This window comes from Paenibacillus koleovorans NBRC 103111 (assembly GCF_004000845.1).
Lineage (GTDB): Bacteria > Bacillota > Bacilli > Paenibacillales > NBRC-103111 > Paenibacillus_AA > Paenibacillus_AA koleovorans.
Window position 1 is genome coordinate 1 of record NZ_BIMA01000021.1, and the last position, 57,671, is coordinate 57,671.

At 54.6% G+C, this 57,671-nt stretch carries 53 protein-coding genes (1 of these 53 running past the window's edge); 46 read left to right on the forward strand and 7 right to left on the reverse strand.

Going from position 1 to position 57,671, the window contains the following annotated elements; all coding sequences use genetic code 11:
- Nucleotides 1-135 precede the first annotated feature (135 nt).
- The 3 genes from PKO02S_RS09435 (at nucleotide 136) to PKO02S_RS09445 (ending at nucleotide 3,171) form a co-directional block, all read left to right on the forward strand.
- Nucleotides 136-1,341, forward strand: a complete 1,206-nt coding sequence (locus PKO02S_RS09435; RefSeq protein WP_218033917.1) for a discoidin domain-containing protein — start codon at nucleotides 136-138, stop codon at nucleotides 1,339-1,341.
- Between the two features lie 106 nt (nucleotides 1,342-1,447).
- Nucleotides 1,448-2,242, forward strand: coding sequence for a DUF4386 domain-containing protein (locus PKO02S_RS09440; RefSeq protein ID WP_127581636.1), 795 nt, complete (start codon nucleotides 1,448-1,450; stop codon nucleotides 2,240-2,242).
- A 23-nt stretch (nucleotides 2,243-2,265) separates the two neighbouring features.
- Nucleotides 2,266-3,171, forward strand: a complete 906-nt coding sequence (locus tag PKO02S_RS09445) for a helix-turn-helix domain-containing protein (protein WP_127581639.1) — start codon at nucleotides 2,266-2,268, stop codon at nucleotides 3,169-3,171.
- A 284-nt stretch (nucleotides 3,172-3,455) separates the two neighbouring features.
- On the opposite strand, the gene PKO02S_RS09450 is transcribed toward PKO02S_RS09445, so the two are convergent.
- Nucleotides 3,456-4,160, reverse strand: a complete 705-nt coding sequence (locus PKO02S_RS09450; RefSeq protein WP_127581643.1) for a metallophosphoesterase family protein — start codon at nucleotides 4,158-4,160, stop codon at nucleotides 3,456-3,458.
- Between the two features lie 484 nt (nucleotides 4,161-4,644).
- Here PKO02S_RS09450 and PKO02S_RS32300 point away from each other — a divergent pair, with 484 nt between their 5' ends.
- From PKO02S_RS32300 to PKO02S_RS09495, 10 genes are all read left to right on the forward strand, one after another.
- Nucleotides 4,645-4,803, forward strand: coding sequence for a hypothetical protein (locus PKO02S_RS32300; protein WP_164821368.1), 159 nt, complete (start codon nucleotides 4,645-4,647; stop codon nucleotides 4,801-4,803).
- A gap of 319 nt (nucleotides 4,804-5,122) precedes the next feature.
- Nucleotides 5,123-5,647 carry an acyltransferase gene (locus PKO02S_RS09455; protein ID WP_127581646.1) on the forward strand — a complete coding sequence of 175 codons (525 nt, stop codon included), beginning with the start codon at nucleotides 5,123-5,125 and terminating at the stop codon, nucleotides 5,645-5,647.
- Entirely contained in the window at nucleotides 5,644-6,753 is a 1,110-nt protein-coding gene (locus PKO02S_RS09460; RefSeq protein WP_127581649.1) for a hypothetical protein, read from the forward strand. Before PKO02S_RS09455 ends, PKO02S_RS09460 begins: the two co-directional genes overlap by 4 nt.
- Entirely contained in the window at nucleotides 6,750-7,283 is a 534-nt protein-coding gene (locus PKO02S_RS09465) for an acyltransferase (protein WP_164821369.1), read from the forward strand. The genes PKO02S_RS09460 and PKO02S_RS09465 overlap by 4 nt, the downstream gene beginning before the upstream one ends.
- Nucleotides 7,284-7,316: 33 nt before the next feature.
- Entirely contained in the window at nucleotides 7,317-8,222 is a 906-nt protein-coding gene (locus tag PKO02S_RS09470) for an ABC transporter permease (protein WP_127581656.1), read from the forward strand.
- Between the two features lie 18 nt (nucleotides 8,223-8,240).
- On the forward strand, nucleotides 8,241-9,113 hold the full coding sequence (locus PKO02S_RS09475; RefSeq protein WP_127581659.1) for a carbohydrate ABC transporter permease: 873 nt from the start codon (nucleotides 8,241-8,243) through the stop codon (nucleotides 9,111-9,113).
- Nucleotides 9,114-9,142: 29 nt separating this feature from the next.
- On the forward strand, nucleotides 9,143-11,302 hold the full coding sequence (locus PKO02S_RS09480; protein WP_127581662.1) for a helix-turn-helix domain-containing protein: 2,160 nt from the start codon (nucleotides 9,143-9,145) through the stop codon (nucleotides 11,300-11,302).
- 176 nt (nucleotides 11,303-11,478) lie between these two features.
- The gene (locus tag PKO02S_RS09485; RefSeq protein ID WP_127581665.1) at nucleotides 11,479-13,026 is read left to right on the forward strand and encodes an extracellular solute-binding protein; all 1,548 of its coding nucleotides are present in this window, start codon (nucleotides 11,479-11,481) and stop codon (nucleotides 13,024-13,026) included.
- A gap of 8 nt (nucleotides 13,027-13,034) precedes the next feature.
- Nucleotides 13,035-14,357, forward strand: coding sequence for a Gfo/Idh/MocA family protein (locus PKO02S_RS09490; protein WP_127581667.1), 1,323 nt, complete (start codon nucleotides 13,035-13,037; stop codon nucleotides 14,355-14,357).
- 25 nt (nucleotides 14,358-14,382) lie between these two features.
- Complete coding sequence (locus PKO02S_RS09495) at nucleotides 14,383-15,351, forward strand: carbon-nitrogen hydrolase family protein (protein ID WP_127581670.1); 969 nt, start codon at nucleotides 14,383-14,385, stop codon at nucleotides 15,349-15,351.
- A 1,473-nt stretch (nucleotides 15,352-16,824) separates the two neighbouring features.
- Here the strand turns inward: PKO02S_RS09495 and PKO02S_RS09500 are convergent.
- Genes PKO02S_RS09500 through PKO02S_RS09520 form a run of 5 tightly spaced genes read right to left on the reverse strand, consistent with a single transcriptional unit; the run spans nucleotide 16,825 to nucleotide 21,122 of the window.
- Complete coding sequence (locus PKO02S_RS09500) at nucleotides 16,825-17,610, reverse strand: 3-hydroxybutyrate dehydrogenase (RefSeq protein ID WP_127581673.1); 786 nt, start codon at nucleotides 17,608-17,610, stop codon at nucleotides 16,825-16,827.
- A 14-nt stretch (nucleotides 17,611-17,624) separates the two neighbouring features.
- Nucleotides 17,625-18,290 (reverse strand): 3-oxoacid CoA-transferase subunit B, encoded by a 666-nt coding sequence (locus tag PKO02S_RS09505; RefSeq protein ID WP_127581676.1) that lies wholly within the window; start codon nucleotides 18,288-18,290, stop codon nucleotides 17,625-17,627.
- A 22-nt stretch (nucleotides 18,291-18,312) separates the two neighbouring features.
- The gene (locus tag PKO02S_RS09510; RefSeq protein WP_127581679.1) at nucleotides 18,313-18,999 is read right to left on the reverse strand and encodes a CoA transferase subunit A; all 687 of its coding nucleotides are present in this window, start codon (nucleotides 18,997-18,999) and stop codon (nucleotides 18,313-18,315) included.
- 39 nt (nucleotides 19,000-19,038) lie between these two features.
- Nucleotides 19,039-20,241, reverse strand: coding sequence for an acetyl-CoA C-acetyltransferase (locus PKO02S_RS09515; protein WP_127581682.1), 1,203 nt, complete (start codon nucleotides 20,239-20,241; stop codon nucleotides 19,039-19,041).
- Nucleotides 20,238-21,122: a 3-hydroxyacyl-CoA dehydrogenase family protein gene (locus PKO02S_RS09520; protein ID WP_127581685.1), complete on the reverse strand. Its 885-nt coding sequence runs from the start codon at nucleotides 21,120-21,122 to the stop codon at nucleotides 20,238-20,240. The genes PKO02S_RS09515 and PKO02S_RS09520 overlap by 4 nt, the downstream gene beginning before the upstream one ends.
- 117 nt (nucleotides 21,123-21,239) lie before the next feature.
- Here PKO02S_RS09520 and PKO02S_RS09525 point away from each other — a divergent pair, with 117 nt between their 5' ends.
- From PKO02S_RS09525 to PKO02S_RS09545, 5 genes are all read left to right on the forward strand, one after another.
- On the forward strand, nucleotides 21,240-22,142 hold the full coding sequence (locus tag PKO02S_RS09525) for a LysR family transcriptional regulator (protein ID WP_127581688.1): 903 nt from the start codon (nucleotides 21,240-21,242) through the stop codon (nucleotides 22,140-22,142).
- Nucleotides 22,143-22,192: 50 nt separating this feature from the next.
- On the forward strand, nucleotides 22,193-22,948 hold the full coding sequence (locus PKO02S_RS09530) for an NRDE family protein (RefSeq protein WP_127581691.1): 756 nt from the start codon (nucleotides 22,193-22,195) through the stop codon (nucleotides 22,946-22,948).
- Nucleotides 22,949-23,130: 182 nt separating this feature from the next.
- A complete protein-coding gene (locus PKO02S_RS09535; protein WP_127581694.1) occupies nucleotides 23,131-24,633 on the forward strand; it encodes a sulfatase in 1,503 nt (500 codons plus the stop codon).
- Between the two features lie 128 nt (nucleotides 24,634-24,761).
- Complete coding sequence (locus PKO02S_RS09540) at nucleotides 24,762-25,322, forward strand: dihydrofolate reductase family protein (RefSeq protein ID WP_127581697.1); 561 nt, start codon at nucleotides 24,762-24,764, stop codon at nucleotides 25,320-25,322.
- 26 nt (nucleotides 25,323-25,348) lie between these two features.
- Nucleotides 25,349-27,067: a hypothetical protein gene (locus PKO02S_RS09545; RefSeq protein WP_127581700.1), complete on the forward strand. Its 1,719-nt coding sequence runs from the start codon at nucleotides 25,349-25,351 to the stop codon at nucleotides 27,065-27,067.
- 77 nt (nucleotides 27,068-27,144) lie between these two features.
- Here PKO02S_RS09545 and PKO02S_RS09550 read toward each other — a convergent pair whose 3' ends face one another.
- The gene (locus PKO02S_RS09550) at nucleotides 27,145-28,026 is read right to left on the reverse strand and encodes an AraC family transcriptional regulator (protein ID WP_127581703.1); all 882 of its coding nucleotides are present in this window, start codon (nucleotides 28,024-28,026) and stop codon (nucleotides 27,145-27,147) included.
- A 164-nt stretch (nucleotides 28,027-28,190) separates the two neighbouring features.
- Between PKO02S_RS09550 and PKO02S_RS09555 the strand changes: the two genes are divergently transcribed.
- The 28 genes from PKO02S_RS09555 to PKO02S_RS09690 all read left to right on the forward strand — a co-directional run.
- A complete protein-coding gene (locus tag PKO02S_RS09555; RefSeq protein ID WP_127581707.1) occupies nucleotides 28,191-28,631 on the forward strand; it encodes a hypothetical protein in 441 nt (146 codons plus the stop codon).
- Nucleotides 28,550-29,404 carry a hypothetical protein gene (locus tag PKO02S_RS09560; RefSeq protein ID WP_127581710.1) on the forward strand — a complete coding sequence of 285 codons (855 nt, stop codon included), beginning with the start codon at nucleotides 28,550-28,552 and terminating at the stop codon, nucleotides 29,402-29,404. Before PKO02S_RS09555 ends, PKO02S_RS09560 begins: the two co-directional genes overlap by 82 nt.
- A 33-nt stretch (nucleotides 29,405-29,437) precedes the next feature.
- Nucleotides 29,438-30,634 (forward strand): hypothetical protein, encoded by a 1,197-nt coding sequence (locus PKO02S_RS09565; RefSeq protein WP_127581713.1) that lies wholly within the window; start codon nucleotides 29,438-29,440, stop codon nucleotides 30,632-30,634.
- Entirely contained in the window at nucleotides 30,621-32,234 is a 1,614-nt protein-coding gene (gene ggt, locus PKO02S_RS09570) for a gamma-glutamyltransferase (protein WP_127581716.1), read from the forward strand. Before PKO02S_RS09565 ends, ggt begins: the two co-directional genes overlap by 14 nt.
- Nucleotides 32,235-32,264: 30 nt before the next feature.
- Nucleotides 32,265-33,653, forward strand: coding sequence for a nucleotidyltransferase family protein (locus tag PKO02S_RS09575; RefSeq protein ID WP_164821370.1), 1,389 nt, complete (start codon nucleotides 32,265-32,267; stop codon nucleotides 33,651-33,653).
- Between the two features lie 40 nt (nucleotides 33,654-33,693).
- A complete protein-coding gene (lhgD, locus tag PKO02S_RS09580) occupies nucleotides 33,694-34,899 on the forward strand; it encodes an L-2-hydroxyglutarate dehydrogenase (RefSeq protein WP_127581721.1) in 1,206 nt (401 codons plus the stop codon).
- Nucleotides 34,900-34,996: 97 nt separating this feature from the next.
- Nucleotides 34,997-35,455 (forward strand): PaaI family thioesterase, encoded by a 459-nt coding sequence (locus tag PKO02S_RS09585; RefSeq protein ID WP_246066902.1) that lies wholly within the window; start codon nucleotides 34,997-34,999, stop codon nucleotides 35,453-35,455.
- Complete coding sequence (locus PKO02S_RS09590; protein ID WP_127581724.1) at nucleotides 35,452-36,156, forward strand: CoA transferase subunit A; 705 nt, start codon at nucleotides 35,452-35,454, stop codon at nucleotides 36,154-36,156. Before PKO02S_RS09585 ends, PKO02S_RS09590 begins: the two co-directional genes overlap by 4 nt.
- A gap of 34 nt (nucleotides 36,157-36,190) precedes the next feature.
- The gene (locus tag PKO02S_RS09595) at nucleotides 36,191-36,847 is read left to right on the forward strand and encodes a 3-oxoacid CoA-transferase subunit B (protein ID WP_307720016.1); all 657 of its coding nucleotides are present in this window, start codon (nucleotides 36,191-36,193) and stop codon (nucleotides 36,845-36,847) included.
- 19 nt (nucleotides 36,848-36,866) lie between these two features.
- Nucleotides 36,867-37,625 carry a 3-oxoacyl-ACP reductase FabG gene (fabG, locus tag PKO02S_RS09600; protein WP_127581730.1) on the forward strand — a complete coding sequence of 253 codons (759 nt, stop codon included), beginning with the start codon at nucleotides 36,867-36,869 and terminating at the stop codon, nucleotides 37,623-37,625.
- A 63-nt stretch (nucleotides 37,626-37,688) separates the two neighbouring features.
- Nucleotides 37,689-38,141, forward strand: coding sequence for an FAS1-like dehydratase domain-containing protein (locus tag PKO02S_RS09605; protein ID WP_246066903.1), 453 nt, complete (start codon nucleotides 37,689-37,691; stop codon nucleotides 38,139-38,141).
- 20 nt (nucleotides 38,142-38,161) lie between these two features.
- Nucleotides 38,162-38,590, forward strand: coding sequence for a MaoC/PaaZ C-terminal domain-containing protein (locus tag PKO02S_RS09610; RefSeq protein ID WP_127581733.1), 429 nt, complete (start codon nucleotides 38,162-38,164; stop codon nucleotides 38,588-38,590).
- Nucleotides 38,591-38,598: 8 nt separating this feature from the next.
- On the forward strand, nucleotides 38,599-39,768 hold the full coding sequence (locus PKO02S_RS09615) for an acetyl-CoA acetyltransferase (RefSeq protein WP_127581736.1): 1,170 nt from the start codon (nucleotides 38,599-38,601) through the stop codon (nucleotides 39,766-39,768).
- A gap of 2 nt (nucleotides 39,769-39,770) precedes the next feature.
- Nucleotides 39,771-40,187 carry a Zn-ribbon domain-containing OB-fold protein gene (locus tag PKO02S_RS09620; RefSeq protein WP_127581739.1) on the forward strand — a complete coding sequence of 139 codons (417 nt, stop codon included), beginning with the start codon at nucleotides 39,771-39,773 and terminating at the stop codon, nucleotides 40,185-40,187.
- 17 nt (nucleotides 40,188-40,204) lie between these two features.
- A complete protein-coding gene (glaH, locus tag PKO02S_RS09625) occupies nucleotides 40,205-41,116 on the forward strand; it encodes a glutarate dioxygenase GlaH (protein WP_127581742.1) in 912 nt (303 codons plus the stop codon).
- A gap of 16 nt (nucleotides 41,117-41,132) precedes the next feature.
- A complete protein-coding gene (locus tag PKO02S_RS09630; protein WP_127581745.1) occupies nucleotides 41,133-41,909 on the forward strand; it encodes an SDR family NAD(P)-dependent oxidoreductase in 777 nt (258 codons plus the stop codon).
- Complete coding sequence (locus tag PKO02S_RS09635; RefSeq protein ID WP_127581748.1) at nucleotides 41,906-42,577, forward strand: aspartate/glutamate racemase family protein; 672 nt, start codon at nucleotides 41,906-41,908, stop codon at nucleotides 42,575-42,577. Before PKO02S_RS09630 ends, PKO02S_RS09635 begins: the two co-directional genes overlap by 4 nt.
- Before the next feature lie 15 nt (nucleotides 42,578-42,592).
- Nucleotides 42,593-43,759 carry an acyl-CoA dehydrogenase family protein gene (locus PKO02S_RS09640; RefSeq protein ID WP_127581751.1) on the forward strand — a complete coding sequence of 389 codons (1,167 nt, stop codon included), beginning with the start codon at nucleotides 42,593-42,595 and terminating at the stop codon, nucleotides 43,757-43,759.
- 130 nt (nucleotides 43,760-43,889) lie between these two features.
- Nucleotides 43,890-44,657: an IclR family transcriptional regulator gene (locus PKO02S_RS09645; protein ID WP_127581754.1), complete on the forward strand. Its 768-nt coding sequence runs from the start codon at nucleotides 43,890-43,892 to the stop codon at nucleotides 44,655-44,657.
- 1,061 nt (nucleotides 44,658-45,718) lie between these two features.
- A complete protein-coding gene (locus PKO02S_RS09650; protein ID WP_127581757.1) occupies nucleotides 45,719-47,287 on the forward strand; it encodes an extracellular solute-binding protein in 1,569 nt (522 codons plus the stop codon).
- A gap of 33 nt (nucleotides 47,288-47,320) precedes the next feature.
- A complete protein-coding gene (locus PKO02S_RS09655) occupies nucleotides 47,321-48,223 on the forward strand; it encodes an ABC transporter permease (protein WP_127581760.1) in 903 nt (300 codons plus the stop codon).
- 8 nt (nucleotides 48,224-48,231) lie between these two features.
- Nucleotides 48,232-49,113: a carbohydrate ABC transporter permease gene (locus PKO02S_RS09660; RefSeq protein ID WP_246066904.1), complete on the forward strand. Its 882-nt coding sequence runs from the start codon at nucleotides 48,232-48,234 to the stop codon at nucleotides 49,111-49,113.
- A 30-nt stretch (nucleotides 49,114-49,143) separates the two neighbouring features.
- Nucleotides 49,144-50,481, forward strand: coding sequence for a DegT/DnrJ/EryC1/StrS family aminotransferase (locus tag PKO02S_RS09665; RefSeq protein ID WP_164821371.1), 1,338 nt, complete (start codon nucleotides 49,144-49,146; stop codon nucleotides 50,479-50,481).
- Between the two features lie 40 nt (nucleotides 50,482-50,521).
- Nucleotides 50,522-51,430: a Gfo/Idh/MocA family protein gene (locus tag PKO02S_RS09670; RefSeq protein ID WP_127581766.1), complete on the forward strand. Its 909-nt coding sequence runs from the start codon at nucleotides 50,522-50,524 to the stop codon at nucleotides 51,428-51,430.
- Nucleotides 51,431-51,481: 51 nt separating this feature from the next.
- Complete coding sequence (locus tag PKO02S_RS09675; RefSeq protein WP_127581769.1) at nucleotides 51,482-52,942, forward strand: TIM barrel protein; 1,461 nt, start codon at nucleotides 51,482-51,484, stop codon at nucleotides 52,940-52,942.
- A gap of 337 nt (nucleotides 52,943-53,279) precedes the next feature.
- Complete coding sequence (locus PKO02S_RS09680; RefSeq protein WP_127581773.1) at nucleotides 53,280-55,604, forward strand: helix-turn-helix domain-containing protein; 2,325 nt, start codon at nucleotides 53,280-53,282, stop codon at nucleotides 55,602-55,604.
- 153 nt (nucleotides 55,605-55,757) lie between these two features.
- Nucleotides 55,758-57,323, forward strand: coding sequence for an extracellular solute-binding protein (locus PKO02S_RS09685; protein ID WP_127581776.1), 1,566 nt, complete (start codon nucleotides 55,758-55,760; stop codon nucleotides 57,321-57,323).
- Nucleotides 57,324-57,339: 16 nt separating this feature from the next.
- On the forward strand, nucleotides 57,340-57,671 hold the start of the coding sequence (locus PKO02S_RS09690) for an amidohydrolase family protein (protein ID WP_127581779.1). 541 nt of this gene lie beyond the right edge of the window; 332 of the gene's 873 nt are visible here — the first part of the coding sequence; its start codon is at nucleotides 57,340-57,342; the stop codon falls past the right edge of the window.

A 57,671-nucleotide genomic window follows, 5' to 3' on the forward strand; every position in this document is an offset into this window, starting at 1 on the left:
CCAACACCAACGCCAACGCCAACGCCAACACCAACACCAACGCCAACACCAACGCCAACGCCAACGCCAACACCAACACCAACACCAACGCCAACACCAACACCAACACCAACGCCATCGCCAGGCACAATCGTTGTGAATGACAACACGACAGGAACCGGCAATAACCAATTTGAATTTACAGGTACCTGGGACTACTGGACAGGAGCCGGCAAATACGAGAATGACGACCATGCTTCGAGTACCACGAATAATCAGTATCAGGTTCGGTTCTATGGAACTCAGATCAAAATATATGCTGCCAAAGCGGCACACCATGGGATCATGGCCGTATCGATAGATGGCGGAGCGGAAACCAATGTGGATGCTTACGCGGCAACCCGAGTCGAGCAGGCGTTATTGTACACAAGCCCGGTACTGACTAACGGCCAGCATACACTTAGGGTAAGAGTGACGGGCACCAAAAATAGCAGCTCGACGGGAAATTCCATCAGCGCCGATCGAGTGGATATCACTACGGTTCCGGATTCATCCTCAATCCCTATATCGGCGGTTGCCTTCGGGTCCGAAATGACAGGAGGTTTAGCGGTATACTCCTACGACGGAGACACAGGCACCCGATGGACCAACGATGAAACACTGGCTAACGCATGGATACGCTACGACCTGGGTTCTGTCAAGATCATCAAGGATGTCTGGATGATGATGTATAATGGAGGAACAAGGACTTATCCAATTAGGATTGAAGTAAGCAGCGACGGGTCTACCTATACGCAGGTATGGAGCGGCTCCACGGCATTGAATAGCGGGCTGCAGACCATAAACGTGACTGATTTGGATGGGAGATATGTAAGGGTATCCATGACCGCTGCAAACTCCCAAGGCTCGAACTGGTTCAGCATTCATGAAACAGAAGTTTGGGGATCATCTTTCAGTACTGCAACGGTTAATGACAACACGACAGGAACCGGGAATAACCAGTTTGAATACTCCGGTACTTGGGACTACTGGACAGGATCCGGCAAGTATAACAATGATGACCACGCTTCGAGCACCACTAACAATTACTACCAGGTACGTTTCTACGGAACGCAAATCAAAATATATGCTGCCAAAGCGTCGCATCATGGCATCATGGCCGTCTCCATAGACGGAGGAGCAGAAACCAATGTAGACGCATACGCGGCAACAAGGGTAGAGCAAGCGCTGTTATATTCCAGCCCGATTTTAGCTAACGGGCAGCACACGCTTAGGGTAAGAGTGACCGGTACCAAAAACAGCAGCTCGACGGGATATTCCATAAGCGCCGATAGAGTGGATGTCATAACGACAGGGATGTAATAGCGACGGCTACCAGGATAAACCTTGGTAGCCGTTATTGTTGTTCGGGTCTACGATGGCTTGAATCAAGGAGCGAAAAGGGACTTGCGGCGGAGGAAGTTGACGAGTGAAATCAGTAAAACGTATTAGCTATTCGGTAATATGTTTATTTATAGTTCGCCTGTTTCGTAATAACATGAATAAAAAAGGAGGAATTGAAGTGCTAGACAATAATACTTACAGAAAGTCCGCGAGAATTGTAGGAGTTTTATTTATACTTACCATGATTGTAGGCATGCTGGACGCTTATCTTGTAGCGCCTGTTCTAAGTTCTCCAATAATTGATTTTTCTCTGAATAAAAATCTGATGATATCGGGAGCGATCCTTATACTGGTACTGTCTCTTGGAATCGTTGGCATTGCGATTATGCTGTTCCCCGTACTAAAAAGGTATAATCAAACCGTAGCCTTTACCTATCTCAGTTTCAGGATCTTAGAGTGTGTGTTCCTTATTGTCGGGGCAATCATTTATTTATTCCTCCTGGAACTAAGTCAAGCGTATATAAAGGCAGGCACTCCGAATGATTTATATTTACAAACGATAGGGACCCTGGCAATAAAGTTGAGATATGACACTTATCAAATCGCTATGCTTATTCTTGGTGTTTGCAGCCTGATGCTTTGTTACTTGTTTTTTCAATCCAAACTCATTCCACGATGGCTATCTGTATGGGGCTTTGTTGGATATGCACTGTTATTGTCGAGCGCCATTCTGGATTTATTAAATGTGATCGATACAGTTAATGGTGCGGGGATTGTGATGTATTTTCCAGGATTATTGTTTGAATTGATTGTTTTCCCAACCTGGCTTATAGGGAAGGGATTCCATTTCACTGCAGGCGGAATACAGAGTAAAGCTTGATTATTCTTGAATGGGGGAGGGTTATGGGAACAACTTATAAAATCGAATCTATTTCTCAGCTTCATGAGCTCATGGGGTATGAAAAGCCTAAACATCCGCTTATCACGATTTTTGATTATTCAAAAATAAAACCGATTGTTTCTACCATTGATTTACATATTATTACAAGCTTCTATTCGATCGGCCTTAAAAATGGAGATAGCTGTAGAACAAAATTTGGCAGACAGTACTATGACTTTCATGAGGGCAGTCTTGTTTTCTTATCACCTGGACAATCCGTCTTTATATCCGAGGAGCATCCTGAAGAAACGGAATCGAATGGGTGGAATCTCTGTTTTCATCCTGATCTGATCTATAGAAGCGCACTAGGAAAAAAGATGAATGAATATACGTTCTTTACTTACAACAGTAATGAGGCACTCCACTTGTCAGACCAGGAAAAACAGAAAGTGACGGAAGTTGTTTATGATATTAACCATGAAATCAGCCAAAATACGGATGAGTTTAGCCAGGATTTGATTCATTCTTATTTGGAGCTGCTATTATCTTATTGCAAACGGTTTTATGGCCGGCAATTTATTACTAGGACAAAAGTAAATAAGGAGGAGATCCTCAGGTTTGAAGAGATCTTAAAAAATTATTTTGACTCTGATAAACTAAAAACATCTGGATTGCCAAGTGTTAAATTCCTTGCCCAGGAAATTGGTTATTCTCCAAACTATTTAAGTGATTTATTAAAAAAAGAAACAGGCAAAAATACGCAAGAGCATATTCATTTTTATTTGATTGAAAGGGCAAAAAGTATGCTTCTCGGGACACAAAAGCCAGTAAACGTCATTGCGCATGAATTAGGGTTTGAATACCCTCAGCACTTCTCAAAACTCTTTAAGCTTAAAACCGGAAGGTCGCCGATTGAATATAGAAATTGATAGAAACATGTTCAATTCATCTAAGCAGGCTGTTCAAAGAAGAGTCTGGTGATACCTTCATCAGCTACGTCACGCGCGTGCGGATCGATAACGGGCAAAACGCCAAGCCTATATTGCCAGCAAGTCACTGTAAACCAATCATCGTAAATAGCTCGCCGACGAGTCCGGCGCAACTGTGCCGGACTCTTTTATAGGCTTGATTTCCGGCAAGCTAATGCTCAAAACTGAAACTGTATGTCCGTTACGAGTGGAACGCACATTCAAACTTGCGGTTCGTATTAAGATCATTGACCTTCAGAAGCCATGGCTGAGCGCAACTGCTGCCAATATTGCCCCATCTCTTCTCTTATCATGCTTCCTTCATAGTCGGCATGCTTCAAACGGATATGGCCATTGTCGATGACGATGTAATGCGCTCCTCTGACCGGATCGTCGGGTCTGGTATAAGAAGCGCTTCCCGGGTTCAGCCAGAGGCAGCGGTCGTTTACATAATGGACCCCTTGCCGATGAGTATGGCCGAAAATCAACCGTTTCTCAGCAGCATCGCGAATAGACGGAGATGTGACCTGCTCCCAGTACGCCATAAATTGAGATGCCCTATCGATCGTGTTATACCCGTCATAGCTATGCTGAAGGCTGTACCCGATTCCGTCTAGCTCAAACTGTACTCGCTCCGGCAAATGTTCAAGATAGACAATATCCTCTTCATCCAGCCTTCTGGCATTGTCGTGCATCCAATCCAACTCGGTGTGCGGGATGCTCCACAGATCCATTCCGCTTCGATAAGCGCTGATGACCCGCTCATCGTGATTTCCCTTCACGCAGATAGCGCCTCGCTCCCGAAGAATGTGAATGACTTCCTTGGGATGCAGCCCCACATCGACCAAATCTCCCGCGCAATACAAGACGTCATAGTTCGGTTCGGCTCGGAAAATGGCTTCCAGTCCCTTTAGATTGCTGTGAACATCTGAGATGATCAGTGCTTTCATAATGCCCTCCTGTAGTTCAGGTCCCCCTGGTTGGTCTTCCTCAAGTAACTCCTTACCCTTCCAACAATTAATTTCCCATGCACAGCGAAAAAAAACAAGGGGTCAAAAATGAACGAAATCGTCTCCCAGGAGAAGAATGACATAGTTGGTCGTCCTGGTCGTATTTCTACACTTGCTGTGCGTTTCCGGTATTCTCCGGCGCTAACCAGTCAAGGTTACTGGTGGTGGCAGGTTGGTGCAACCGGGGACAGAGACGGAAAGTTGACCAATAACAATCAAAGCGAAATGGCGCCGTTTTTCAAACTGAACACCTATGCCAGAGGACCTGACCGGAGAACTCCCAGTCAGGTTTTTTCTTTGATTTCGAAAGACAACAGGCGATCCCATCCTAGGAACCGAATTTTTGCACATCAATCAAAAGCATTATTCATTTACCCGCCATTCCGGATGGGAGTACGCTTGAATAGGAGGTGACAGCCTATGAATGCTCGGAACGATTGGAACGACACCGATCGGATGGGAGCTTTATACGAATCCCTGGACGCCTCAGCTTCAGCTCGCAATCTGGAACGTGGCGAGGCAATCCGAGCGTGGCTCCATCAGAACGGCTCCAGGTGCGGAAGCCGACTATCTGTCGGAGTAGGTGTGATCTGGTCGGTGCAACATACAAGGTTTGAGATTGGAGATGACGTTACCATCGGGTCTTACAGTGTGATGGGTGGGGGTGGCGGCAAGGAAGGCGAGTCGAGGAGTCTGCTGCGCGTGGGAAGCCGGACGGCCATTGGCCATTTTTTCTCATTGGACAGCATCGCCTATGACCTCAACGCCACACCTGCCGAGCTAGTCGCTACACACATCGGAGCTGAAGTAACCATTGGCCCTAGAGTCACTGTAGAGGTGGGAACAACGATTGTTAATGGTGTGAACATAAGTGGTGGCTCCTTGGTAAGGAGAGAGCATGGATGAACAACAAACTAACGAATGACTTGAGGCTGCACCCTCACCTTCCCGATCATGAGCCTGAGCCCCATGCGTTTATGAAACGCTTCATGGAGATGACCTTAAGCATCGCCTGCAAGGCCAGAGGACTACGGTTGGCGCCGCATTTCGCTGCATGCGGCGAAGGCTTTACGGCGGATTTCGGAGCCGTTGTCGTGAATCCCAAGTCCGTCCGGCTGGGAGACGGCGTCTATCTGGGCCGCTATGTGCATATCCCGGACATTCCGCTAATTGTTGAGGATCATGTGCTGATCGGTCCATATGTCACTTTCGTGACAAGCGCCGACCATCCGGCTGCGGCAACCGTGCTTCGAGAAGGCTGCTGGTTAGCGGCCCACGTCACGCTGCGGCAAGGCGTGACTATAGGAGCGGGCAGCACGGTAGCAGCGGGCTCCTACGTGCTGGAGGATGTGCCGGACCGGGTGTTGGTAGGCGGCAATCCCGCCGCCATTCTCAAATCTTACGATCGAAGGAGCAGCAGCCCATGAGTAACCCTGCCTTGAAAGCGCTCCACAAGCTCATGCCGTATTGGACTCGAAGGGAAATCGCATGCCAAGACCAGATTTATTTCCTGTACGAGGATATGGGGGGCGATAGCGGCCGCCCCTTCTCCGCACGGCTCGCCTCGGATGTGGCCCTCGGTTATCTGGTGTATGGGCGAGTAACAGAGGATGCTCCTACACTGAATAAATCCGTACAGATCCTGCGTTACGTCTTGGCGAACCAGCATAGCTCAGGAGCGTTCGAGTGGAATTTGCCGGACCCGATCGCCGGACCGGGTACCCCTGTCAAGGATCAGGTAGACCTGGGAACCGTGCTCGACGTGTACTATTATTTCGTCAGAAGCGGTGTTGTCGACGGTCCGCTGCTGCAAGAGATTCAACAATCCGTCCGAAGAGCGATCGCCTATCTGCGCGAGCATGCGGCTACCTCATACTCCGGTGTCATCAAGAAAAGAGATTACGGCCCTGCGAAAACCCCGGCGGTAGATGTGTTGAATGGCGACGCTATGGTTGTCGCGGCTTATACGCGCGCCAGTCAGTTGTTGGGGGAGCCAGGCCTCCTGATGGAAGCTGAACCGTATGTGAACAATCTGCTCCAACGATTCGGAGCTCATTATCCAGGCTGGTGGCCCTACAGCGAACGGCTGCCGGACCGAGCGGACACCGCGGTTCGGCCGCCCGGCATCAGTGTGTTCTTCCAGGCGATGATGCTGCTGTACCTGGAGCCTTACTTCAGACTCACGCACAATCCACAGCTGCGCTCCACATTGCGTGAAGGCTTGCGCTCCGTAATAGCCGCCACATCCCGAGACGGCACAATCGACTACACCTACGAGAGCCGTCAAGGAATCGAGCAGCGTCCGAACATTATGCTACCGGCGAGCATGCTTGCTCTCCAGGATCTGATGGACAACGAACCCTTCATCACTTCCAGACTGGAGTACGTCGCGGATCGGCTTGTAGCTGCGGATGGAACCGTTTCTGACGAGCATGGAGGACCGACAGGGGAGCTGTGGCGCATATGGTTGATGAGCGATTTGGCAATATGTTTGCTGTATACCCCTTCTCTGAGAAGGAGCATAGAGCGATGAACGAGAGAGAACGGAACCGGATGGAGGAGCTGCTGCTTTCCATTCAACAGCCGGAATGGGATACGCTCCGGGGAGAATGGATCAAGGAATGTTTGACTGAGGCGGGATGTGATTGCGGCGAGGAGCTGTCCGTCGGGTACGGCGCGATGCTGGAGTACCATAAGCCTTTTTATCGCATAGGGCGAGGGGTACGGATTGGCTGCTATGCCTACTTGGGTCCTTCCAGTCCGGCACTGGGCGTTGGGTTGATTCTCGACGATCATGTCACCCTGCATCCTTACGTCAGCCTATCCCCGAATCAACATCTGTACAGCGAGGCGTTGCGCAATTATAAGGGCGGCAATCAGGCTAACCGGATTCATATTGGCGCCCATGCTGTAATCGGTACCCGAGCGTGTGTCGTCCCAGGTGTCAAAATCGGCCGGCAAGCCATTGTCCATGCAGGCGCTGTCGTAACCAAGGATGTGCCTGATTATGCCATCGTGCAAGGAGCTCCGGCCAAGCTCGTGGGCTATCGCATCGAATATTAAGCTTCACTAGATTAGCACAAAGGAGAACCCGACATGCGGCTTCGAATGATCGGCTTGTACAAGTACAGATATTTATATTTGCTGTTGTTACCAGGGATATTGTGGTATTTGGTGTATCGGTATTTTCCCATGTACGGGGTCATTATTGCGTTCAAGGATTATAGCTTCGTCAAAGGAATTTGGGGCAGCCCCTGGGTAGGGTTGAAGCATTTTCACACGATTTTCCAATCGCCTGATTTCTATCAGATTATCCGGAACACGCTGCTCATCAATGTATACAATCTGTTGTTCGTCTTCACGTCCTCGATCGTTTTGGCTTTGCTGCTGAACGAGTTGAAGATGATGGCGCTGAAACGCCTGATTCAGACGGTCGTCTATTTCCCGCATTTCTTGTCCTGGGTCATATTCGGAGGATTGTTTATTCAGCTGTTAGGTCCCAAAGAAGGGATCGTCAATCAGATCATCCAGCTGTTTGGGGGAGATCCGATTTATTTCATGACCAAACCGGAGTATTTCCGTTCTGTCATTACATTCTCCTCCGTTCTGAAGGAAGCGGGCTGGGGGGCGATCATTTATTTGGCGGCGCTTGCCGGGATCGACCAGGAGCAGTATGAAGCGGCCACCATCGACGGCGCCAACCGTTGGCACAAGCTGCTGTACATCACATTGCCGGGTATTCGGAACACGATTATTCTGATGCTGATTCTGCGGGTGGGGTACATGCTGGACGTCAGCTTTGAGCAAATTTACATCATGTACAACCCGGCCGTGTACGAGGTGGCCGACGTGCTAAGCACGTATGTGTACCGGATGGGGCTGCAGAACGCCCAGCTCAGCATGACGACAGCCGTAGGCTTGTTCCAATCGATTGTCGGGTTTGTGCTGATCTACACGACCAATCTGATTGCCAGGAAAACAAGCGATATATCGTTATGGTAGTAGAAAGGATGCTGTATAATGTTGACTAAAAGTAGACTTCCCTCCTTCACCTCCAGTTGGATCACCGTGTTCCTGCTGCTGTTCTCGGTCCTTTCCTTTATCCCGTTCTACTACGTAATCATAGCCTCCTTCAGCAATCCGCATTTGGTGGAGGAAGGCAAGCTGATGCTGCTGCCCCGGGGGTTTACGCTGGATGCCTATGGGGAAATCTTAAGAAATGACAAGTTCATCAACTCCTTCAAGGTCACGGTCGAACGGACGCTGCTGGGAACGGTTGTGAACCTGGCGCTGCAGCTTACGATTGCTTATGCCTTGTCCAAGGCCTATTTGCCCGGAAGAAGGCTGTTCATGCTCTACATCATTATTACGCTGTTGTTCCACGGGGGCATCATTCCGACTTATCTCATCGTGAAGAACACAGGCTTGATCGATACGATCTGGGCGCTGGTCATTCCTGGGGCCATTAACACGTGGAATGTGATCCTGCTGCGTTCGTTTTTTGAATCGGTGCCTTCGAGCTTGGAGGAATCCGCCAAGATGGACGGAGCTAACGATATATATATATTTTGGAAAATATACTTGCCCTTATCCTTGCCGGCCGTTTCAACCATCGGTTTGTTCATCGCGGTGACGCATTGGAATTCGTTTATGGATGCGGTTATTTATCTCAACTCCTATGACTTGCAGGTGATGCAAATTTATTTGCGGGATATGGTCGTGAGACAGGAGATGCAGGCCTTGCTGGGGGATTCCAACTTTGACGGGAACGTGTCCTCGCTTTCGCTGCGTACGGCGTCCATCTTCCTGTCCACATTGCCGATTCTGCTGCTCTATCCGTTTATCCAGAAGTATTTCATCAAAGGGGTTATGATAGGAGCGGTCAAGGGCTGAACACCTTATTGTAAAAGCGGGGGCTTCCAATGCGCACAACAGGGAAACGAGAATTGAGTCTGGACCGCAAATTATTGCTGATCTATATGACGATTACGCTGGCTGTCGTGACGGCCAGCTTTTTCATGTACAATACCGTGGCCCGCCTGCACGCCGCCAAGCAGCAGATGATTACGTACCGCAATATGAATGAAGCGCTGGCCTCCTCGATTCGCCTGATTGATAACAAAGTGAACGCGGTCTACACGCAGCTCTCGGTTGATCCTAGTATTTCCAGCTGGATAGAAGCTCCTGCCGGCGCGCAGACGGATTATTTTGTGCTGGGCGAAATTCAGAAGAAGTTTTTGGGCCTGCTGCAATTTTACCCGGATATCGTCTCGATCTACCTGTATAACCGTGCGGAGGACAAGGTGCTGGCCACCAATTATATGATGTCTAGCAGGGCGGAGTTCCCGAACGGCTCTGTGCTTGAGCAATTTCAGGAGTCCGGCTGGAAGCGGGTGTGGTATTACCGGGAGCACGAGAAGGAAGCCGATTCTCCGGCTGTGCTGTCTTATGTCGCCAATGTCCCGGTCTATTCCAATAAAGGGTCGATTGTCATCAATCTGAAGGTGTCCTGGGTCCAGTCCGTATTTCCCGACCAAGGCCAAGGGATCGTGCTGCTGGATGCGGACAATCGGATTTTGGCTCATTCCAATGAGGCGGCGTTTCAAGCGTTTCTTGCCCAGAAGGATCTGATTCTCGACTCCCTTAACCGCGAGCGGACGTTCCACAAAAATGCTTATTTCTACTATGCCTCGGAGCAGCAAAGCTCGATCGGGCTCAAGAGCATCATCATCTTATCCGAGTCGCAGGTGCTGCAGAAGCCGAGCTCTCTGTACATCCTGGCGATTCTGGTCATTTGCGCGTTCGTCATCTACTATTCCTTCCGTTGGATCAAGCGGGGGTATTCCAAGCCGCTCGTTCATTACCGGACGAACCTCTCCTCCAATCTCGACGAGCTGAGACATGCAGCCGTATCGAATCTGTTGTCGGGCAAGCAGTCCTATTCGCAGCTGCAGCCGAAGCTTATCGAGCTTGGCCTGGAGCTGAACGCCCCTCGCTATGCCGTCCTTGTGCTGCAGATCGACGATTACTTCAAGCATCTGCTCTCCACCCCGCAGCAGGATCGCTTCTATACGAACAAGCTCGTGTTCAGCACGGTGAAATGGATGTTCATGATCGATCAAGGCATCAGTGTCGTCCAATCGGAGTTCGAGAAAATCAGCGTGCTAATTCCGGTGGCAGTAGGGAGCGACTGGGAGGAGCAGAGCGCTCAGCTGGAACAGACGATTCGATATATTCGGAAAGAGGTCAAGGACAATTTCCAATTAACGATGTGTGCGGCGGTAAGCGATTGCTGCGACGGAATCGAGCAGGTGCACGTGGCCTATGGACAATGCCTGCGGGCGCTGCAGTATAAGACGATCTATGGCAAGGAGTCGATTATCCGCTACAGCAGCTTGCCTACGGGCGGTGCCAGCTTCCACCAGTTCCCGTTGGAATCGCTCAATCGGATGAGCGAGCTGCTGAAGACAGGCGATTTGCAGGGGCTGGGCGAAGAGCTCGATCGTATGTTCGATCGCATCGTAACGGCGGAATCCTTCACACCCGACCTGATTCATGCCGTATCCTCCAATCTGATGTACGTGTTGGTCAAAGTCGTGCTCGAGTATCGGTATGAGATCAACGATATCGTACAGGAGGATATCTTCATTACGCTGTACAGCTTGGAGGATTTGAAGGACAAGAAGGTTTATATCATGAATGTTTGTGAACGCATTGTGGACTATCGCAATAGAAAGGAAGCCAACACAAGCAGTAAAACCTTACGGTTGATCATAGACAAAATTCATCAGCACTTCGACAAGGATCTCTCGTTAACGATGCTCGCGGAAGAGCTGAAGATGAACCCCACTTACTTAAGCACGCTAATTAAAAACGAGCTGGGCATCGGTTTCCTGGATTACGTCAATGATCTGCGCATCAACAAAGCGGTCATTCTATTGAAGGAAACGCGCTTGACCGTGCAGGAAATAGCCGAGCAATGCGGTTACGTGACCGTCCATTCCTTCATCCGCAATTTCAAAAAGAAGTATGTCCATACCCCGAGCGACTACCGGAATTTGTATGAATCGGAACGAGGGTAGCGAGAGATGTCGATAACTTCAGAACCTTACATGATTATTCAGGTTTCGACTGAAACCTGATCGAATCAACATCCATCCAAAGGATTGGAAATTGGCTGAATCGGCGGGGTGGCTGATAATGGCCGTAAGCGCTTCCTTGGCGAGGCGTTAACCCAGATTACAAGAGGAGGATATGTATGCGCATCAGGGGCAAAGGAGCTGCACTTGGCATCCTGTCGGGAGTGCTCGCTCTAACCGTGCTTGCAGGCTGCAGCAAGGATGGCGGAAAGTCTGGCGAAGTTACGTCAACCGATCAGCCGACTGCAACAGCCGACCCGAAACGGCCGGCCACATTCAAAGTTTTATTTTCCATCGGGACGGATCTCAAGGGGCTTTCACTGACAGACAACATCTACAACCGCTTCATTAAGGAGAAAACAGGGGTAGAGATTAAGCTGGATTCGCCGGGGCTGGAGCAATACTTCGATAAGCTGAATATTTTGCTTGCCTCCGGCCAGAATCCCGATGCTTTCATGACCAATGACGGCTACATTCCCAAGATGAAGCAATTAGCCGCGGACGGGCTGCTGGAGGATCTCGCGCCGTATATTAACGACACGAAGCGTTATCCGAACATCAAGAAGAATATGCCTGCAGACGCTTGGCTGCCTGTAAGCGAAGGAGGCAAGATTTGGGCATTCCCGTATAATCGCCAGGATGGGATGCACCAGGTCGTCTATATCCGCAAGGATTGGCTCGATAAGCTAGGGATGAAGGTGCCCAAGACGATCGATGAGTATTACGAGGTCATGAAAGCTTTCGCCCAGAAGGATCCGGACGGCAACGGGAAAAACGACACGTACGGCTTATTGGTGACGTCCGACCCGACAGGGACGGGCGGTCGCGTGTTCAAGTCGGCCTTCGATGCGGAGCGGTACCGGATTGTGGACGGCAAGGTGACCCCGCCCGAGATTACGCCGGAGTACAAGGAGCTCGTCAAATTCCTCAGCCAGCTGGTCAAAGAAAAGATTATGGACAACGAATTCCCGACCATTACTACGCCGATCTTCCGCGATAAGATCAAGTCCGGTAAATATGGGATGTTCGTCAACTTCTGGCATCTGGCTTCCGGCAATGAAATTCCCAAGGAAGCGATGGATAAATATACCGCCGTCGAGCTTCCGCTCATGAAGAACGGCAAGCAGGCCAAGTTCCAATATGTCTCAACCAATCGGCACTATATTGCCGTGCCCAAGACGAGCAAGGACATTGACAGACTGATGGATCTGTTCGATTGGGTGCTTTCACCGGAGGGCAATAAGTACACCTATCTGGGAGTAGAAGGCATGAACTACAAGATGGTTGACGGCAAGGTGGAGACGAAGGGCATGGAGGAGCTGCACATTTTAAGCTCGCTCTACTCTCTGGTGAAGCAAGGTAACATTACGCCTGAAGTGCAGACTTATATGGAAGCGACCTATGCCAAGCCGGTGATTAATAATCTGGTTCTAGGCACCAATTCGGGGGAGATCGACAAGCTGCAGGCCGTGCTGCCTCCGTTCGGCGACAAGCCGAATCTGGACAAGATCACAAGCGAGTTTGTGATCAAGGCCGTACTGGGCAACATCGAAGTCGATAGCTCGTGGGACGATTATGTCAAGCGTTGGCGCGCTGCGGGCGGGGACAAGGCGATCCAGGGCTGGACGGACTGGTACAACGCTAACAGCGGCAGTATAGCCAAATAGGGGGATTTATGCAGGCGAGTCAAGACCGTTATACGAGTCAGAAAAGCAAGGCCGATGCTCCCTTGAGGGTCGTTGTTGTCGGTGCCGGCAGCCGCAGCCGAACTTATGCCTCCTATGGCTTGACCCACCCGGAGGAGCTGCAGATTGTCGCCGTCGTCGATCCGGATGAAGGACGCTGCAACCGATTGGCCGATCTCCACCGGTTGCCGGCCGATCGGCGTTTTGGGAATTTGAGCGAGCTCTTCGCCGCCGGGAAAATAGCGGATGCCGCCATCAACGGTACGATGGATGAGCTCCATGTGTCTACCAGCCTCTCCTTGATGGAGGCTGGGTATGACATCCTGCTGGAGAAGCCGATCGGTATCTCCAAGGAGGAGGTCTTGGCGTTATTAGCTGCAACTCGGTCTTACAATCGCAAGGTCATGATTTGCCATGTCCTGCGATATGCTCCGTTTTATCTGGAAATTCGCAAGCGAATCGCGGCAGGCGAGATTGGAGATGTGCTTAACATCCAGACAGCCGAGCATGTGAGCTATCACCATATGTCCGCGGCCTTCGTCCGCGGCAAGTGGAGCAGCAAGGCGCATTGCGGCTCCTCGATGCTGATGGCCAAATGCTGCCACGATATGGACTTGATCACATGGCTGAAAAGCGGCATCCCGCCTATTCGGGTGGCGAGCAGCGGAGGGTTAAGCTTTTTCCGCAGGGAGCGGGCTCCGGTCGGATCGGGGAAGCGCTGCCTGGCTGATTGTACGATCGAAGCCGACTGCTCTTATTCGGCTAGGAAGCATTATGTGGATAAAGGGCTGTGGGGCGTATACGTCTGGAGATCCCTTGAACATCTGGGGCCCTCCCCAACTGTGGAACAGAAGCTGGAGTCGCTTCGCACCGATAACCCCTATGGACGCTGTGTATGGCAATGCGATAACGATGCGGTCGATCATCAGTCGGTTCTGATGGAGTTCGCGGACGGCTCGACGGCCACTCACAATCTGGTCGGCAATACGGCTAGACCTTGTCGGACGATCCATATTATCGGAACGAAGGGGGAAATCAGCGGTGTGATGGAGGACGGTTACTTCAACATACGGCATGAAGATGAGCGAGTCGGCCATGAATACACCGAAGAGCGGATCCATCTGAATGTGTCGATGGATATGCACGGAGGCGGGGATTTGAGGCTGATGGAAGATTTCATTCGTTATTGCAAGGGGCAAGAGGCTTCCTTGTCGACTACATCGCTGGCAGACTCCATCTATGGACATATGCTCGGATTCGGTGCCGATCAGGCGATGCAGGAAGCGGTTTGGGTTCCGCTTGAGACCGTATAAGGACGAGAATCGGAGATGATGAGCCGTGGCAAGGCTAGTGAAAATTAGTTGTTTGGGGCCGCCGCCCTATCATATAGATCCTGAGGTTCCGTACGAGCTGGCGGTCGAGAGGATGAAGGCGCATTGGCAGAGGGAGCTGGATCGGGTGCTGCCGGATCGGCCGGATCTGATCGTGCTGCCGGAGGCGTGCGATCGTCCTTATTACGAGCCGGTGGAGACGAGGAATGCCTTTTATCGGGTGCGAGGCAATCAGATTCGCGACCTGCTAGCCGAGAATGCCAGACGCCATCATTGCTATATTACGTATCCGGCTCATATCGAGTTAGCCGACGGTACATGGCGCAATTCTCTACAATTGATCGATCGGCAAGGCAATGTCGCGGGGACGTATCATAAAAATCACTTGGTACCGGTCGAGAACACGGTAGGCGGATTGTCGTACGGCCATGAAGTTCCCCTGGTGGAGACGGATTTCGGCCGGGTTGCCTTTGCGATTTGCTTTGACCTGAATTTCGACGAGCTGCGGTTGAAGATAGCCGGTCTGAAGCCGGACTTGATTGTGTTCGCCTCGTTGTATCACGGGGGACTAATGCAAGCGTACTGGGCTTACTCCTGCAGGGCGCATTTTGCGGGGGCGGTAGCCAATCTGCCCTGCACGATTCTGTCCCCCACAGGGGAGCAGCTCGCATCGAGCACCAATTACTATCCTTTCCTCACGGCAGTAGTGAATCTGGATTGCGCCGTCGTGCATATCGACGAGAACGGTCGCCAATTCCAAGCGATCAAGAATAAGTACGGCGCCGGGGTCACGATTGCCGATCCGGGTTTGCTGGGCTCCGTTCTGCTCACCAGCGAGATGGAGCATGTCACGGCACTAGACGTAGTCGAGGAATTCGGCTTGCTCCGGCTCGACGATTATTTCACCGGATGTTTGGAGCATCGGCGTCAGTTCGGCGCATCGGGTAGCTGGCGTAATCAGGAAGAAGGGCTTTGACCGATAAGGTAGGGCAGGGGCGGGGAATAACAAACTAACGTTCCGTAAATAACTGCTGCGAGTTTGGTATTAGCGGATTTTGGTTTGTTATGGCGGAGTTTCTGCGGAAAAGCTAGGAATTCTGCTAACAAAAGTTTGTTAATAGCTAACTTTGGAGTTACTACTTAGGTCATTTAGCGGTGGTTAAGGTGGGCGGTTGTGGGATACGGAGTACCAAAGTAAACAGACTGATAATCAAATTTCCTTCAATTACTCCTGGAATGACGATCTGAGTACTTATGTATCCAGAACGCGAAGCTAGCTTCGCGTTTTGAGTACATAGGTACTCAGCTTGGCCGAAATGGAACCAGCATGCGAAATAGGGTTCTCCGATTGCGAAATTTGGTATCCGGCTCAACCTGCTCTCCTTGCCCCTACACCTTGCACCTTGGTCCCTTCACGCTACACCTTGCATATTGCCCAACCTCGCATTCCCGCCAGCAGCTCTCCTCCAACAACGCCACCCTCGAGCTAGCACTTACGCCCCCATTAAACTCAATATCAAACGCAGCCGATTGTTTTGCTCACCCAGCAGACTAGGTTTACAATACGCAGCCGTCTGTCCGGACTAGCCTTGCCTAGAACCAAACACTTCATGTTAGGTCCAAGCATGGCTAGTAGGTGGGGATTGCTGCTGTAAGGAGGATTTTCGTGCTTAGAGGACGGGAGGGAGTTGGATTTGCTGCTGTAAGGCGGATTTTGCTTAGAGGTGGTGGGTGAGTTGGATTAGCGGCTGTAAGGCGGATTTTCGTGCTTAGAGGAGGGGGGAGAGTTGGATTAGCGGCTGTAAGGTGTCTGCATGGCAAGCCACCTAAAAAGTAGTTACACTTTGGATCGCTAATGATTTTTTTGCTGCTTTGGCTAGGGCGTTGACGATCGAGCCCTTCCTTGCTGGAAGGGCATGCGTGTGAGGAACTGCACATGGGTAGCAGGTTGGACAAGTAATCAGTCTCAGATGTGGCAGGTTGGTGCAAACAGGTGAGAAGAACGGAAGTTGGCTATTACCAAACTAAAGTTTGCTATATTTCGGGTAAAATCAGGGGACAGCCGCATAACAAACGGATAGTCGTTATTAGCAAACTTGCTGAGGGCATTAACGGAGGCTGAGTTTGTTATTGTACGGGTGAATGTGCGGAAAATCAGGGAGTGGGAAAGCAAGGTATAAAGGTCACCTGTGTCTGCTCAGGATCTGACAGGCTTCCGAAAGTAACGCTAAAAACGAAAAGTAGAACCGAAGAGGGCAGGAAGAGGGAGTGGAGGAGCGAAGCGACCGCCTTTGTAAGCATGGCCCAACCTCAGCTCTCATTCCATCAAGGGCCGTGCTTACAACAGCAGTCGGAACCCAGCTGCCTGTCCTCTCCACGCACCAACTGAACTCTTTCACCAGAGGACCGTCAGGGTGATCTTCCCTGACGGTTTTCTTAAAAAACAAGCTTATTGCGCCGTATACCCGCCGTCGATGACGATGGCTTGGCCCGTCACGCCGCGAGCGAGGTCGCCGGCCAGGAAGACGGCGTATTCGGCGATCTCCGCCATGTCGATCAGGCGGCGCTGGGGGACGAGCGGCAGGATCACCTTCTCCAGCGCCTGCTCCGGCGTAATGCCGTGCAGCTTCGCGACGTCGGCCAATTGATTCCGGACCAAGGAGGTATCGACATAACCCGGGCAGAGCGCGTTGACGGTGATGCCGTCGGTGGCGGTTTCCAGGGCGACGGCTTTGGTCAGGCCGATCACCCCGTGTTTGGCGCTGTTGTAGGCGGTTTTGCCGGCAAAGCCGATCAACCCGTTGATCGAAGCGATATTGAGGATGCGGCCGAAGCGCCGGGCTCGCATGCCGGGAACGACCAGCTTGGTCAGCACAAAAGGGGCGGTCAGCATAACGGCGACCATACGCTCGAACTTCGCGGTAGGGAAGTCCTCTACCGGCGACACGAATTGCATGCCGGCGTTGTTGACCAGCACGTCAATGCCGCCGCACTTTGACTCGACTTGCCGAAGCACGTCGATGATCTGGCTCTCCGACGTCACGTCGAGCGGCCAGCCGTGCGCATCGCCACCCTCTGCCACGAGCCGAGCGGCAGAGCGCTGCACGGCCTCACCGTCCAAGTCCGTCAGCACGACCTTCGCCCCGGCCTCGGCGAAACGGCGTCCCATGGCGAGGCCGATTCCTCCGGCCGCTCCCGTGAGGAACACGATTCTCCCTTTGCAGGATTCACTCATACCCGTACCTCCAATTAATAAGCGTCCAACACAATACGGCCCGATACGATCAGCTCCGGCTCGGTCATCCCGCGAATGTCATCCACCGAATACCCGACCGCTACTTCTACTAGCTGCAATCCTTGCGGGGTCACATCGATGACGGCACGGTCCGTGACGATGCGATGGACGACGGCCTTTCCCGTAAGCGGCAGCGTGCAGTGATGTTTGATTTTCGACTGGCCGTCCTTGGTCACGTGGTCCATGATAACGATGACCCGTTTGGCACCGTGCACGAGGTCCATCGCCCCGCCCATGCCCTTCACCATTTTCCCCGGAATCATCCAGTTAGCCAGATCGCCGGCCTCCGACACCTCCATGCCGCCGAGAATGGCCAGGTCAATATGGCCGCCTCGAATCATAGCGAAGGATTCCGCACTGTTAAAGAAGGAAGCGTCAGCTAACGCCGTCACGGTTTCTTTGCCTGCATTGATGAGATCCGGGTCGACTTCCTCAGGCGAAGGGTAGGGGCCGATCCCGAGCAGGCCGTTCTCCGACTGTAGCACGACATGCTTCTCTTTCGAAATATAATTGGCCACTAAGGTAGGGATTCCAATCCCCAGGTTGACGTAGCTGCCATTGACGATTTCTTTCTCCGCACGTCGTGCAACCCGTTCTCGACTCGACATTTGTCCGCTCATAGCTCTGTCTCCTTTCCATGTCTCAGGCAGTCGTCAATCGTTCAATTCGCTTCTCCTGGACGCCTACGATAAGCTTCTGCACATAGATGCCAGGTGTTACGATGGATTCGGGATCCAACTCGCCGACCTCCACCAAATGCTCCACTTCGGCGATAGTGACTCGGCCGGCTGCAGCCATCATCGGATTGAAATTGCGGGCCGTTTTGTTGTACGTCAAGTTGCCCATACGGTCCGAGCGGTAGGCGCGAATGAGGCTGAAGTCGGCAAACAGGCCATGTTCGAGCACATACTCTTTTCCGTTAAACGTACGGGTCTCTCGACCGTCTGCATGAGGGGTTCCAACCCCGGCAGGTGTGTAGAATGCGGGGATCCCTGCGCCACCGGCCCGGATTCGCTCCGCCAGCGTGCCTTGAGGAACGAGCTCGGCTTCGATTTCGCCGTTCAGCACTTGTCGTTCGAATTCTTTGTTCTCCCCCACGTAAGAGGCGATGATCTTGGAAATTTGCTTGTTGCGGAGCAATAACCCGAGTCCCCAGTCATCCACCCCGCAGTTGTTGGAGATGACGGTCAGGTTACGGACTCCGCGCTCGGCCAGGGCGAGTAGCAATCCCTCCGGGATCCCGACCAATCCGAATCCTCCGACCATCAGGGTAGCGCCATCGGGAATGTCTTGCACGGCTTCCGCAAACGTAGGAATGATTTCTTTCACGAAGGGTAGCTCCTTTCCAAAGCAGTATAGGTTGGTTGGTCAAACGCGCTCGACAATAGCTGCAATCCCCTGGCCCCCGCCGATGCATAGAGAAGCTAGACCATAGCGAGACTGTCTGCGCTGCATTTCATGGACCAGGGTGACCAGTACGCGTGCGCCGCTGGCTCCGATCGGATGCCCCAGGGCGATGGCGCCGCCGTTGACGTTGAAGATGCCTGGATCAAAGTCGAAATGCCGGACGAAAGCCAGCGCTTGCGCGGCAAAAGCTTCATTGACCTCAAGCAGGTCCATATTTGCCATGCCTAGTCCAGCCTTAGCCAGCGCACGCTCCGTCGCAGGTACGGGTCCGATGCCCATCATGGCCGGGTCGACCCCTGCCGATGCATGGGACTTGATGATGGCGAGCGGCTTGATTCCAAGCGCGGAGGCGCGTTGCCCAGACATTAGTACTAATGCAGCTGCGCCGTCATTTATGCCGGAGGAATTGCCCGCCGTTACAAGACCATCCGGCTTGAACGCCGGCCGAAGCTTGGAGAGTCGCTCCACCGACGTATCCGGCCGCGGGTATTCATCCGTCTCAATGGACAGCGCATCGCCTTTCTTTTGGGGAATGTCCACAGGGATGATTTCGTCGGCGAATCTACCCGCCGCGATAGCTTCACTTGCTTTTCGCTGGCTGTCATACGCGAATTGATCCAGCTCTGCCCGGGTAAAGCCGTACTGTGCGCTTATATTTTCGGCCGTCACTCCCATGTGATAGTCGTTCATCGCACACCAGAGCCCGTCATTCACCATGGAGTCCTTGACCGTCTGGTCGTTCATTCGGTACCCCGAGCGGGCGCCGGGCAGCAAATAAGGGGCCAGGCTCATATTTTCCATGCCACCGGCAACCACAAGGTCGCGCTCTCCGCTGCGGATGGCATTATAGGCTAGAGCAACCGCTTTCAAACCAGAGCCGCATACTTCGTTAATCGTGAGCGCTGGGCACTCTACAGGCAGGCCCGCAGCCAGTGCGGCTTGACGGGCGGGATTTTGCCCAAGTCCGGCTTGGAGCACGTTTCCCATGATCACTTCGTCTACCAGTGAGGAATCGATACCGGCGCGTCGAATCGCTTCACGTATGGCAACCGCACCTAAATGAGTGGCTGCGATATCCTTGAATTGGCCGTTAAAGCTGCCTATAGGCGTCCTCACCGCGCTTGCGATCACAACGTCATCCGCTGCAACGAGATTTGTAGTCAATGCTCTTGAGCCTCCTTGGCTTTTTTGTATGCAACCAGTTGGTTTATATTTTCGCTCATGGGCGAAGTTGTCTGTGAGGTTTCATTATATTCGTAGAATCCCCGGCCGGTTTTAGTTCCCAGTTCGCCGTGTGCGACCTTATCCAGAATCGATTCCGGCGCCGTTGAGCTTCCCGAAAGCTCGGGGAACAGGTGACCGGTTACCTTGGCCCATATATCCAGTCCGCCCAGGTCGGCAATTTCGAAAGGGCCTTTGAACGCCCACCGAAGCCCAAGGCCTTCCCTCACAACCGTATCCACCTGCTCGACATCGGCTACCCCGCTTTCCACCAAATGGATCGCTTCGCGCATCAAGGCGGCCTGCAATCGATTGGCGATAAAGCCCGGAACATCTTTGTTCAACATAACCGGCACTTTCCCGCAAACCCGCAGGACGGAAGCGACCTGATCCAGCACATGGGGTGAGGTGGACGGCGATCCGACTAGTTCAACAAGCGGTATCACTTCAGGTGGATTAAAAAAGTGAGTAATGATCATACGGTCGGAGAAGCTCAAATTTGCCGACAGTTCATGGAGCGTGAAGGAGGAGGTGTTGGAGGCGACGATGGCTTGCGTTTGAATGAGCGCTTCCAGCTCCCGGAATAAGGTCCGTTTCAGCTCCAGCTGTTCGGGAACGGCTTCTATAATGAGCTCGGCTGCAGCCACGGCTTGCCCTAGCGTAAAGCTGACTTCCAGAAGCGGGTAACCGGTTTGGAGCGAATTCGCGGCTTCTGTCGTCCGGATGGCAGGGTCATAGAGATTCACTTCCATGCCATGAGACGCTAGTAGACGGGCAATCCCAAGACCCATCGTGCCGGCACCCAGCACCGTAATGTTTTTCATCCTCTTATGCCTCCTTCTTGATCTATAATTTCATTGTACAGTCGAACTTTTTATGAGTAAAATACATATATGGCATATCATTTATTCGATTTATCTATATTATAGGCGGTGTGAAAAGTGGATTTACGCCAATTAAACTACTTCCTGGAGGTGGCGCAGCATGCCAGCTTCTCCAAGGCTAGCCAGTCCATTCATCTCTCCCAACCTACGTTAAGCAAAATGGTGCGAAACTTGGAGGAGGAGCTGGGGGTGGTGCTGTTTAACCGTTCCACGCGAAAAGTAGAGCTCACAGAAGCCGGCAAAGTCGTTCAGGCCCATGCGCAAACCGTCGTTAGCGCCAGTCAGCAGTTGCTCGCCGCCGTCATGGATCTTACGGAAATGAAGAAGGGGCAGTTCACGTTGGGGCTTCCGCCGGTGATCGGGGCCAGCTTTTTTCCGAAGGTAATCGCGGAGTTTCATCAGCAATACCCGGACATTGACATCCGACTGGTCGAGGAGGGGGGTAAACGGATCGAGCAGCTGCTTCATGAAGGTGCGATTGATCTAGGCGTAGTCGTCTTGCCGGTGGATGAAACCCGGTTCGAGGTCGTCCCCATTCTGGAACGGGTGCTGAAGCTGGTGGTGCCGCCCGACCATCGCTTGGCTAAACGAAGAAAGGTGAAGCTGAATGAGCTGCAGCAGGAGTCGTTTATTTTGTTCCGTCAGGAATTCAACCTGCATGACCGCGTGAAGGAGGCCTGCATCCTGGCCGGGTTCAAGCCGAGAGTGGCATTCGAGAGCGCGCAGTGGGACTTTATCAGTGAGCTGGTGTGTGCAGGCCAAGGGATTTCCTTGCTGCCCGAGACGATTTGCGCCAAGCTCGACCCCGCCAAGGTGCGCGTGATTCATCAGATCGATCCGGGTGTTCACTGGGACATGGCCATCATTTGGAAAAAGGGGCGCTACATCTCCCACGCGGCCAAAGGGTGGGTGGAGTTCGCTCAGCAGGTGTTTGCCGGCGGTACGGGGAAGGAGACTTAGGTGGTAGTCGAAGGTAGGCTAATATTTATTTCGGAGAGGTCGTGAATCCTATGTGTTTGATCTTATTTGCTTACAGGGTGCATCCTGTTTATCAACTTGTTATGGTCGCGAACCGCGATGAATTCTATGCCCGTCCGACGGCGCCGATTCATTATTGGAGCGATCACCCACATGTACTGGCCGGGAGGGATCTGCTTCGGAGCGGGACATGGATGGGTGTGACGACTACCGGCCGATTCGCCGCTCTGACGAATTATCGCGACCCTGCCGAGAAAGCCGACGGCAAGCTTTCTCGCGGAGAATTAGTCTCTGCTTATTTATCCTGCGAAGAATCGCCTCTGATTTATGCGGAACGTGCTGCACTTAAACGGACGGAGTACCCTGGGTATAACCTTCTGATCGGCGATCCGAACGAGCTGTATTACTATTCGAACGTGGGCAACGAGATTCGGAAGCTCCAACCCGGCGTTTACGGCGTGAGCAATCATCTGCTGGATACCGATTGGCCGAAAGTGACGAAGGGGAAGCAAGCTTTGGAGGCTCAGCTGGCGGATGTTCGGGCCGATCGGGCCGATCCGCTCTTCGAGCTGCTGGAGGACGCGGATCCTGCGCCGGACGAGGCGCTGCCCGCAACCGGAGTCCCGCTGGAGTGGGAGCGACTGCTCTCTTCCATTTTCATTGAGAGTGACCGTTACGGGACGAGAAGCTCTACAGTTTTGCTCATGACTGCGAATCGGATCCACTATGTGGAGCGAACACGCACAGGGGAACTCGCCGAGGATCGTGGGTATTCGATAGTTTTCTAGCAGCGCAAAGCCGGAAACGCTTAGTATAGCGGGTTAGAGCAAGGGGACGAAAAAAATAACGATATGGCGTAACGCTATATCGCGGAAAACCGGAGGTCGGACGAAAATAAGGGGTTGGCGAATCGTTATTTGTAGGAAAAAGTTCTTTAGCCGCAATGAAAAACGTTTGTCAGGAGGAACGCATGAAGACCATCTTTCTATTAATGGATTCGCTTAACCGGCATTATCTGAACGCATATCAATCTAGTTGGGTACAAACGCCGAATATCGATCGATTAGCGGCCCGCGGTGCCGTGTTCGAGAACCATTACGCGGGTTCCTTGCCTTGTATGCCGGCACGGCGAGAAATGATGACCGGGAGGCTGAACTTTTTGGAATCCCGTTGGAGCCCTCTGCAGCCGTACGACGAAACGTATCCTCAGCTGCTGCGAGATCAAGCCAGCACTTACACGCATATGATTACGGATTATTACCATTATTTTGAAGCGGGCGGCGCGGGGTACCACACTCCCTTCAATACATGGGAATTTATGCGCGGTCAAGAAGGGGATGCTTGGCATCCTCGTGTGCAAGACCCTGAAGTTCCGGTGTATCGCGGCAAAAATCGCCGCCAGGATTGGGTGAACCGGACACAGATGGATCTGGAGCGGGATGAGGATTATCCTACGCCGCAATGCTTCAGGCGCGGGATCGATTTTCTGGAGCACAATCACGATCAGGAAAATTGGTTGCTGCACCTGGAAGTGTTCGACCCCCACGAACCGTTTCTTTGCCCGCAAAAATATCGGGATTTATATAGCGATTCATGGAAGGGAGCCTACCATTTCGACTGGCCCCCGTATGCTCCGGTAGATTCGAATTACGAAGATCAGGATGCTATAGAGCATATCCGCAAATGTTATGCAGGTACTTTGACGATGGCGGATGTCTGGCTGGGGAAACTTCTGGATATAATGGATCAACTCGATCTATGGAAGGATACCACAGTCATTTTAACAACGGATCATGGCCATTTATTAGGGGAACACGGGTATTGGGCCAAAAATTATATGTTCGATTATCAACGGTTGGTGCATATACCCCTGATCGTATATAAACCTGAGGCGCCGATGAACGGCCGACGGGTCAGCGCGCTCACCACGACGATCGATCTTATGCCGACACTGTTGGACCTTCATGGAGCCCACCCTTCTGATTCCGTTCAAGGAAAATCGATTGTTCATCTGCTAGAGAGAGACGAGCCGCATCATGATGCCGTGCTCTATGGCTATTTCGGGAAGGACGTCAATATGACGGATGGCCGATACACGTACTGCAGACAGCCGCTCCCGGGTGCGCCGGCCTACCATCATACTGCTGCTCCCGTTGTCGGGCAGAAGAAGCTGGAGCTGTATGAGCATGCCGATTTCGGGCGTTACCTGCCGTACACTCCAATGCGGGTATATCGGGTTCCCGAGCCATCTCGTAATCATCATAACGCACCCGACCACCATTTGCTGTACGACATTGCCCATGACCCGGAACAAAGCAGTCCGATCCGAGACACGGCCCTAGAAGAGCAATTCGCCTCTAAATTGCTTGATCTTCTGCGGCGCTATCAGGCTCCTGACTGGCAATATGCCCGGATCGGATTCCATGAGGAACTGCTATCAGATGTACAAAACGATAAACGGACTGAGCTTTGAGCGGAATTGGGAAGTTGGCAGCCGGCACACGAATATGTGTTACTATAAAAATAGTTGTTTCTTTGTTCAAATTCAGAAGGGCAGGCTTTGGTTGCGTTGGAAACTGAAAATGGGAGGGCGTTATTGAAATGGGTAAACTGATCTACCCTATTAACGTATCTTTGGACGGTTACATGGAGGACGAAGGCGGCAATCTCGATTGGTCGATCTCCGATGACGAGACGTATGCGTTCTGGACTGACTTCCAGCGGACGATTGGCACCTACTTGTACGGGCGCGGAATGTACGAGTCGATGGTGTACTGGGAGACGGCGAACGCAAGCGGCGACCAATCGGAGGTAGGGCGGGAATTCGCTCAGATCTGGCGAGCGGCTGAGAAGATCGTGTATTCCCGGACGCTTCAAGCGGTGTCAAGCGCCAAGACCAGGCTCGAGCGCGAATTCGACCCTGATGCGATCCGGCGGCTGAAGGAGTCCTCAGGAGCCGACATTACGATTGGCGGCCCCGAGCTTGCTGGGCAGGCGATGAGCGCGGGATTGATCGACGAGTGTCATCTGCTTCTTAATCCGATCGCCTTGGGCGGAGGTAAGCGAGCTTTGCCGGACAATCTTCGCATGCGGCTCGAGCTTCTCGGTGAGCACCGCTTCCGTAGCGGCGTTGTTCATCTTCACTACCGCGTGATCGCCTGACCGCGCACGCTTTAGGAGGACAACCAGTGAGAACGACGTACGATTTTATGTTGGAGCGGTTCATCTTGTCGGTGGACAAGGAGTTGGCCAAATTCGATCCGGCTTCGGGGCGGCTGCTGGAGACGGACGGCGGGTGGGCGGTGACGCACCAGGACATCATGCTGTCGATGGCGCTGCTGTACCTGACGCCGCACCCGGCGAACCGGTATTGCGGCGACGCCGCGTTCCTGGAGCAGATCGGCCGGGTCGGGGATGCGTACCGGGCGTTTCAGTACGAGGACGGCAAAGTGGAGTTCGTCAAAATCGACGGCTCCCGCTGGGGCCCGATCTATATGCCATGGTCGATGTACCATTGGCTGGAAACCTGCTTGAGGCTCGAATCGCATATGGACAGCGAGCGGCTTGCCTCCTGGCGGGAAGGCTTGCTGCTCGGCTTCGAAGGCATGTACCTGGAGCAACGGGGGCTGCTGGAGCAGTTGAGGCGGGATCCGGCGGCGGCCTCCGGCCATGCGATCCATAACATCCCGACGTGGAACGCGATGGCGCTTCACCGGGCCGCCGGCATGTTCGGCAAGCCGGAATGGAAGGCGGACGCCGACGCGATGATGCGTGCGGTTGTCGAATATCAGCATCCGGACGGCTATTGGCCGGAGCACGGAGGCCCGACGCCGTTGTACAACCTGGTCTACGTTCATGCGCTCGGCTTGTACCGGCTGCACGGCGGGGAAGTCGACACGCTGCCGGCGCTGCGCAGGGCGTTTGCCTTCACCCGATTGTTTATGTACCCGGATTCGACGCTAGTGGAGACGATAGACGGTCGCTGCAAATACGATCATGCGCCGTTTCTGGTCGGCCTGCCGGGCATCCTGCAGGCGGAAGGCGGTCGCGCCTGGATCGCCGATCTCGTGAAGAGCGCTGACGCGGATGCCGCGTTGATGTACCGCCCGCACTTCGCCGAGCTGCTGCGGTATTGGCCGGAAGCGCTTACGGAAGAAGTAGCGGATGCCGAAGGGATGCAGCCTTCCGCCGACCTGCAGAGCCGAACGGTGCTTGCGAACGCCTGGGTCGTGCGCGAACACGGTTGGTACTTCTGCCTGAGCGGCTTCACCCGTGAAGCGGTGGAATCGCGCTGGGGGATGGACAGGCAAAGCTTCATCGGCATTTGGCACGAGCAAGCGGGGCTTATCGTTGGCGGCGGCAATTCGAAGAACCAGCCGGAATGGAGTACATTTGATGTCACTGGCGCTGGTGGCTTCCGGCAGTATGTGCCGGATGCCGGCGAAGCGTTGGCCGGCGTTCCCGCCGTGCGGCTCCGGTACGGAACCCGGCACGTGACGATCGCGCTGCTGGAGGTGACGGCGAGCCGGGTCGAGCTGGAGGTCACCGCCTCGCTGGAAGCGGACGACAGCGGCGTCCTGCGGCTTCCGCTGCAACACCGCGCGGACGGGCAGCTTGCGGCAAGCTTTGCGAGTGCGGAGGCGGACGGCAATCAAACGGCGCATGGCGGCAGCGGCGAGCTGCATGCGGAAGCGGGCGAGGGGCGGCAGCGGATTTCGGGTCAGGGCTGGACCGCCTGGGCGGAAGGGCCGCTGCGGCTCGACTGGCCATCCTTCCCATTCAATCCGTACGCGATGGACGGCAGCTCCGATCTGGAGCATGCGATTGCGGTGCTGGCTATCCCGCTTGAATCGTTACAGCCTAAACGCATAGTGGTTTCGTTAGAACCGTTCCCATATGGGACATGATAGCTCAATAGTCAAACAGGACGAGGCTGCCGAACAATTCGGCAGCCTCGCTGTGTTAATCGAGTTGATTCAGGGACCTAATTCGCAAGGCTCTTTGATTTGCGATAGTCGCTAGGCGACATCCCTTTATATTGTTTAAATACCCTGGAGAAGCTCCGAAAAGAATCGAAGCCGACCTCAGCGGAAATGTCAGTAATGGCCATGTTTGTTGAGATGAGTAAGCTTAAGGCATTGGTAATTCTCAATAGATGCAAATAATCAAGGAAGGTGTGCCCGCAAAGCTTTTTAAACGCACGGCCGACATGCGTGGGGCTGTAATTGAATCGACTGGCCAAGCTTTCTAAGGTGAGCTTTTCCGTGTAATGAAGATGAATGTAAAGAATGATGTCCCACATCTTTTTGCTGGATACCGCAGAAACGGGGGGAGATTCATGTAGCTTGCTTAATCGTTGAATGCGGCAAAATAACAAAAGCACCTCCATTAATTTGGAGCGAATGAAACTGAATTTCCCGAATTCAGCGCTATTGTACTCGGTTAGCATATCCGCGAAGATTTGTGTTACATGCGCCATTTGTTCTCGGTTGAACTCCACGTACGAGGGGGATTCGCTTCCCGATCGCAGCAATTGACCAACCAATTCATAGTCGAACGGCGATCCATACAGCATGCTGATATCGAACATGCAGCAATATAAACGAATGGGCTTTCCCGGATCGCATGCAATGCTATGAATGTGATGAGGCAGCAGGAAAGAGGCGGTTCCCGGTTTCATAACATGCTTCTCTTCGTTGATGATTTCGATACCGCTGCCTTCAAGCACAAAGGATAATTCAACGACATCGTGATGATGAAGCGGACAATACGGTTCGATTGTATTCAATCGGATAAGGAACGGCAGCTGCCCCCTCCTTACGTTGGCATTGGCCAGTACATCCTGGTAGTCCGGAATCGTTGTCATCCTGAACACCCTTTCACGGTCCGAATAGCAAAATATGACCTAGTTCGGTTGCAAAACGACCTGTGCAGGCTATCGCTCCCTATTATTATAGAAGAGAATATCCTATATGGGAATAGGTTTTATATTTGGGATTTAGAAAGGATAGAAGAAAAGAGGATGAGCGAATGAGTAAAGGATTAAGGGCGGCAGCAGGCAAGGTGACGATAACGCCGGAGGAAAAAACGGGACTTGCCGGATTTACTCCGGCTCAGAATATAGCGCACCCGCCGGAGGACGTATTGGACGATCTCTTCGCCAGAATTCTAATGATAGACGACGGCCGGCAGCGCAGCTTATTCGTCAGTGTAGATTGCTGCCGGTCGAACGAAGATATAATACGAGTATTCGATAAGAGCGGCATAAAGGGACAATACCGGCAATCGATGGAAATGTTCCCCTACGGAACGCGGCGCGGCTGGGGGGAGGCTGCAGGTGTGGAGGAAGCGTTCGTCATGTTTCCGCTACTCACACCCATGCTGCGCCTGTGCATGTTAGAGAAAAATATGTCGGCCGCATCAGGGAGAGCATTCGCGAGCTTGCGGACCGGCTTGTACCCGTCCAGTTAACCATTAGCGTCGGGAGCAGCCCGATTTCCGCTTACCGCCGGCCTACACTATTCCCGAACAACGATGTCTCGATCGACCAAACCTTGTATGCGCTCCTGTTCGAGAAGGAAGACGGAACTCCGTTGGCCGGCATCGTCAACTATGCGGTCCATCCGACCATTCTGCATCCGTCCGCCGTGCAACGGGCCAACCGCGTTTCAACGGAATGTGTCGGTATGGCGATGAATGAGCTGGAGGATCAGACCGGCGGGGGATTTGTCGCCCTGTTTACCCAAGGCTTCTCGGGAGATGTCGCTCCGGTGCTGCCGGGAATAGGGACATTAGAAGATTCGTACAACAACGTCAAGCAGGCGGGCCATCAATTGTTTGTAGACATTAGCCGGGCCTTGGAAACGAAAGAGGAAATAGACTCGTCAACCATTCGGACAGCGCGGCAGAAAGTCGCTATTCCGACCCGAGACGGCTACTACAAGCCATTCCTCGAGGTCACGATATACGGCGTTTCCTTGGGGGAGGTTGCCCTGATCTTCGCCCCCGGCGAAATTTTCAACGGCTATGTCGACAAATTCAAGCAAGTGTCCCTATTCCGCTATACGATCCCGATTAGCATGACCAACGGACATCCCGGCTATTTCCCTACGGCAGAGGCGTTCCATGAAGGCAAAGGCGGCTATGAACTGACGGTAACGCCATTCGACGAGCGGGTGGACGCTATGTTGACGGCTGCGGCGGGATCGGTGCTCGAAGAGCTATTTCACAACAAACAAGACTAGTAATCATTCCAACAAGGGAAAGGGGATGAAAGCATGAGCTCGTCGTTGAGAGCTGCAGCGGGTAAAGTGAAGATAACGCCGGAGGAGGAAACGGTGCTTGCCGGGTTCGGTAGATCGGGCCTTCAGGTGGCGCACCCGCCGAAGGATATACTGGATGACCTCTATGCCCGATTTTTAATACTGGACGATGGCCGTCAGCGCAGTCTTATCCTAAGTATCGACTGTGTCTGGGCGAATGAAGAACCGTCGCGGCTGCTGGAAATGTTTCCTCCCGGAACACGGTACGGATGGGCGCAGGCGGCCGGCACGGACGAAGCGAATGTCCAGGTTTGCGCCACTCACACGCATGCCGCACCTTCCCATTACAATGAAAAGTATATCGCCCGTATTCGGGAGAAGATTCGAGAAATGGCGACTAAGCTCGTTCCCGTCCAAGTCAACATTAGTATCGGAAGCAGCGCGATATCCGCTTATCGCAGGCCTACCCTGTTCCCGAATCCGGATGTGCCGATCGACCGTACCTTATATGCCCTAATGTTGGAAAAGGAGGATGGAGCTCCGGTGGCCGTTCTTATCAATTTCGCGGTCCATCCTACCATCCTGCACCCGTCTGCCGTGCAGCAGCCTAATCGCGTTTCCACGGAATGTGTCGGGATGGCTATGAACGAGCTGGAAGCGCATATGGGCGGCGGATTTGTCTCCCTCTTTACCCAAGGCTTCTCGGGTGATGTCGCACCGGTTCTGCCGGGCATTGGGACATTGGAGGATTCTTATGGGAACGTGAAGAAGGCCGGCCGCCAGTTATTCGTGGACATTATCCGCGCGTTGGAGGACAAACGGGAGATTACAGGGCCAACCCTAAGGACGGCGCAGCGAAAAGTCAATATCCCGACTCGAGACGGTCATCTTCAGCCTTTTCTGGCGGGAGTGGTATCCGGTATTTCGTTGGGTGAAGTGGCGCTCCTATTCGCCCCGGGCGAGATATTCAACGGTTACGTCAGCAAAATCAAGCAACGGTCGCCGTTCGCCTATACGATCCCGATTAGCTTGACGAACGAATATATCGGGTATATTCCAACGGCGGAGGCGTTTCGGGACGGTAAAGGCGGGTATGAGATGGAAGCGACGCCTTTCGATGAGCGGGTAGATCAAATTTTACTAGATACGTCTGCCAAGGTGCTCGAAGATATTCGGATGCAAGGGGGAAAAGGCAAAGATGTACAACTTTGACTCTCTATACTATCCTTACGCTTCGCAGAGAGTAGTAACCTATGCTAGAAAAGGGATCGTCGCTACGTCTCAACCGCTTGCAGCCCAGGTCGGCTTGGATATGTTGAAAAAAGGAGGGAATGCGATCGATGCAGCGATCGCGACTGCCGCGGCATTAGTCGTTCTTGAACCTCAATCCAATAGCTTTGGCGGCGACACCTTTGCCTTGGTATGGGTAGACGGAAGGCTGCATGGCCTGAACTCCAGCGGTCCTGCTCCTAGAAGGATTTCCATTGAAGCCGTCAGGAGCTTGGGATACGAGAATATGCCGACTTCGGGTTTGATTCCGGTAACGGTTCCGGGAACGCCTGCGGCTTGGGCCGCGTTATCGGAGAAATTCGGCAGATTGCCGTTGACCGAAGTTTTGCAACCGGCCATCGAGTATGCGGAACAGGGGTTTCCGATCTCTCCTTTTGTAGCCAAGGCGTGGAAAATAAAGTTTGATATCTTCATAGAAGACCATAAAGCTAAAGAGTTCGAGCCCTGGTTCCATACGTTCGCCCCAAAAGGAAGAGCTCCTCGAGGCGGAGAAATGTGGAGATCCCCCGATCATGCGAAAACGATGCGTTCGATCGCGGAAACCAAGGCTGACTCCTTCTATCGTGGAGATTTAGCTGAGAAAATAGATGCCTATTTTAAACAATACGGAGGATTTCTAACAAAAGAGGATTTATCCGAGTTTCAGCCCGAGTGGGTCGACCCGATTAAAGTCACCTATAAAGGGTATGAGATCTGGGAGCTTCCTCCGAACGGGCAGGGGTTGGTAGCCCTTATGGCATTGAATATGTTGAAGGATTTTCAGTTGACGGACATTCATGCGGTCGATACGTACCATAACCAAATCGAAGCGATTAAGCTGGCTTTTGCAGACGGATTAAAGTACATTACAGACCCTTATAAAATGAAAGTGAGCGTAGAGGATTTATTGTCGGACGCATACGCCCAACAGAGAAGCAGACTCATTACAGAGACCGCGCTTCACCCGGAGCCGGGGCAGCTGCAACAAGGCGGTACCGTCTATTTGGCCGCAGCCGATGGAGAGGGGAATATGGTCTCGCTCATTCAGAGCCATTCCGGAGATTTCGGATCAGGGATTGTCATTCCGGGTACAGGCATTTGTATGCAGCATAGGGGGAGCGGCTTTTCGTTGGATCCTTCCCACCACAATCATTTGGAGCCGGGCAAGAGAACTTACCACACCATTATCCCTGGATTTATTACGTATCAGAACCAACCGGTCGGCCCGTTTGGAATTACGGGAGGAATGACGCAGCCGCAATCCCATGTACAGGTTGTCATGAATATGATTGACTTCCATTTGAACCCTCAGGCCGCTTTGGATAAACCCAGATGGAGATGGGTGAAGGATAAAACGATTGAGCTGGAGCCGCAATTTCCCGATCATATCGCTCAAGCATTAGCTAGAAAAGGCCATGATGTGAGAAAGGCAGTCGATTCCTATGAATTTGGTCGAGGACAAATGATATTGAAGGATCTGCACACGGGTGTCTTGGCGGCCTCTACCGATCCAAGGGTGGACGGAGCAGTCGCCGCTTGGTAAATGATTGTAATTGGGAGGAGTAGATCCGAGATGAAAACCGTAATTTGTCTCGCAGCAGGAAAAGGCTCGAAGCTTTGGCCGTTTGCTGAAATTCGACCGAAAGCGATGATTCCTGTGGCAGCGAAGCCCGTCATTGCTCATCAAGTGGATATGCTGAAAGAGCTTGGCTTTGAGAAAATCATTATTGTCGGCGGCCATATGCATGAGCAGATCCGAAATTATTTTAGACATCAAGCTGAAATCGTTGTTGTAGTTGATGAGAAGCAGCGAGGAACGGCCAATTCGTTAAACGCCGCAAGACATTTGGTGGAAGAGGAAGATTTCCTGGTCTTGTACGGAGATACGGTACTCGACAAGTCGGACGTGCAAGCCTTAATGACCCGATTCGAGCAAGCGGATCCGAATGATGGCAAGCAAGCTGCCGTATTGGTAAATCCTTTGCAAGATGAAGCCTCTTCGGACTGGATTTGCTGCACCCTTGCAGAAAGACGCGTACAGCAAATTATGGGGCACCCTCGTCGCGGCGGTTATACGCATAGGTTTAGTGCCTTCGCCTTTCCATCTGCATTTTGGCAGTATGTGGGCACGAATTCCGGTTTATTCACGAACGTTCAGGTAGGGGTGATGCCGGAGCTTGAAGCTCATTTAGAGATGTCTCTCTGTGATGGGTTGAACGATGGATACGTCATTCACGCCGTTGAAACACAGGGCTATTATATCGATATCGACAAACCCTGGCATATCTTGATGGCCAATGAGGCGATTGCACGTAGCCGTTGCGCTCGATTGTCCGGCCATGTGTTAGCGGAAGGAGCTTCCATCGATCCGTCAGCCTCGCTGAATGGATTTGTCCAACTGGGTTTCGGCAGCTCGATAGGCCGCAATGTCATCATCGAAGGCCATGTAATCGTAGGCAACCATACCCGAATAGAGAACGGGGCCATTCTCCAAGGCGATCATATCATTGGCGACCATACTTACATCGGCAATTATTGTTTTCTCTCCAAGGGGACTACGGTAGGAGATTCGTGTGTCATTAATCATTGCGCAGAGTTAGAAGGCGTTATCTTTAATACCGTCCATTTGTACCACTATATGGAATTTTACGGGGTAATCGGTACGGCTACGGATCTTGGGGCGGCAACGGTATGCGGAACGCTCCGTTTTGATGACGGCCATACGACTCATCGCATCAAGGGTCGTAGAGAAACCCCGCGAGATCACAGCAATGCGACTTATTTGGGTGACTTTGTACGAACAGGGGTGAATGCGATCCTAATGCCCGGCGTGAAGGTCGGGGTTTACAGCGTTGTCGGTCCCGGAGTGATATTGGAGGAAGATGTGCCTAACCGGACTCTGCTATTTGTAAAACAAGAGTTGGTTCGCAAGGAGTGGGGCCCTTCCAAATACGGATGGTAATGCAGGGAGATGAGGATGCTGCGAGAGGGAGCTGACGGAGATGTACGATTACATCATCATTGGAGGAGGGATTGTCGGTCTTTCCACCGGTATGGCCTTGTTGAACGACAATCCGAATGCCAGAGTGCTCGTTCTGGAAAAGGACGGCTCGTGGGCGCAGCAGCAAACCGGGCATAACAGCGGAGTCATTCATTCCGGCATTTATTATAAACCCGGGAGTTTAAAGGCGAGAATGGCCCGCGAAGGCAACCGCTCGATGGTGGAGTTTTGCGAGCGGCATGGCATTGAACATGACATTTGCGGCAAAGTCATCGTGGCGGTCAAGAAGGAGGAGATTCCTCTGCTAGACCGTTTGTACCGGCGGGGGCTGGACAACGAGCTGGATATTGCCCGAATAAGTGCGGACGAGCTGAAGGAAATCGAGCCTCATGTGAACGGACTGGAGGCTATCCGTGTTGCGACGGCAGGTATTGTCGACTACAAGCAAGTTTGCTTCAAGTTTGCTTCGCTCATTCAGCAGATGGGTGGAGAATTGCTGCTTAACGCGAAAGCCGGCAAAATTACCGAAAGCGGGAAGCGGGTTACGGTCGAGACGAACAGGGGAACTTATACCTCCAGGTTTTTGATTAATTGTGCGGGGTTGCATAGCGATCGTGTCGCGCAAAACAGCGGTATCCAGCCTGATATGAAAATTGTTCCGTTTCGCGGGGAGTATTACGAATTGAAGCCGGAGAAACGCTACTTGGTCAAGCATCTGATCTACCCTGTGCCGAACCCATCCTTCCCCTTTCTGGGCGTTCACTTTACTCGAATGATTGGCGGTCATGTTGAAGCAGGACCTAATGCCGTACTCAGTCTGAAGCGGGAAGGATACAACAAAACGGATTTCTCCTTGCGTGACTTTGCCGAGATTATGACCTATCCGGGTTTTTGGAGGTTAGCCGGCAAACATTGGCGAGAAGGAATGGAGGAAATGCACCGTTCCTTCCGTAAAGCCGCTTTCGTTCAGAGCCTTCAACAATTGATCCCTTCCATCGAGGAAAAGGATCTTATAGCTGCCCCTGCCGGCGTGCGCGCGCAAGCGGTAAAGGTGGACGGCAGTCTCGTGGATGACTTCCACATCCTTTTCGGGGAAAACACGGTCCACGTCTGCAATGCTCCTTCACCGGCGGCAACGGCTTCCCTCCAGATCGGCCAAGCGATCGTGGATTATTTGGCAGGTCAAAAAGGGCAATGTTTTTCTTGAAGGGAAGAAGTAATTGTCGTATGATGGCTTTGTAGGTATCATATAAAGGATTTAATTCTATATATGGAACTACAACAAACCAAGGCCAAGCTCGATTTTGTTAAAAAGGAGTGACCGAACCCTGAATCCTACATGGAACCCCGCCGATCCGCCTCCCGGCTATTTGGCTCCCGGACCGTTCTGGCATCATATCGGCTGCCGCATTGTCGAAGCCGGCGACGGCGAAGCGAAGCTGTCGCTGGAGGCGGATAGTTATCACATGAATACGCTGGGCATGCTGCACGGCGGCGTGCATGCGACGCTGCTGGACAACGCGATGGGACTTGCCGCCCGCTCGATTTTCAAGCATTCGGTCGTGACGACGCATCTGAATATCGTCTTCGTGAACAACGTCAGTCATGGAACCGTTTACGCGTTCGGCAAAATCGTTCATCGCACGAAACGGACCGCCACTGTGGAAGGGCGAGTTACCGACGAGAACGGCATGTTGATCGCCATGGCAACCGGGAGCTTCCTGCAGAAGAACGTTTCCGAAGGAAAGGAGGAGGGGATATGAAGGCCGACGCACAACTGTCGACGAACGTGGCATTCTTGTCATGCGTGGAAGCGGTGGACCGGATCCGTGCCGGCTCGACCTTGATGGTAGGCGGCTTCGGCATAACCGGGATACCCGAGATGCTGCTGGGCGAGATGTGCCGGCGGCCGGAGCTGGGCGATTTTACAATTATCAGCAACAACTTTTCGCTGAAGAGCAATCTCCACAAGCTGTTCGAGCAGGGCAAAATCCGCAAAGGAATCGGCACTTATTTTACAACCTCGCCGATGGTCGTGCGCGCCCATCGGGAAGGCAGGCTGGACATTGAGCTGCTGCCGCAGGGAACGTTCGCGGAGGCGATCCGGCTGGGCGGCTCGGGCATCCCGGCGTTCTATACGCCGACCGGTGCCGGCACGGAGCTGGCGCGGGGCAAGGAGGCGAGGATGTACGACGGAGTCGAGTGCGTGCTGGAACGGACGCTTACGGCGGATGTCGCCCTGATCCGCGCCCACAAGGCCGACAAGGCGGGCAATATCGTGTACCGCAAATCGGCGAGAAACTTCAATCCGTTGATGGCGGCCGCGGCCCGGCTGACGATCGCGGAAGTGGACGATATCGTGGAAGTCGGCGAGCTGGATAGCGAGTCGATCGCCACGCCGTTTATTTTTGTCGACATTATCGTGAAAAGAGGCGATCAGACTGGATACTCAACCGAAAATTAACTCGCCGCTGTCCAAGGAGCAGGTCAAACAGTACATCGCCTGGAGGTGCGCCCGGGAGCTGCAGCCGGGAATCGTCAATTTGGGCATCGGCATCCCGATCTACGTCCCGGATTATTTGCCGGCCGGCCGGATTACGCTGCACAGCGAGAACGGCATTCTCGGCGTCGGACCTTCGCCTGCGCCGGGACAGGAGGACCCCGATCTCGTCAACGCCAGCAAGCTGCCGGTTACGGAGCTACCGTACACGTCGTTTTTCGATAGCTCGTGGTCGTTCGCGATGATGCGCGGCGGGCATCTGGACGCCACCGTGGTCGGGGCCTTGCAGGTCGCCGAGAACGGCGATCTGGCCAGCTGGGCCATTCCCGGCCAGGATGTGCTCGGTGTTGGCGGCGTCATGGACCTCGTGATCGGGGCGAAACACGTTATTGTGGCGATGACCCACGTCAGCGCCAAGGGAGAGCCGAAGATCGTGCAGCAATGCACCTATCCGCTCACCGCTTCGAGACGAGTCGGGACGATCGTGACCGAATACGCCGTCTTCAAAATCGCGGTCGGCCGGCTTCAACTCGTCGAGCTGATCGAGGAAATGTCGCTCGACGAACTGAAGAGCATCACGCCGGCCCGGTACGACATAGCCGAAGCGTTGGCGCGTCCTCGTCAGGCGGATGCGGTTCCATTTCTCAAAAATTAATTCAGGGAGGCCAAGTGGCATGAGCAGCTTGCAGGGGAAGGTCGCGGTCGTAACCGGCGCCGGTCAAGGCATCGGTGCGGCGACAGCGATACGGTTGGCCGCCGGCGGAGCCAAGGTCGCCGTGGTGGAGCTGAAAGAGGAGTTCGGGCATAACACCGTGCAGGCCATTCGGGCGGCCGGCGGGGAAGCGATAGCGATCGGCTGCAACGTGACGAACGGCACCGAAGTCGAACAAGCCGTGACGCACACGATCGAACGGTTCGGCCGGCTCGACATCCTGGTGAACAACGCGGGGGTAATTCGCGACAACCTGTTGTTCAAGATGTCCGAGGACGACTGGGATACGGTTATGGACGTGCACTTGAAAGGGAGCTTCCTGTTCAGCCGCGCCGCGCAAAAGCATATGGTGCGGCAGCGCTACGGGAAAATCGTCAACACGAGCAGCACCTCGGCGCTCGGCAACCGGGGCCAAGCCAACTATTCCGCGGCGAAAGCCGGCTTGCAGGGGTTTACGAAGACGCTGGCGATCGAGCTCGGACCGTTCAACATCAACGTTAACGCGGTGGCGCCGGGGTTTATCGTGACCGCGATGACGAAAGAGACGTCGGAGCGCATGGGAGTCGACTTCGAGGAGAGGCAGCGGGCCGCCGCCGAGCAAATTCCGCTGCGTCGGGTCGGACAGCCGGAGGACGTCGCCAACGTAATCGCTTTTCTCGCCAGCGACGAAGCGAGCTATGTGTCCGGACAAGTTATTTATGTAAGCGGCGGACGACGCTGAGGGTTTTTGAAGGCGGAAGGGCGAAGAGCGGAAAGCGGAAATGCGCAGAGCGGAAAGGCGGAAATGCGCAGAGCGGAAAGGCGGATGAAGGTGGATATCGATGAAAGCGTAATCGGCAAAACGAGCGAGATTCAGCAATTTATCGTGGAGGAGGCAGCGATCCTGGCTTTCGCCCGGGCGATCGGCGATCAACACCCGCTGTATACCGACAGAGACATCGCCCGAGCATACGGCTACCCGGCTATCGTAGCGCCTCCGACGTTTCCGACTACATTCCGGTTCGCCTACCCTCCGGTTCCTTACGAGCCGAGCCGCTCCATTCACGGCGAGCAGGAATACCGCTACGAGCGTCCGATCGTCGCAGGCGACGTGCTGATCTGCTTGAGCCGAGTCGTGGGCGTGAAGGTGCGGCACGGCAAGCTGGGGAAAATGACGCTGCTCACGACTGAAATTCGCGGCGCGGACCCGGAAGGCCGGCTGGTGTTTACCGGCGTAAGCACGGTCATTTTACGTTGAAGGACGGTGGGTGGACAGGCATGAACTGGACTGGGCTTCAAGTGGGACGGGAGCTGGACCCGCTGGTCAAGCCGCCCGTAGATAACGCGCAGCTGTCGGCCTACGCGCAGGCGTCCGGCGATTTCAATCCCATCCATACCGACGACAGGGTCGCACGCGAAAAAGGGCTGGACGGCGTCATCGCGCACGGCATGCTCGTCATGGGGTTTGTGGGCCAGTACGCGGGACGAATCGTCGGATTGAACGGCTTCGTCAGCCGGTTGCAGGTACGGTTCGTGGAGATGGTCAAGCCGGGCGACGCGCTCGTATGCCGGGCCGAAGTTGTCGCGAAGGACGAGACGGCATGGACCGCCGAGCTCGAGCTGACCGTCGAGAAGGAGCCGGGGCGGGCGGTCGCCGTCGGCCGGGCGAGCTTGAATTACACGAGAGAAATGACGGGAAAGGACTGAGGGCAACAATGTCGATCAAACATGCGGCGGCGATCGTCGGCATCGGAGACGTCGAGCTGGAGAACGGGAAAGTGAAAGGAGGCAAGTCCGTCCTGCACATTCAGGCCGAAGCGGCCAAAGCCGCCCTGGAGGATGCCGGGCTCGGGCTGCGGGACGTCGACGGCCTGTTCGTGTCCGGCTTATGGGGGCTGCCGGGCGTCGGCACCTTTTCGTCGATCGCCGTAGCTGAATATCTCGGGATCGAGCCCCGATATACGGACTCGACGAATATCGGGGGATCGTCGCCGGAGGCGCAGCTCGGCCATGCCGCAGCGGCGATCCAGGCTGGTTTGTGCGAGGTAGCTCTGATCGTGTACGGCAGCACGCAGCGCTCGGAACGCTCGCGCAACTTAGGCGGACGTCCCCCCTCACTGACCGCGCAATACGAAACGCCGTTCGGCCTGCCGTCCCCGGTCGGCGGTTACGCCATGGCGGCTCGGCGCCACATGCACCAGTACGGGACGAAGAGTGAGCAGCTGGCCGAAGTCGCCGTGTCCGCGCGGAAGTGGGCCATGTTGAATCCGCAGGCGACGATGCGCGACCCGCTGACCGTGGCCGACGTGCTCGGCTCGCCGCTGATCTGCGACCCGCTGCATCTGCTCGACTGCTGCCTCGTGACCGACGGGGCGGGGGCGGTCGTGGTCACGTCGGCGAAGCGGGCGCGGGATTGTCGGAAGCCGCCCGTCTGGCTGCTCGGACAGGGGGAATCCCATTCGCATTTGTCTGTGATGGGGATGCCGGACTTGACGGTGACGCCGGCGGCGAAGTCGGGCAGGACGGCGTTCGAGATGGCGGGTTTGTTGCCCAAGGATATCGATGTCGCGGAAATTTACGATTCATTTACGATCACGGTGCTGCTGACGCTGGAGTCGCTCGGCTTCTGCAAGCCGGGCGAAGCGGGGGATTTCGTCGCGGGCGGCCGAACGGCGCCCGGCGGGGCGTTCCCGATGAACACGAACGGCGGGGGATTGTCCTATGCGCATCCGGGCATGTACGGAGTCTTCTTGCTGATCGAGGCGGTCCGCCAGCTGCGCGGCGAATGCGGCGACAGACAGGTGGCGGACGCGAAGATCGCGCTGGTGAACGGCACGGGCGGCACGTTGTCCTCGGCATCCACGTGCATATTGGGGAGGGATTGAGCATGGCCGACATCGTCAAACCGGTACCGATACCCGACGGCGATTCGATGTATTTCTGGGAGCGCTGCAACGAAGGCAAGCTAGTTGTCCAGCATTGCGCCGACTGCGGACGGCACGTGTATTATCCGCGAGCGTATTGTCCTCGCTGCATGTCGGGCGAGCTGGAATGGGTGGAATGCCTCGGCCGCGGGACCGTGTATTCCTATACGGTGGCATATCGCCCTTCCGGTCCGGCATTCGCCGACGACTGCCCGTACGTAGTTGCGCTGATCGATTTGGCGGAGGGCGTGCGGATGATGTCCAATATCGTCAACGCGAAGCTCGAAGACATCCATTGCGACATGCAGGTGGAGGTCGTGTTCAAGGAAGTCGGAGAGGTCAAGCTGCCTATGTTTCAGCCGATCGGGATTCGATTTTGATACTGGAGGGTACTCACATGACATTCGTCCACACGCAGCCGGCTTACACGGTCGCGCCGCATCCGCAGCACAAGCGGCTGTACCGGATCGAGGCGGCGCCTGAAGCGGTAGCCGAGTTTGTGAACTTCTTTGCCGATACGGCGCTTCAGCATTTGGAATACGTGCCGTATTCGCGCTACATTTTGTCCGCCAAGCTGCGCGAGCTGCTCGGGGACTCCTTCCCGGATACGATTCGCGGCATTTTGCACGACCGGCAAACCGGCGGATTCACGATCGGCGTGCAGGGGGGGACAACGAATCTGGACGATTGCGTCAAATTCGCCACGGCCGTCGCCCACCTGGTCGGCACCCCGAACTTCGATGCGATGTCGGGTATGTACTACGCCCGGTTTTCCGTCCAGCATACCGACAATAGCGATTCGTACCTGCGCCAGGCGTACCGGTTGTTTACGCTGCACACGGACGGCACGTACGTCGACGAGGCGACCGACTGGCTGCTTATGATGAAGCTGGACGAACGGAGCGCGGCCGGGGGCGAATCTACGCTGCTCCATCTGGACGACTGGGAGGAGCTGGAGCGGTATGCGACGCATCCGCTGGCCGTCTACAAATTCACGTACAAGTCGCCGGGCAGCAAAAACGTAGGGGAGTCGCTAAACCACGAGACGTTTTATTTACGGAACGACAAGCCGTGTATTTATTTTATCGATCAATTCGTACACCCGGAGACGATCGAGCAATCCGTTTATTTGCGGGACATGTCGGCTTCGCTGGAGGACAGCCCGTCCAAATGCGCGATCCGTCTGCCGGTCGGCGACCTGATCATGCTGAACAATACGTTCTGGATGCACGGTCGCGCTCCATTTGAACAAAATCCGCAATTGTACCGCGAGCTGCTGCGCATTCGCGGCCAATTCGCCAAATGCTGAAGGGGAGGCGTTGCAGATGAACGAACAACCGTATGAAGCCGTTTCGCTCGGCCTTCGGGGCCGCAAGGCTCTTGTCGTAGGCGCGGGCGGCATCGGCGAAGCGTGCGTGGAGCAGTTGATCCGACAAGGGGTCCAACTGGTGCTTGCGGATATCGACCAGAGCCGGCTCGACGCCATTGCCGAGCTGAACCGTTTCGACGAGGCGGGCTGTTATACCGTGCGCTGTGACGTTCGCCAGCCGGACGACTGCCGCCGGCTCGTCGACGATACGTGCGACAAGCTCGGCGGCCTCGACCTGTTCATTCATATGGCCGGGATCAATATCCGCAAGCCGGCGACGGAGCTGGACGATGCGGAGTGGCGGGACATTCTGGACATTAACCTGACGAGCGCGTTTACGCTCACGCAAGCGGCAGGCAAGCGGATGGTGCGGCAGGGCTACGGACGTATCGTCTTGTACTCCTCGGTATCCGGGCTGCTGGCGCACAAAAACCATTCCCCCTACGCCGCAAGCAAAGGCGGAATGAATCAGATGATGCGGGTTATGGCGCATGAGTGGGCCGACAAGGGCGTGACGGTCAACGCGATCGCTCCGGGTTATATGGAGACGCATCTGACCCGGGACTACTTGCGTCAATCCGACACGTACGACAAGCTGACCCAGCTCATCCCGGCCGGCCGGCTCGGCAATCCGATCGACGTGATCGGACCGACGCTGTTCCTGCTCTCCGACCTGGCCCGTTTCGTCACCGGCCACGTCCTGTACGTGGACGGGGGGCGGACGCTCGTATGAAAGTCGCGCTTATTCACGCGACGACGACCGCGGTGGCGCCGATCGAACGCGCCTTCCGCGATGAGGCATCCGGGAGCGGAGCCGCCGTCGAGCTGCTCCATTTGATGGATACGGGGCTGCTCGCGATGATGGAGGCCGAGGGCGAGCTGACGCCGGGGATCGTCGAGCGGATGGCCGTCCTGCTCGACCTGGCGATGCAGTCGCAGACCGACTGCATTCAGCTGACGTGCTCTGCGTTCAACGAAGCGGTGCTGACGCTTCAACCGCGATACGGCGTCAAGCTGTTCCGATCGGATGAAGCGATGCTCGACGAGGCGCTCGCTTACGAACGCATCGGTCTCGTCTCGACCGTCCGGCAGACGCCAGTCGCCTTGCTCGCTTACTTGAAGGCGCGAAAGCCGGACGTCCGCGTCCGGTCGCTTGTCGAGCCTGGGCTTATTCATTTGCTGTTCCAGGGCAGGCGCAAGGAGCACGATGAGCGAATCGTCGACATGGTCCGGGAGCTGGACGGGCATGTAGACGTCATCGTGCTTTCGCAATACAGCATGGACCATGTGGCGGAGCAGGTTCGCCCGTCCGTACCGTTATTGACGGCGCCGGCGGCATCGGCTCGAAGATGTTTGGCCTACTTGACCGGAACGCGGCGAACGAGCCGGACGAGCCGATAGCGGGAGGTTGATTTGATGGATTTTTCCTTTTCCGGCGAAACGTTGGAGCTAAAACGACGCGTGCGGCAGTTTGTGCGGGAAGTGGCCGAGCCGTACGCAGACGAGATCGAAAAACAGGACGAGGTACCTCGACAGCTGCTCGAACAGACGATGAAGATGGGGCTGTTCGGGTTGGGCATTCCCAAGTCGTACGGCGGACTCGGGTTGAGCATGCTGGACAAATGCGCGGTTTTGGAGGAGCTGGGCTACACAAACAACGGCTACGCGAGTATCGTCGGCTGCCATACCGGCATTGGTTCGGTCGGCATCGTGGAGCTGGGCAGCGAAGCGCAAAAACGCGCCTATTTGCCCGACATGGCGGCGGGCGAGCGGCTTGGGGCGTTTGCGCTGACCGAACCGGATGCGGGCTCGCATGCCTACAATCTCCAGACCAAAGCGGTCAGGATCAAGGACAAGTATATTCTTAACGGCACTAAACATTTTATTACGAACGGGGCGATCGCCGACGTATTCACCGTCATGGCGGTGACCGATCCGCAGCAGGGCGTGAAGGGGATCAGCTCGTTTATCGTGGATAAACGGTTCCCCGGCTTTTCGGTCGGCCAAGTGCACGACAAGATGGGGCTGCGTGGCTCGCCCGTGGCGCAGCTGGTTTTCGAGGACTTGGAGGTACCGGCGGAAAACCTGCTCGGCCGGGAAGGGCAGGGCTATGTCAACGCGCTGAAAATATTGACGAACGGGCGGGCCGGCTTGGCGGCGCGCAACCTCGGCTCCTGTCAGAAGCTGCTAGACCTGAGCGCGGGCTATGCCTCCCGGCGGGTCCAGTTCGCCAAGCCGATCTTCGAGCAGCAAGCCGTGCAGCATATGCTGGCCGACATGGCGATGGAGATCGAGGCGCTGCGCTGGATGACGTACCGGACGGCGTGGATGACCGACCACAAGGCTAATGTCATTAAAGAAGCGGCGATGTGCAAGCTGTACGCCTCCGAAGTATTCAACCGCATCGCCGACCGGGCCTTGCAAATTCACGGCGGCATGGGCTACATGAAGGAATTCGAGATCGAGCGGTTTTACCGCGACGCGAGAATTACGCGGATCTATGAAGGCACTTCGGAAATCCAGCGGAACATTATCGCGGCGCAGCTGCGCAAGGAATACGAGCAAGAGGCGATCGTCCCCTGACAAGAAGGCGGCGCCCCGCATTTCGCCCCAGCACATGGAACGGCGGCGAACGGCTCGCCGCCTTTCTTCGCCCCGTTTTTTTGAGTATAATGAGGGTTGACTTAATTATTCAAATACGGGTGATAGCAAAATGAGCGTGAACGCAAACGATCCAGCATTGAAGGTGCTCCATATATTTGAAGCGTTGGCGAATGTGGACGGCGGCGGAATGGGCATGATGGAAATTTGCGAGAAAAGCGGACTAAGCCGCAGCACGACCCATCGTCTTCTGGCCGCGCTGACGGAGTCGGGTTACGTGGTACGCGACGCCCATTCCAAAAAATACAGCCTCGGTCTCCCGATTCTGCGCATCGCCACATCGCTGCTGAACAACATCAATTTGCGAAAGCTGCTCCATCCGTTTCTGGAGGAGCTTTCTTTGGTTACGGGCGAAACGGCGCATTTGGCTCAACTGGACGGAGTTCATGTCGTCTATATCGATATCGTGGACAGCCCGAAGGAAATCGGCTTTTTGACTACGTTTATCGGAAAACATATGCCCTTGCACAGCACGGCGACAGGCAAGGCGATTTTGGCCCACATGCCGAAGCCGTTCCGCGAGCGGGTGTACCGCGAGGCGGGGCTGGCGAAGGTGACGGAGCATACGTTGACGGACGAAGAGCGGGTGGAGGCGGAGCTGGACAACATCCGTCGGCTCGGCTATTCGTTGGACCGGATGGAGCAGCGGGACGGAGTGAAAAGCATCGGGTCGCCGATTTTCAACCGCAAGGGAGAAGTGGTGGCCGCGATCAGCGTCGCAGGACCGGCGTTCCGCTTCGAGCCCGAGGACAAGGCTATCGTCGGCGCCTTGCAGGAAGCGGCGCTGCGGATGAACAACCACGTGCAGCGACTGCTCTAAGGAAAGGCAAAAAACTCCTGGAACTCGTTGAGGTTCCGGGAGTTTTTTTGACCAAATAGTAAGAACCGCTAAGCACGAAAATTCGCGTTGCAGCAGCAGTCCAATTTTCTCACCACCTCTAAGCACGAAAATCCGCGTTGCAGCAGCAAAACCAGCACTCCCACCGCCTCTAAGCACGAAAATCCGCGTTGCAGCAGTCCAGCACTCCCGTCACCTCTAAGCACGAAAATCCGCGTTGCAACAGCAAAACCAGCATTCCCAACGCCTCTAGGCACGAAAATCCGCGTTGCAGCAGCAAAACCAGCATTCTCGCCGCCTCTAAGCACGAAAATCCGCGTTACAGCAGTAGCCCAGCTCACCGACCCACTAATCTTGTTTAGGAGCTTAGGTTCAATGCAAGGCTAGTGACCGGTCAGATATCTATTAGTTGTAAAATCTAGTCTGCTTGGTGAGCAAAACAGTCAGTTGCGTTTGATGTCGAGTTTAATGGGTTCGTAAAAATACTAGCTCGGGGACAGCGTTGTTGGAGGAGAGCTGCTGTCGGGAATACGTGGGTGGGCACAATGTGCAATGTGCAAGGTGCAGGAGTAAGGAGCAGCCGGGAGGGCAGGAAGAGCAGGAAGAGCAGGAAGAGCAGGGAGAGCCGGATACCAAATTTCGCAATCTGAGAACCATATTTCGCATGCTGGTTCTATTTCGGCCAAACCGAGTACCTAAGTATCCAGAACGCGAAGCTAGCTTCGCGTTTGGAGTACATAGATACTCCGATCGTCATTCTCAGAGTAAATGAAGGAAATTTGGTTCTCAGCCTGTTTACTTTTGTACTCAGTATCCCACCGTCGACCACCACCAACTGAACGCCAACGCCAAGGACCGTCCGCAGGACAGTTTTTAATTCCGCGATCGCATTGTTCAATTATCATTGCCGCTCATTTTCATGATCATTACATGTATGCCCGAGTGCACCAACTGATAATTGCGTGCAAAAGCCGCCCGATCTTACAGTGGAGTCAGAAACATGAAAGCGGTAACAAAAAACAAAATTCGAAGGGGTTGGGAACATGAAAAAACTAAAAGCAAAACAGCTTGTCCCATGCATTACCGTCGTTCTGTTATCCGCAAGCTTGCTCGCGGCGTGCGGGAAAGATGCCCAAGAATCGTCCGACGCCACCTCCACCGGTCCGAAAGATCTCAGCATCCTGTTGTCGCACAATCTCGGTCCCTATGCGATGCAGTACAAGGGAGACGACGACGTGTACACCCAGGCGCTGTCGAAGCTGTCGGGCTACAATTTGCACTATATCTTCCTCGGCCACAATCAGGAGTACGTTCAACAGCTGACCGTTCGTTTCGCCTCGAAGGATTTGGCCGACATGGTAGAAACCGACGACGCGCTCAATTCCGTGATCCATCCCGGAGCGGTAGAGCAGGGCATCTTTCATCAATTGAACAATTTGCTGGATAAGTACGGCCCGGATATTAAGAAAAATATTCCGCAGGCGGTTTGGGACAGCCCGCGCATCAGCAAGGACGGCAAAATATACGGCATTCCTTCGCTGTCCGGCGCTCCGGCGAACCGGGTCGTCTACATGCGCCAGGACTGGCTGGATAAGTTGAACATGCCGCAGCCGAAAACGGTCGACGATTACCTGAAATTTTTCGAGGCCGTCAAAGTGCAGGACATGAACGGCAATGGCGATCCGAACGACGAATACGGCTTTTACGTGCGGGAAAATCTCGACTACAGCGAGATGTTCTTCAAGGAGTTCGGCGCGCATCCGAAGGAATGGATGTATCGCGACGGCAAGCTGCAGGCGGGCTTGATTCAGCCGGAAATGAAGGACGCGTTGAAATTTTGGAAAATGCTGTACGACAAAGGCTATATCAACCCGAATCTGTTCACGAACAAGTCGTCTGACTGGCGTGCGGGGATCAAGCAAGGGAAAGCAGGCATATGGCTGCACGATGTACAGAACTACCAGCAGGACTGGGCGCCGGAGCTGTTCGTCAATGAGAAAAACGTCAAAATTTCGCTGCTCGAAGGCCCACAAGGACCGAAGGGCAAAGGGCTGACGCTGGAGGGCGACCGGATCAAGGACGTGTGGGTCATCCCAACATCGAACAAAAATCCGGAGGAAGTGATCAAATATTTGAACTGGGCGTGGTCGAGCCCGGAAGCCGACAAGTTCTTCGCGTATGGTATCGAAGGTCGGAACTACACGGTAGGCACCGACGGCAAAATCGTGTTCGACGCCAAGAGCCAAGCCAATACGGAAATCGGCCAAGTGCGGCTGACGATCAATCCGCGTCAAGAGGGACGGCTGTCGCCGCTCGTCCTGGCGATCGATCCGAACGCCAACTTGCTCAAAGCAGGGCTGCAGGCCGCTCAAAACTCGATCTATAAAAATGACGGCCTGTACATGCCGAATCTGGATGCGCTGAAGACGCATCCGGAGCTGGGCAGCGGCGCCGGCACGCTATTCCTCGACATGTTTGCGAAAGTCGTTACCGGCAAGGCGGAGCTGGATGCGACCTTCGATCAATTCGTCAAAGATTGGAAGGCTCGCGGAGGAGATGCGGCGATCGCCGAAGCGACCAAATGGTATAAGGCGTTCCATCATATTCAATAACAGCTTGGACCGGACTTTTAAGGAGTGGTGACCATGACCCGAGCATTGAAGCAGAAAGACGCGGTCGTCCTGATGCTGATCGCCTTACCCGGCATTATGCACTTTTTGATCTTCAAATATATTCCGATTCTCGGCAACGTCATCGCTTTTCAAGATTACAACATTTTTCAAGGCATTACGCGGAGCCCCTGGGTGGGGTTCCGCAATTTCACGGACATGTTTACGTATGCTGAGTTTTACCGAATTTTACGCAACACGATTTTGCTAAGCCTGTATTCGATTCTGATCGGGTTCCCCGCTCCGCTGGCGCTGGCGCTGCTGCTGAATGAAATGCGGCGAATGTGGCTGAAGCGGTCGGTGCAGACGCTGCTCTATTTGCCGCATTTTCTATCCTGGGTGATCGTCGGCGGCATTTTTATCAACCTGCTGGCGATGGACGGATTTTTAAACACGATTTTAAAGCAATTCGGCCGGGATCGGCCTATCGATTTCATTACGCAGCCCGAATCGTTCCGGTTCATTCTAGTGCTGATCGGAGTTTGGAAGGAAGTCGGCTGGGGCATGATCATTTACCTCGCGGCCCTGGCCGGGATCAATCCGAACCTGTACGAGGCGGCGATGGTCGACGGGGCCGGCCGCTGGCGGCAAATGTGGTACATTACGCTGCCATCGCTTATGCCCGCCATTGTCGTACTGTTCTTGCTGCGCATCGGCAACGTGCTGGACGCCAACGTAGAGCAGGTGCTCATCTTCATCAACCCGCTCGTCCGCGATGTCGGGGAAGTCATCGATACGTACGTTTTCCGCGTCGGCCTGCTGGGGGCGAAATACAGCTATACGACGGCGATCGGCATTTTCAAATCAATTGTCGGTCTGGGCTTGATCATGGGGCTGAACTACCTCAGTAAAAAAACGACCGGGGAAAGCATCTATTAGGACAGGAGGTGATTCGTCTGCAAAATTATAGATCCGGACGAACGTTTCAGTTTTTCAACAATGCGCTGATGATCATTCTCAGCTTGTCCATGCTGTCACCGCTCATTCACTTGACCGCCGTTTCGTTCAGTTCTCCCAAATTCGTAGGCGCGAAGCAGGTATACTTTTGGCCGAAGGGCTTCAACATCGAGGTGTACAAAACGATTGTGTCGACCCATTCCATCTGGAAATCGCTGGGCGTCAGCGTTTATATTACGGTGTTCGGTACGCTCATTGCACTTGTGTTCGTTTCTTCCATCGCTTTTGCTTTATCCAGGCCCAATATGCCATACAAAAAGCTGATTTTGAAAGGTATAATCGTCACGCTTGTATTTTCGCTGCCGCTTATTCCGAGCTACCTTGTCGTACGGGCGCTCAGCATGGACAACACGTTATGGGCGCTTATGATGCCAGGGGCGCTGTCGGCATTTAATGTCATTATTATGAAAACCTTTTTTCAGGGCATCTCCAGCGAGATTTTCGACGCGGCCAAAATAGACGGATGCGGAGAGCTGCGCATTTACGGGCGGATCGTCATTCCGCTGTCCACCCCGGTTATTGCGACGATTGCCTTATTCCACGCGGTCGGTCAGTGGAATTCGTACTTCAGCGCGTTGATCTACATTCACGAACGCTCGCTAATGCCGATCCAGGTGCTGCTGCGCAGCCTGGTTATCGAGGACAACCTGATCTCGATGTCGCCGACCGGGGTCGATCTGGCCGTCCCATCGACGCCGGAAATGCTCAAGGCCGGCATCATCCTGTTCGGCACGCTGCCGATCCTGATCGTGTATCCGTTTTTGCAGAAGTTTTTCGTCAAAGGCGCGATGCTCGGCTCGCTGAAGGAATAGTCTCATACTAAAATAAGGAAGGTGTTCAAGTTGACTGCTACTACTACGAATAAACTAGCCTTGTTCGGGGGACCGAAAGCCATTACGCTCGATCCGGGCGACTTGTTTACATGGCCGATTATTACCGAGGAAGACGAGGCAGCCGCGCTGGACGTGCTGCGCCGAGGCGCCATGTCCGACAGCGACGTGACGATGAAGTTCGAGGACGACTTCCGGGCTTGGCTCGGCGTCAAACACGCGCTTGGCTTCAACAACGGAACGTCGGCGCTGCAGGCGGCCATGTTCGGCTGCGGCGTCGGCTCGGGCGACGAAATCATTTGCCCGAGCATCACCTATTGGGCTTCGGGCTTGCCTTCGTTCTCGCTCGGCGCCACCGTGGTGTTTGCCGATATCGACCCGGAGACGCTGTGCATCAATCCGAACGATATCGAGCACCGGATCGGCCCGAACACGAAAGCGATCGTAGTCGTGCATTATTACGGCTATCCGGCCGACATGGACCCGATTATGGAAATTGCCCGCAAACACAACCTGAAGGTGATCGAGGACGTTTCCCACGCTCAGGGCGGCATCTACAAGGGACGCAAGCTCGGCACGATCGGCGACGTCGGCGCTATGTCGATGATGAGCGGCAAGGCGCTGGCAATCGGCGAAGGCGGCATGCTGGTTACGAACGACCTTGACATTTACGAGCGGGCGCTGACGCTTGGCCATTACGAGCGGTTCAAGGCCAGCATCCATAGCGATAAGCTGAAGCCATACGCCGGTCTGCCGCTGGGGGGCTACAAATACCGGATGCACCAGGTGAGCGCAGCGGTCGGACGCGTGCAGCTGCGTCATTACGAGGAGCGGAACGCGGAGATCGCCCGCGCGATGAACTACTTCTGGGATTTACTCGAAAGCGTGCCTGGGTTGCGCGGCCACCGGACCGATCCGAAAACCGGCAGCTTCAATGGCGGCTGGTACAGCGCTCGCGGTCTATATTCGCCGGAAGAGCTCGGCGGATTATCCGTCACGCGTTTCTGTGAAGCGGTCCGGGCCGAAGGGTTCGCGGCCAGCCCGGGGGTCAACCGTCCGTTGCACCAGCATCCGCTGTTCAAGGATGCCGACGTGTATGCCCAGGGCAAGCCGACGCGGATTGCCGAAGCGGGGCGCGACGTGAGAGCGCTCGACGACGATCTGCCGGTGAGCGAGGGGATCGCCACCCGCGTGTTTACCGTTCCTTGGTTCAAGCATTACCGTCCGGACGTCATCGAGGAATACGCGAACGCCTTCCGGAAGACTGCTGAGAATTACCTCGAGCTGCTGCCGGGCGATCCGGGCAACCCCGCCGTGTTCGGCGGTTGGAGCACGTTTATTCATAAATAATGGATTTTTTTCGCCATTAATCATAAGGAGACGTCTCGCCATGACAACGAAAAAGCTGAAGCTCGGCATGATCGGCCTCGACACCTCGCACTGCACCGCGTTCGCCAAGCTGCTGAACGACTCGGCCAACGAGTACCACGTGCCCGGGGGCACCGTTATGTACGGCTACCCGGGAGGTTCGCCCGATTTCGATATGAGCCATACGCGCGTGGAGGGCTTTACCGCTACCCTGCGCGACGAATACGGCATTGCGATGCTCGGTTCGCCCGAAGAAGTGGCCGAACGGTCGGATGCGATATTGCTGACTTCGGTGGACGGGCGCGTTCACCTCGAACAGTTTCGCAAAATCGTAGGTTACGGCAAGCCGATATTCATCGACAAGCCGTTTGCGTTAACGACAGCGGAAGCTTCGGCTATGGTACAATCGGCTCAAGAGCATGGCGTCCCGATCATGAGCGCGTCCTCGGCGCGGTTCGGCCAGGAGCTGCTGGATGTGCTGGAGGCGGAAGCGAAGGACGACATTATCGGCGCCGACTGTTACGGACCGATGGAGCTGAAGCCGACGCAGCCGGGGCTGTATTGGTACGGCATCCATTCGGCGGAAATGCTGTACCGCATCCTGGGAAGAGGCTGCGTGCAGGTGACGGCCGTGACGAACGACCAATACGAGCTGGTCGTCGGCGTTTGGAAGGATGGCCGGGTCGGCACGATTCGCGGCAACCGTCGCGGCAATAAAACATTCGGCGGGCTCATTCACGGTATCAAGGAATCGGTATTCGTCAATACGAGCAAACATCCGAAGCCGAAATATGCCAGCCTGCTGGAGGCGGTCATGTCGATGTTTCAAACCGGGCAGCCGCCTATCGATCCGCAGGAAACGATCGAAATAATTCGTTTTCTCGAAGCGGCCAACGAGAGCCGGGCTACCGGCGCAACCGTTCGGCTGTAGGATTCGGCCAATCGGTGCGGCTCGGCAACAATCCGAAGGAGTGAAGCTTTCATGATTTGGGACCGGCTCGGCGTAATTAGCGACGAAGTGAGCGCTGATCTGAACGAAGCATTGGATTGGATGGTCGCCGAGGGACTGCGGCATGTGGAAATCCGTATGGTCGACGGCGTCAACGTGTCCAACCTGAGCGACGACGACGTGGCCCGCGTGTCCGGCGAAATCGCCCGGCGCGGCCTGCGTGTCTCTGCTATTGCGTCTCCGCTGTTCAAGTGCGCGCTCGATCCGACGCGCGAGGTCGCGACGGGAGACATGTTCGGCCAGGCCGAGGAAAGCATCGAGGCGCATTTCGACAAGCTGGACCGGACGATTCTAATCGCCGGTCGGCTCGGTACGCGCTGCATACGGATTTTTTCGTTCTGGCGGGAAGCCGCCCCGACGCAGCACACAGACGAAATCGTCGCGCACCTGAAACGGGCCGCCGCCGTGGCGGAACGGGCCGACGTCGTGCTGCTGCTCGAAAACGAAAGAACGTGCAACGGCGGATATGCCTTCGAGGTCGCTTCGTTCGTCCGGCAAGTCGGATCGCCGGCGCTGCGTGCTCTGTGGGACCCCGGGAACGAGTCGGCAGGGGAATATTGGAGTTATCCCGATGTGTACCGCGAAGTGAAGGAGTTGCTGGAACACGTCCACCTGAAAGACACTGTCGCGCTCAGCGACGGCAAATCCCGCTGCGTGCCGCTCGATTCCGGCCGGGTGCCTTACCTGAAGCAAATCCGAGATCTGGAACAGGACGGCTACAAAGGCCTGTACGTGATCGAGACGCATTATACACCGAGCGGCGGCACGAAGATGGAAGGGACGAAGCAGTCGCTCGAAGGGCTGCGCCGGCTGCTCGGCCATCCCTTCATCGCCAGCGAGCGAGTCGACCGGCTGCTTATGAACGTATACGACACCGATCGGTCGGTAGACGCGGCGGCGGCGATCGAAGTTGCGGCGAAGCTTAAGGAGCTGCTGTCGCGGCAGGCGCAAGTACGGCTGCTGCTGGACGCCTCCCCCTCTCAGAGCGGGTTTTGGACGCAACTGGCAGAGCAGCGCGGCATCGAATGGTCGCGGATCGCCGTCATCCAGTTGAACGAATACACCGGGCTGCCCGGCGACGCACCGGACCGGTTAGGTGACCGGTTGAGCGAACGTCTGCTGGAGCTCGTTCACCCCGGCGAACGGTATTTGATCGACGGGACGGGAGCGACGGAAGAGCAGGGTAGCCGGATCGCCTTGGCAGAAGCGCAGATCGATATCGCCTGCGTGGACATTTGGACGGGCGGGCGGATCGTTTCGACAATCGCTGCCGGCTCGCACTTGATCTGTACGGCATCGGGAGCGGTCAAGCGGCAGGCGGTGGAAGCGGCGCTGCGGGGAGACGGCTCGGCCGCCGATCCGTTCGCCGTCCTGCGCGGCCGCTCCGACAGCATGCTGCTCGTCGATCGGGCTGCCTACGGGGCTTCACTCTAGCAGTTCGGCGTGGAAACGAGCGGATGGGGGGTCATCCGCTCGCCACTCTCGGAAGTCCGCTTCCGGGAGCGCCGGCAAGCGCGGCGGGCAGTTGCCTTTTTTCGGACATTGACGGTTCCAGGGGGAATGACTATCATCAACAGTAAGGCGACAGAACCGTCCATCCATTCATGTATACGCTTCCAATAAGTCCTTGCGCGTCCGGCCCGGCGCGTAAGGGCGCTTCGTTGTTGTTGGGCCGTTTCGAGCGAAAGCCCAAGGGGGGGCTTCGAGGTGAGAGTAGGGATTTCTTTGCTGTGGGTAGAAACTATAAATTGTTCCGGCAAGGAGGATTTACATGCCCAACCGTAATCATCCATTCTCCTTCAAAAACTGGTCCTTCAAAAAGCTGTCCTTCAAAAACATTACCTTCAAACGAAAATTGATGGTGTTTTCGCTGCTGATTAGTATCATTCCGGTGCTGATCGTCGGTTTTTTCTCCGCGTTCATCGCCACCCAGAATATCCAAGAGGAAGTCAACCTCAACCACTCCAGCACCCTCAAGCAAATTCATTTTCAGATCAACAATTTGCTGAAAAACCTGCAAATCATCTCCATCCGGCTGGCATCGAACCCGGCGCTGGAACGGTCGGTGCAGGCCGGCTATTTCGTGGACAATCTAAGCCAGACATTCGATATGATCGAATCGATCAAAAGGGAATATAGCTACTCGACGATCAAATTCAACGTGTCTCTCGTCTACACGGCGCAAAAATATGTCTATTACAGCTCGAACATGGCGAGCAGCTTGACGGAAAGCCAAGCGATGGACATGGTGCGCGACAACAAGCCGATCGAAAACGCTTCGTTCATGGTACTGCCCGATCCCGCCGACAAGCAGCCCGATCTGCTGCTGTTCCGGCCGGTTCCGATGTACACGCATTATACCGACGGCATCTTGGTGCTGCATGTGAACGTTGATGAACTCGTCAAGTTTCTCGATACACTGAACGCCGGTGTCGGCAGCAAAATTTTGATCGTCGACCGGACAGGCAGCGTTATTTTCAGCAAAGACAAAAAAGATATCGGGACGCAGCTGCAAAACGTCTCGACGCTGGACAAAACGAAAGATACGCAGCTGCAGCTGCCCGACAACTATATGCTGGATGGTAAGGATTACCAGGTATCGTTCCAAAACTCGTCGTTCAACAATTGGACGTATATCGTCATGACGCCTACGATGGAGCTGATGCACCGGGCCGATTACATTAAGAAGATGACCGTCATCATGGTCGCGGTGATTGTGCTGCTCTGGGTGCTGCTCGCCTTCGTCGGCTCGAACCGGCTTTATTTCCCGATCGCCGTGCTGCTCAAAAAAATCGTACCCGAGCAGGAGCGGCATAGCGAGCCGTGGAACGACCTGAAGGCGCTGGGAGTGTACATCGACCGGATGGTCGCCTCCAAGCACGGCCTGGAACAGGAAATCAAGGAGCAGTCGCCCTATTTGCGGCAAAGCATTTTTCAGCAGCTGTTGCTCGGCGAAATGTCCGACCGGGAAATGCAATCGAAAACGGAACGGTACAACCTCCCGTTGAAGGGCGACTGGTTTTACGTCTGTATTGCCGACGTGGACCAACATGCCGAGTTCGCCCGCAAATACAACAAAGGGGACCGCACGCTTATCCATAACGTCATACGCAAAATGATCGAAGAGATCGTCGGCGAGGAGCGGCAGTGCCTGACGTTCGTCCCTCATATGGGACAGGTGATCATCATCATAAGCATGGATGCGGCGAACTGGGAGACGGACAAGTGGGTGCAGGGCCGGATGGATTTGTTCCGGCATTATTTGGAGGAGCACGTTCACTTGACGGCGAGCGTGGCGGTCGGTCCCGCTCAGTTCGGCTATTCGGGGATCAACCAAAGCTACGAGCAGGCATTGAAATTCTTGCGGTACCGGCTCACGATGGGTCATAACGTGACGATCTCGAACGACAACGTAGAGCCGTCGGTCAAACAGCTCAACCAGTCTATTATGGAGAAGCAGAAGCATATCGTGTTCAGCGTCATTCACGGCAACATCGACGAGGCGAACTTGCAATTGGCCGACATGATCGTCGATTTGCCGGACAGCGTGGAGAGCACGGAAGCGGTGCTGGCGTCGCTCACCTATTTGCTCGGAGAGCTGGAATATATGCTGCATCAGATGGGCTGCCGCCTGAACGAGACGCTGAACGTTGACGTCTACAAGCAGCTTTACCGGATGAAGACGATCGGGGAGGTCGAGGAATGGCTGTCGCGTCAAGTGTTCCCGGGCGTCAAGGAGCAGCTGGAAAAGATGACGGTCTCGAAAAAAACGAAAATTATCCAGCAGGTGCTGCAATATGTCAACGAGCATTACAAAAGCGATTTGTCGCTGCAAAGCTTGGCTGACGAATTCAACATTTCACCTTCCCACTTAAGCCGCATGTTCAAGGAGGAGACGAACCGAACGTTCAGCGATTATATACTGGAATACCGGATGAACAAGGCTAAGGAATGGCTGGAGCATACCGACATGCCGATCAAGGAAATCGCCGATCAGCTGCGCTACACGAACGTCACCAATTTTACGCGAGCGTTCAAGCACTTTTATGGAACGCCACCCGGGCAATTCCGGTTGGGCTCGATGTCCGAAATGTAGCGTTAATCATTCCCGCTCTTTTCACTTATCATTACATGCGTGCCGAATCGCAACAACTGATAATTGCGTACAACCGCCGCCGCCGCTTACAGTAGGATCAGCCTTGTAAGCGATAACACGACAACGCGGCAATAGGACGAGGGGAGAAGGATCATGAAAGGGAAAGCCAAACATCGCGTCGCGCTGGCCATTATGCTGCTGTTATCGGCAAGTCTGTTGCCGGCTTGCGGCCGTACAAGCATCGCTCCGTTTCAATCCCCTTCTGCCGAATCGAACGAGATCAGCATCTTGTTGTCGCATAACAACGGCCCTTACGCCATGAAGTACAAAGGGGATGACGACGTCTACACTCGGGAGCTATCCCGGCTGTCGGGCTTCAATCTGCACTTCGACTTCCTTGGCCATTCGACGGATTTCATCCAGCAGCTGACCGTCCGATTCGCCACCAAGGACTTGGCCGACCTGGTTGAAACGGACGACGCGCTCAATTCGAGCATGCATCCCGGAGCGGTCGAGCAGGGCTTGCTGTACCGGCTTAACGATTTGCTGGACCAATATGGCCCGGAAATCAAATCGCACATTCCGCAAGCGGTATGGGACAGCCCGCGCATCAGCAGAGACGGGAACATTTACGGCATTCCCGCCTTGACCGGTGCCCCGTCGATCCGCGTCGTCTATATCCGTCAAGACTGGCTGGATAAGCTGGGTATGCCTCAACCGAAAACAGTGGACGACTATTTGGCGTTCTTCGAGGCGGTCAAAGAGCGCGACATGAACGGGGACGGTGACCCGAACGACGAATACGGCTTCTACGTGAGGGAAAATCTGGAATACAGCGACCTGTTTTTCAAGGAATTCGGCGCCCATCCAACGGAATGGATGTATCGCAACGGCAAGCTGCAGCCGGGTTTGATCCAGCCGGAGATGAAGGATTCGTTAAGATTCTGGAAAATGCTGTACGACAAAGGGTATGTCAACCCGAACCTGTTCACGACCAAATCGTCCGACTGGCGGAAGGGCATCAAGCAGGGAAAAGCTGGAATGTGGCTGCACGACGTGCCGAATTACCAGCAGGATTGGGCGCCGGAGCTGTTCACGAACGAGAAAAACGTCAAAATTTCAATGCTCGAAGGCCCGCAAGGCCCGAAGGGCAAAGGACTGAAGGCAGAGGACGACCGGATCAAGGACGTGTGGGTCATCCCGACCTTGAACCAGCATCCCGAGAAGGTGATCCAATATTTGAACTGGGCGTGGTCGAGCCCGGAAGCCGAAAAGTTTTTCGCGTACGGCGTGAATGGCCGGAACTATACGGTCGACAACGACGGCAAGGTCCGCTTCGACGCCAGCAATCCGGCGAATGCGGAAATCGGCCACGTGCGACTGTCGATCAATCCGCGCGAGGAAGGCAGGCTGACTCCGCTCGTGCTGGCGATCGATCCGAACGCGGAGCTGCTCAAAAAAGGGCTGCAGGCAGCGCAAAACTCAATTTTTCAAACGGACGGGTTGTACAAGCCGAATTTGCAGGCGCTGAAGACGCACCCGGAATTGGGCAGCGGTGCGGGTACGCTGTTCCTCGACATGTTCGCCAAGATCGTTACCGGCCGTGCCGATCTGGACGAATGCTTCGAGCAATTCGTCAAGGATTGGAACAGCCGCGGCGGCGAGGCCGCTATTCGCGAAGCGACGAAGTGGTACAAAGCTTTTCACGATATCGAATAAATCCTGGTGATTGGAGATGGACGAATTGATCATCGACGCGCATAATCATCCGAACTGGAAAGGCCATAACTTGGAACGCTTTATCGAGAACATGGACAAATTCAACATCGACAAAACGTGGCTATTGAGCCGGGAAACCCCGTCCGACGAGTCCGATCCGCGTAGCCTGTACGTCTACCCGGATTTCGGCGAGGACGGCCCGCTTTCCTTCCGAAACTGCCTGTCCTTCTACGAACGCCGCCCGGACCGGTTCGTGCTCGGCTACGCGCCTGACCCGCGCCGTCCGGATGCGATTGATCGTCTCCATTCGGCGATCAATTTGTACGGCGTCCGCATCTGCGGCGAAAT

What these genes read in the sequence shown, in the direction of transcription:
- PKO02S_RS09445 (WP_127581639.1), top strand. Translation starts at nt 2,266, where the DNA reads ATGGGAACAACTTATAAAATCGAATCTATTTCTCAGCTTCATGAGCTC.
- PKO02S_RS09450 (WP_127581643.1), bottom strand. Translation starts at nt 4,160, where the DNA reads ATGAAAGCACTGATCATCTCAGATGTTCACAGCAATCTAAAGGGACTG.
- PKO02S_RS32300 (WP_164821368.1), top strand. Translation starts at nt 4,645, where the DNA reads ATGCTCGGAACGATTGGAACGACACCGATCGGATGGGAGCTTTATACG.
- PKO02S_RS09455 (WP_127581646.1), top strand. Translation starts at nt 5,123, where the DNA reads ATGAACAACAAACTAACGAATGACTTGAGGCTGCACCCTCACCTTCCC.
- PKO02S_RS09460 (WP_127581649.1), top strand. Translation starts at nt 5,644, where the DNA reads ATGAGTAACCCTGCCTTGAAAGCGCTCCACAAGCTCATGCCGTATTGG.
- PKO02S_RS09465 (WP_164821369.1), top strand. Translation starts at nt 6,750, where the DNA reads ATGAACGAGAGAGAACGGAACCGGATGGAGGAGCTGCTGCTTTCCATT.
- PKO02S_RS09470 (WP_127581656.1), top strand. Translation starts at nt 7,317, where the DNA reads ATGCGGCTTCGAATGATCGGCTTGTACAAGTACAGATATTTATATTTG.
- PKO02S_RS09475 (WP_127581659.1), top strand. Translation starts at nt 8,241, where the DNA reads ATGTTGACTAAAAGTAGACTTCCCTCCTTCACCTCCAGTTGGATCACC.
- PKO02S_RS09480 (WP_127581662.1), top strand. Translation starts at nt 9,143, where the DNA reads ATGCGCACAACAGGGAAACGAGAATTGAGTCTGGACCGCAAATTATTG.
- PKO02S_RS09485 (WP_127581665.1), top strand. Translation starts at nt 11,479, where the DNA reads ATGCGCATCAGGGGCAAAGGAGCTGCACTTGGCATCCTGTCGGGAGTG.
- PKO02S_RS09490 (WP_127581667.1), top strand. Translation starts at nt 13,035, where the DNA reads ATGCAGGCGAGTCAAGACCGTTATACGAGTCAGAAAAGCAAGGCCGAT.
- PKO02S_RS09500 (WP_127581673.1), bottom strand. Translation starts at nt 17,610, where the DNA reads ATGAGTGAATCCTGCAAAGGGAGAATCGTGTTCCTCACGGGAGCGGCC.
- PKO02S_RS09505 (WP_127581676.1), bottom strand. Translation starts at nt 18,290, where the DNA reads ATGAGCGGACAAATGTCGAGTCGAGAACGGGTTGCACGACGTGCGGAG.
- PKO02S_RS09520 (WP_127581685.1), bottom strand. Translation starts at nt 21,122, where the DNA reads ATGAAAAACATTACGGTGCTGGGTGCCGGCACGATGGGTCTTGGGATT.
- PKO02S_RS09530 (WP_127581691.1), top strand. Translation starts at nt 22,193, where the DNA reads ATGTGTTTGATCTTATTTGCTTACAGGGTGCATCCTGTTTATCAACTT.
- PKO02S_RS09535 (WP_127581694.1), top strand. Translation starts at nt 23,131, where the DNA reads ATGAAGACCATCTTTCTATTAATGGATTCGCTTAACCGGCATTATCTG.
- PKO02S_RS09540 (WP_127581697.1), top strand. Translation starts at nt 24,762, where the DNA reads ATGGGTAAACTGATCTACCCTATTAACGTATCTTTGGACGGTTACATG.
- PKO02S_RS09550 (WP_127581703.1), bottom strand. Translation starts at nt 28,026, where the DNA reads ATGACAACGATTCCGGACTACCAGGATGTACTGGCCAATGCCAACGTA.
- PKO02S_RS09555 (WP_127581707.1), top strand. Translation starts at nt 28,191, where the DNA reads ATGAGTAAAGGATTAAGGGCGGCAGCAGGCAAGGTGACGATAACGCCG.
- PKO02S_RS09565 (WP_127581713.1), top strand. Translation starts at nt 29,438, where the DNA reads ATGAGCTCGTCGTTGAGAGCTGCAGCGGGTAAAGTGAAGATAACGCCG.
- ggt (WP_127581716.1), top strand. Translation starts at nt 30,621, where the DNA reads ATGTACAACTTTGACTCTCTATACTATCCTTACGCTTCGCAGAGAGTA.
- PKO02S_RS09575 (WP_164821370.1), top strand. Translation starts at nt 32,265, where the DNA reads ATGAAAACCGTAATTTGTCTCGCAGCAGGAAAAGGCTCGAAGCTTTGG.
- lhgD (WP_127581721.1), top strand. Translation starts at nt 33,694, where the DNA reads ATGTACGATTACATCATCATTGGAGGAGGGATTGTCGGTCTTTCCACC.
- PKO02S_RS09590 (WP_127581724.1), top strand. Translation starts at nt 35,452, where the DNA reads ATGAAGGCCGACGCACAACTGTCGACGAACGTGGCATTCTTGTCATGC.
- fabG (WP_127581730.1), top strand. Translation starts at nt 36,867, where the DNA reads ATGAGCAGCTTGCAGGGGAAGGTCGCGGTCGTAACCGGCGCCGGTCAA.
- PKO02S_RS09605 (WP_246066903.1), top strand. Translation starts at nt 37,689, where the DNA reads ATGCGCAGAGCGGAAAGGCGGATGAAGGTGGATATCGATGAAAGCGTA.
- PKO02S_RS09610 (WP_127581733.1), top strand. Translation starts at nt 38,162, where the DNA reads ATGAACTGGACTGGGCTTCAAGTGGGACGGGAGCTGGACCCGCTGGTC.
- PKO02S_RS09615 (WP_127581736.1), top strand. Translation starts at nt 38,599, where the DNA reads ATGTCGATCAAACATGCGGCGGCGATCGTCGGCATCGGAGACGTCGAG.
- PKO02S_RS09620 (WP_127581739.1), top strand. Translation starts at nt 39,771, where the DNA reads ATGGCCGACATCGTCAAACCGGTACCGATACCCGACGGCGATTCGATG.
- glaH (WP_127581742.1), top strand. Translation starts at nt 40,205, where the DNA reads ATGACATTCGTCCACACGCAGCCGGCTTACACGGTCGCGCCGCATCCG.
- PKO02S_RS09630 (WP_127581745.1), top strand. Translation starts at nt 41,133, where the DNA reads ATGAACGAACAACCGTATGAAGCCGTTTCGCTCGGCCTTCGGGGCCGC.
- PKO02S_RS09635 (WP_127581748.1), top strand. Translation starts at nt 41,906, where the DNA reads ATGAAAGTCGCGCTTATTCACGCGACGACGACCGCGGTGGCGCCGATC.
- PKO02S_RS09640 (WP_127581751.1), top strand. Translation starts at nt 42,593, where the DNA reads ATGGATTTTTCCTTTTCCGGCGAAACGTTGGAGCTAAAACGACGCGTG.
- PKO02S_RS09645 (WP_127581754.1), top strand. Translation starts at nt 43,890, where the DNA reads ATGAGCGTGAACGCAAACGATCCAGCATTGAAGGTGCTCCATATATTT.
- PKO02S_RS09650 (WP_127581757.1), top strand. Translation starts at nt 45,719, where the DNA reads ATGAAAAAACTAAAAGCAAAACAGCTTGTCCCATGCATTACCGTCGTT.
- PKO02S_RS09655 (WP_127581760.1), top strand. Translation starts at nt 47,321, where the DNA reads ATGACCCGAGCATTGAAGCAGAAAGACGCGGTCGTCCTGATGCTGATC.
- PKO02S_RS09670 (WP_127581766.1), top strand. Translation starts at nt 50,522, where the DNA reads ATGACAACGAAAAAGCTGAAGCTCGGCATGATCGGCCTCGACACCTCG.
- PKO02S_RS09675 (WP_127581769.1), top strand. Translation starts at nt 51,482, where the DNA reads ATGATTTGGGACCGGCTCGGCGTAATTAGCGACGAAGTGAGCGCTGAT.
- PKO02S_RS09680 (WP_127581773.1), top strand. Translation starts at nt 53,280, where the DNA reads ATGCCCAACCGTAATCATCCATTCTCCTTCAAAAACTGGTCCTTCAAA.
- PKO02S_RS09685 (WP_127581776.1), top strand. Translation starts at nt 55,758, where the DNA reads ATGAAAGGGAAAGCCAAACATCGCGTCGCGCTGGCCATTATGCTGCTG.